Source organism: Acinetobacter sp. NBRC 100985 (genome assembly GCF_000241225.1).
Taxonomy (GTDB): domain Bacteria; phylum Pseudomonadota; class Gammaproteobacteria; order Pseudomonadales; family Moraxellaceae; genus Acinetobacter; species Acinetobacter venetianus.
Map to the genome: position 1 here is coordinate 1 of NZ_BAEB01000042.1, position 46,147 is coordinate 46,147.

Annotated in this window: 40 protein-coding genes and 2 pseudogenes; 23 read left to right on the plus strand and 19 right to left on the minus strand. The window is 38.7% G+C overall.

The window, feature by feature from the left end:
* Positions 1 to 228: 228 nt before the first annotated feature.
* The 7 genes and pseudogenes from ACT4_RS14780 to ACT4_RS14810 form a co-directional block, all read right to left on the minus strand.
* Entirely contained in the window at positions 229 to 1,671 is a 1,443-nt protein-coding gene (locus ACT4_RS14780; RefSeq protein ID WP_034605267.1) for a hypothetical protein, read from the minus strand.
* A gap of 230 nt (positions 1,672 to 1,901) precedes the next feature.
* Complete coding sequence (locus tag ACT4_RS14785) at positions 1,902 to 2,249, minus strand: hypothetical protein (RefSeq protein WP_007483478.1); 348 nt, start codon at positions 2,247 to 2,249, stop codon at positions 1,902 to 1,904.
* Positions 2,250 to 2,350: 101 nt separating this feature from the next.
* Positions 2,351 to 2,700 (minus strand): annotated as a pseudogene (locus ACT4_RS17665) (HNH endonuclease).
* Between the two features lie 109 nt (positions 2,701 to 2,809).
* Entirely contained in the window at positions 2,810 to 3,253 is a 444-nt protein-coding gene (locus ACT4_RS14795; RefSeq protein ID WP_034605269.1) for a hypothetical protein, read from the minus strand.
* Positions 3,254 to 3,463: 210 nt separating this feature from the next.
* Positions 3,464 to 3,886, minus strand: a complete 423-nt coding sequence (locus tag ACT4_RS14800) for a hypothetical protein (RefSeq protein ID WP_007483485.1) — start codon at positions 3,884 to 3,886, stop codon at positions 3,464 to 3,466.
* A 99-nt stretch (positions 3,887 to 3,985) separates the two neighbouring features.
* Positions 3,986 to 4,369 carry a hypothetical protein gene (locus tag ACT4_RS14805; protein ID WP_252316394.1) on the minus strand — a complete coding sequence of 128 codons (384 nt, stop codon included), beginning with the start codon at positions 4,367 to 4,369 and terminating at the stop codon, positions 3,986 to 3,988.
* Positions 4,370 to 4,720: 351 nt separating this feature from the next.
* Positions 4,721 to 5,152, minus strand: a complete 432-nt coding sequence (locus ACT4_RS14810) for a hypothetical protein (RefSeq protein WP_007483488.1) — start codon at positions 5,150 to 5,152, stop codon at positions 4,721 to 4,723.
* A gap of 581 nt (positions 5,153 to 5,733) precedes the next feature.
* Between ACT4_RS14810 and ACT4_RS14815 the strand changes: the two genes are divergently transcribed.
* Together ACT4_RS14815 and ACT4_RS14820 are read left to right on the plus strand one after the other, a co-directional pair.
* Entirely contained in the window at positions 5,734 to 6,279 is a 546-nt protein-coding gene (locus tag ACT4_RS14815; RefSeq protein ID WP_374750113.1) for a 1-acyl-sn-glycerol-3-phosphate acyltransferase, read from the plus strand.
* Between the two features lie 138 nt (positions 6,280 to 6,417).
* Positions 6,418 to 7,167, plus strand: coding sequence for a YebC/PmpR family DNA-binding transcriptional regulator (locus tag ACT4_RS14820; protein WP_004653079.1), 750 nt, complete (start codon positions 6,418 to 6,420; stop codon positions 7,165 to 7,167).
* A gap of 43 nt (positions 7,168 to 7,210) precedes the next feature.
* Here ACT4_RS14820 and ACT4_RS14825 read toward each other — a convergent pair whose 3' ends face one another.
* Entirely contained in the window at positions 7,211 to 7,681 is a 471-nt protein-coding gene (locus ACT4_RS14825; protein WP_004661600.1) for an Lrp/AsnC family transcriptional regulator, read from the minus strand.
* Between the two features lie 456 nt (positions 7,682 to 8,137).
* Positions 8,138 to 8,908, minus strand: a complete 771-nt coding sequence (locus tag ACT4_RS14830; protein WP_007483498.1) for a glutathione S-transferase family protein — start codon at positions 8,906 to 8,908, stop codon at positions 8,138 to 8,140.
* Positions 8,909 to 9,265: 357 nt separating this feature from the next.
* Here ACT4_RS14830 and ACT4_RS14835 point away from each other — a divergent pair, with 357 nt between their 5' ends.
* The 7 genes from ACT4_RS14835 to ychF all read left to right on the plus strand — a co-directional run bounded on the left by ACT4_RS14835 (position 9,266) and on the right by ychF (position 16,892).
* Complete coding sequence (locus tag ACT4_RS14835; protein ID WP_007483500.1) at positions 9,266 to 10,477, plus strand: SfnB family sulfur acquisition oxidoreductase; 1,212 nt, start codon at positions 9,266 to 9,268, stop codon at positions 10,475 to 10,477.
* Between the two features lie 13 nt (positions 10,478 to 10,490).
* Positions 10,491 to 11,714 carry an SfnB family sulfur acquisition oxidoreductase gene (locus ACT4_RS14840; protein ID WP_007483502.1) on the plus strand — a complete coding sequence of 408 codons (1,224 nt, stop codon included), beginning with the start codon at positions 10,491 to 10,493 and terminating at the stop codon, positions 11,712 to 11,714.
* A complete protein-coding gene (locus ACT4_RS14845; RefSeq protein WP_007483504.1) occupies positions 11,714 to 13,126 on the plus strand; it encodes an LLM class flavin-dependent oxidoreductase in 1,413 nt (470 codons plus the stop codon). The genes ACT4_RS14840 and ACT4_RS14845 overlap by 1 nt, the downstream gene beginning before the upstream one ends.
* Before the next feature lie 27 nt (positions 13,127 to 13,153).
* Positions 13,154 to 13,984, plus strand: coding sequence for a MetQ/NlpA family ABC transporter substrate-binding protein (locus ACT4_RS14850; RefSeq protein ID WP_007483506.1), 831 nt, complete (start codon positions 13,154 to 13,156; stop codon positions 13,982 to 13,984).
* 11 nt (positions 13,985 to 13,995) lie between these two features.
* Complete coding sequence (locus ACT4_RS14855; protein WP_007483508.1) at positions 13,996 to 15,066, plus strand: methionine ABC transporter ATP-binding protein; 1,071 nt, start codon at positions 13,996 to 13,998, stop codon at positions 15,064 to 15,066.
* Positions 15,047 to 15,706, plus strand: a complete 660-nt coding sequence (locus tag ACT4_RS14860) for a methionine ABC transporter permease (protein WP_007483509.1) — start codon at positions 15,047 to 15,049, stop codon at positions 15,704 to 15,706. Before ACT4_RS14855 ends, ACT4_RS14860 begins: the two co-directional genes overlap by 20 nt.
* 94 nt (positions 15,707 to 15,800) lie before the next feature.
* Positions 15,801 to 16,892: a redox-regulated ATPase YchF gene (gene ychF, locus ACT4_RS14865; protein WP_004878859.1), complete on the plus strand. Its 1,092-nt coding sequence runs from the start codon at positions 15,801 to 15,803 to the stop codon at positions 16,890 to 16,892.
* Between the two features lie 89 nt (positions 16,893 to 16,981).
* Here the strand turns inward: ychF and ACT4_RS14870 are convergent, their stop codons facing one another.
* Both ACT4_RS14870 and ACT4_RS14875 read right to left on the minus strand, forming a co-directional pair.
* On the minus strand, positions 16,982 to 17,551 hold the full coding sequence (locus ACT4_RS14870) for a hypothetical protein (RefSeq protein ID WP_034605276.1): 570 nt from the start codon (positions 17,549 to 17,551) through the stop codon (positions 16,982 to 16,984).
* Positions 17,552 to 17,686: 135 nt separating this feature from the next.
* On the minus strand, positions 17,687 to 18,220 hold the full coding sequence (locus ACT4_RS14875) for a DUF962 domain-containing protein (protein WP_007483514.1): 534 nt from the start codon (positions 18,218 to 18,220) through the stop codon (positions 17,687 to 17,689).
* A 106-nt stretch (positions 18,221 to 18,326) separates the two neighbouring features.
* Here ACT4_RS14875 and ACT4_RS14880 point away from each other — a divergent pair, with 106 nt between their 5' ends.
* On the plus strand, positions 18,327 to 19,031 hold the full coding sequence (locus ACT4_RS14880) for a Crp/Fnr family transcriptional regulator (protein WP_007483516.1): 705 nt from the start codon (positions 18,327 to 18,329) through the stop codon (positions 19,029 to 19,031).
* Positions 19,032 to 19,067: 36 nt separating this feature from the next.
* On the opposite strand, the gene ACT4_RS14885 is transcribed toward ACT4_RS14880, so the two are convergent.
* Both ACT4_RS14885 and ACT4_RS14890 read right to left on the minus strand, forming a co-directional pair.
* On the minus strand, positions 19,068 to 20,198 hold the full coding sequence (locus ACT4_RS14885; protein WP_004878856.1) for a CNNM domain-containing protein: 1,131 nt from the start codon (positions 20,196 to 20,198) through the stop codon (positions 19,068 to 19,070).
* A gap of 166 nt (positions 20,199 to 20,364) precedes the next feature.
* Positions 20,365 to 20,829, minus strand: coding sequence for a hypothetical protein (locus tag ACT4_RS14890; protein WP_034605272.1), 465 nt, complete (start codon positions 20,827 to 20,829; stop codon positions 20,365 to 20,367).
* A 177-nt stretch (positions 20,830 to 21,006) separates the two neighbouring features.
* Here ACT4_RS14890 and ACT4_RS14895 point away from each other — a divergent pair, with 177 nt between their 5' ends.
* The 4 genes from ACT4_RS14895 to dapC all read left to right on the plus strand — a co-directional run bounded on the left by ACT4_RS14895 (position 21,007) and on the right by dapC (position 26,705).
* On the plus strand, positions 21,007 to 21,396 hold the full coding sequence (locus ACT4_RS14895) for a tautomerase family protein (protein WP_004878852.1): 390 nt from the start codon (positions 21,007 to 21,009) through the stop codon (positions 21,394 to 21,396).
* A 120-nt stretch (positions 21,397 to 21,516) separates the two neighbouring features.
* Entirely contained in the window at positions 21,517 to 22,734 is a 1,218-nt protein-coding gene (gene purT, locus ACT4_RS14900) for a formate-dependent phosphoribosylglycinamide formyltransferase (RefSeq protein WP_171054833.1), read from the plus strand.
* A gap of 70 nt (positions 22,735 to 22,804) precedes the next feature.
* Entirely contained in the window at positions 22,805 to 25,471 is a 2,667-nt protein-coding gene (gene glnD, locus ACT4_RS14905) for a [protein-PII] uridylyltransferase (RefSeq protein ID WP_007483522.1), read from the plus strand.
* A gap of 64 nt (positions 25,472 to 25,535) precedes the next feature.
* Positions 25,536 to 26,705, plus strand: coding sequence for a succinyldiaminopimelate transaminase (gene dapC / locus ACT4_RS14910; RefSeq protein ID WP_007483523.1), 1,170 nt, complete (start codon positions 25,536 to 25,538; stop codon positions 26,703 to 26,705).
* A gap of 47 nt (positions 26,706 to 26,752) precedes the next feature.
* Here dapC and ACT4_RS14915 read toward each other — a convergent pair whose 3' ends face one another.
* Positions 26,753 to 27,370 (minus strand): LysE family translocator, encoded by a 618-nt coding sequence (locus ACT4_RS14915; protein WP_007483525.1) that lies wholly within the window; start codon positions 27,368 to 27,370, stop codon positions 26,753 to 26,755.
* Positions 27,371 to 27,524: 154 nt separating this feature from the next.
* Between ACT4_RS14915 and ACT4_RS14920 the strand changes: the two genes are divergently transcribed.
* From ACT4_RS14920 to ACT4_RS14930, 3 genes are all read left to right on the plus strand, one after another.
* On the plus strand, positions 27,525 to 27,977 hold the full coding sequence (locus ACT4_RS14920) for an Lrp/AsnC family transcriptional regulator (RefSeq protein ID WP_004878842.1): 453 nt from the start codon (positions 27,525 to 27,527) through the stop codon (positions 27,975 to 27,977).
* 112 nt (positions 27,978 to 28,089) lie between these two features.
* On the plus strand, positions 28,090 to 29,271 hold the full coding sequence (locus ACT4_RS14925) for an efflux RND transporter periplasmic adaptor subunit (protein ID WP_007483527.1): 1,182 nt from the start codon (positions 28,090 to 28,092) through the stop codon (positions 29,269 to 29,271).
* Positions 29,272 to 29,281: 10 nt separating this feature from the next.
* The gene (locus tag ACT4_RS14930; protein WP_007483529.1) at positions 29,282 to 32,425 is read left to right on the plus strand and encodes an efflux RND transporter permease subunit; all 3,144 of its coding nucleotides are present in this window, start codon (positions 29,282 to 29,284) and stop codon (positions 32,423 to 32,425) included.
* Between the two features lie 42 nt (positions 32,426 to 32,467).
* On the opposite strand, the gene ACT4_RS14935 is transcribed toward ACT4_RS14930, so the two are convergent.
* The 4 genes from ACT4_RS14935 to msrB form a co-directional block, all read right to left on the minus strand.
* Positions 32,468 to 33,091, minus strand: coding sequence for a LysE family translocator (locus tag ACT4_RS14935; RefSeq protein ID WP_007483531.1), 624 nt, complete (start codon positions 33,089 to 33,091; stop codon positions 32,468 to 32,470).
* 73 nt (positions 33,092 to 33,164) lie between these two features.
* The gene (locus ACT4_RS14940; RefSeq protein WP_201786696.1) at positions 33,165 to 34,004 is read right to left on the minus strand and encodes an AraC family transcriptional regulator; all 840 of its coding nucleotides are present in this window, start codon (positions 34,002 to 34,004) and stop codon (positions 33,165 to 33,167) included.
* 34 nt (positions 34,005 to 34,038) lie between these two features.
* A complete protein-coding gene (locus tag ACT4_RS14945) occupies positions 34,039 to 34,524 on the minus strand; it encodes a glutathione peroxidase (protein WP_007483534.1) in 486 nt (161 codons plus the stop codon).
* Entirely contained in the window at positions 34,521 to 34,940 is a 420-nt protein-coding gene (msrB, locus tag ACT4_RS14950; protein WP_004878830.1) for a peptide-methionine (R)-S-oxide reductase MsrB, read from the minus strand. Before msrB ends, ACT4_RS14945 begins: the two co-directional genes overlap by 4 nt.
* 229 nt (positions 34,941 to 35,169) lie before the next feature.
* On the opposite strand from msrB, the gene ACT4_RS14955 reads away from it, so the two are divergent.
* Positions 35,170 to 36,600, plus strand: coding sequence for a pyridoxal phosphate-dependent aminotransferase (locus ACT4_RS14955; RefSeq protein ID WP_004878829.1), 1,431 nt, complete (start codon positions 35,170 to 35,172; stop codon positions 36,598 to 36,600).
* A gap of 58 nt (positions 36,601 to 36,658) precedes the next feature.
* Here ACT4_RS14955 and ACT4_RS14960 read toward each other — a convergent pair whose 3' ends face one another.
* A complete protein-coding gene (locus tag ACT4_RS14960) occupies positions 36,659 to 37,543 on the minus strand; it encodes a tetratricopeptide repeat protein (RefSeq protein WP_007483537.1) in 885 nt (294 codons plus the stop codon).
* Positions 37,544 to 37,758: 215 nt separating this feature from the next.
* Between ACT4_RS14960 and dnaE the strand changes: the two genes are divergently transcribed.
* From dnaE to ACT4_RS14985, 5 genes and pseudogenes are all read left to right on the plus strand, one after another.
* Positions 37,759 to 41,322 carry a DNA polymerase III subunit alpha gene (dnaE, locus tag ACT4_RS14965; RefSeq protein ID WP_007483539.1) on the plus strand — a complete coding sequence of 1,188 codons (3,564 nt, stop codon included), beginning with the start codon at positions 37,759 to 37,761 and terminating at the stop codon, positions 41,320 to 41,322.
* 13 nt (positions 41,323 to 41,335) lie between these two features.
* Positions 41,336 to 42,175, plus strand: a complete 840-nt coding sequence (locus tag ACT4_RS14970) for an RNA methyltransferase (protein WP_007483540.1) — start codon at positions 41,336 to 41,338, stop codon at positions 42,173 to 42,175.
* Positions 42,168 to 42,986 carry a serine O-acetyltransferase gene (cysE, locus tag ACT4_RS14975; protein WP_004878820.1) on the plus strand — a complete coding sequence of 273 codons (819 nt, stop codon included), beginning with the start codon at positions 42,168 to 42,170 and terminating at the stop codon, positions 42,984 to 42,986. Before ACT4_RS14970 ends, cysE begins: the two co-directional genes overlap by 8 nt.
* A gap of 113 nt (positions 42,987 to 43,099) precedes the next feature.
* The gene (locus ACT4_RS14980) at positions 43,100 to 43,999 is read left to right on the plus strand and encodes an ABUW_2363 family tetratricopeptide repeat lipoprotein (RefSeq protein ID WP_007483543.1); all 900 of its coding nucleotides are present in this window, start codon (positions 43,100 to 43,102) and stop codon (positions 43,997 to 43,999) included.
* Positions 44,000 to 44,119: 120 nt separating this feature from the next.
* A pseudogene (locus ACT4_RS14985) lies at positions 44,120 to 46,147 on the plus strand (esterase/lipase family protein); the annotation flags it as partial.

Consider the following 46,147-nt stretch of genomic DNA (forward strand, 5'->3'; position numbering starts at 1 on the left):
CCCAAAAGGTAATAAGCAAAATGTATATACAATGTATATGCCAAAATAATTAATGTCAACCTTAGCCACTCGATAAAACGTTTAAGCTACAATAAGCCATCAAGAGCCGCATACCATAAACTTGAATTACAGTTGTGACCCCAACACCGCTACTTACTGGCTCTGCCATTTTTATTTCTCTAGATGTACCCCCCATGAATACGGGGAAAATGGTTACTTTTAAAAAGGTTATTTTGAAATCTTGTATACTCGATAAGCTGCTCCATCTCTAGATTTATCTGCTACTTCAACTTTCCAACCCATTACTTTTAATGAGTTTGTTAACTGAAAGATGTCGTCCCACATACCGAAAACAACAAAGTATTTCGCATTAAATTTGGTAGCTATAGCATCGATTGCTCTTGGATCATTTCCGCAATTCACTAATCGAGTAACTTTGTTTACTTGGGCTGAATATGATGTTTTGAGTCCAACTATATCAACAAGCTTACTATTAGTTACAGTCGAGATGTAACCCGCATCATGAATCAAAATTACATCATTCTTACTGATATTCTCCTTTACCCACTCCCCAACTGTAAAATTTTCATTTTGAGTAAATTGAATAGAAGTATTTAAATTGTGAATGTTTTTAGGGACACTATACAAACCTAGAACTAGCATAAGTAAACTTAGATATTTACTATATTTAGCAACTAAATTTAATGATAAAAAATCAATTAACCCTATAATCGCGAACGCATAAAAAACGTATTGATATCTGTAATTATTGTGATGAATACCACCTGAAAACTCTAACAAATACAATATGTAAAAAATAGAAATAAATGTAAGAAAAACGAATCTTAACCTAGTAAACAAAATTGCTATAAAACCTAGTGAAAGAACTCCCAGGCTTGACAAGAACCTGCCAATACCAGAATTTAACACTCTAATTTTTTCATCTAGTTGCTTACACGACTCAGCAAAAAAGTATGATTTAGCTCCTGCTGTATTAGGTAATATATTTCCAGTCAAAATGATTGCGTAAATTGCGACCATTGCTGAAGCTATCACTAAGATAAAAAATGCTCTTGAAAACTCGCTTTTTTGATTGTTTTTAAAATAAAAAAATGCAGCTCTAACACATATTATCGTGCTTAGAAATGACAATTCAGGTCGTACAAATGGCAATACTGGTAACAATGCAAATGCTAACTTTTGCTGTGGTACTCCATTTCTAAACAAAATTAAACTTATAGTGACTAAAAAGATGAGTAAGCCTGTTTCAAGCCCATTAAAAAACTGCTCAATTACGTATCCAGAAACAGCTGCTAATAAGGTTAGACAGAAACTTGTGACTATATTTTTAGTCGACTTAAATGAATATAAAAAGATTGCTACAAGAAATAATATGTAGCTTAGAGAAGCTATTAAAAATTGACTCCAATTTGTATCAAAAACAAAAGCAATGAGTGTAATTAATCCTACATGCACAATGCTTGTCAGCCCTGAGTTTTTTGCAGAATCTAAAAACACTGACTCGCTTTTAAAGTTAACAAAATTATTAACCGAATGTTGTACTATGTATGCATCATCTAGGGTGTAAACGGGTGTCCATCCCATAAAATAAAGTACATAAATACAAATAATTCCCCCAAGCACCATTGGAATTACTATTTTATTTTTCATAAAATTCAAACTTAATATTTTCAATATGTTAGTAGTTTATAACGGATCTATCACTAAATTGAAGATTAAAGTGCTTTTATCTCAGGAAAGGAGGATTAGAAGTCATGATATTCTTTCGTTTGTGATGTGAAGTTGGTTGTATATCTTGCAACACCGATAGTCACTCTTACCTCATCAACAATGACTCTCCAATAATCAGTAGAAATACCGTTACCCCCCAATAAAATGTTTTAGCCGATATCGCACTTATATGAGTTACATTTCCAACCGCTACCCCATTTACATATAAAGTGATTACTCCTACATTTCTTACAATCAGCAATACAGAATGCTTCAACGTTGTGCATATCAGTAATACGAAATACTTTATTCTTTAACAACTCAGGAATGATCGAGCGCCACATCATGGCAGCATGGTCCATTACGGAGATGTACTCAGGAACTTCAATATCTGTAACTTCAATGAACTCAGGAACATTCGTTTTAAGTGGTCGCTTCCCTTTGTTCCCTAATGTCTTTTTTGTCTCTTGAGGTTTTGGCTTTCTACCTCGCCCTGGTACTGTCGCAACTCCACTCATTTGTCAATACCCCGATTTTTTAATTTCGCGCACGTAAAAATGTAACTTAGGGAGCGGTCATTTCAGAGTAAATTTCTGAACTTTTTGTATCCTACCTCCCATCACGGCGAGCTTTTGCTGTCTTCTCGCGCTGTCTTTTCTTGGTGAGACGGCGAGCATAGCGATTGCAGGTTGTCCATATCATCTGTGCCACCCTGTTCCTTTGAGACAATATGATCGAGATCAGTGGCCATAACAACTTCACCGATTGCGAAGTGTTTTACGCAAAGATAATTATCTCTTTTAAGCACTTGTTCTCTAAGCTTGCGCCATGCATGTCCATAGCCCCGCTCTGTGGTTGAGGTCGTTTGTTCCAATTACTGCGCTTATCTGCATGATCATCATAGAAGCCTTTTTGGCTTCTTGATTTGACTAGGTTTGGACATCCAAACTCTCTGCAAGGTCTGCTCATTCTGTTTCACCTCAATCTTCAGGCATAAAAAAACCCACCGAAGTGGGCGTATTTTTGACAATCAATTTCAATAAACTATTTTATTGTTGTTCTGTTAGCTGATGATAACCTACTTCTGAAAATACTTGTCCAATAAGTATAGTAGATCTCTATCATCTATTTCCTTTTTTCTACTTTGCTCTATTTGCTGCTGATACTCTTCTTGTGAAATTACTCCTTTATCAGGTGTAGTCTCAATGAGCTTCAAATAAGGCTTATTATTTAAAGTTTTATTTTGTGCATTATATTGAGTTTTATCATAAGCGCTCATACCGGATGTCTGAAATACATCTTCAATTCTTTGTGTCATATAATTATAGTTTTGATTTGCCCATTTTGTTTTTAGTTGATTTGATATCTCAAAAAAATCCACACTCTCATTGCTGTCAGTCTTATTATGAAAGTTATCTTCTTTAACAATTAAAATAGATGGTTTTTTTTCGAAAAAATCATCGGCCCTGCATACAGAACTGAAAACCACTAAACTAATAAAAAACAATAGTATCCTAAACATCAAATGTATAGCTCATTACAAACCGTTGGAATGAATAAATTTTATATAAATTTAAAAAAAACCTCCACTCTCTATCATATTCTTTTATTGCTTTTCGGCCTATAAATAGTTTTGTTTAGCTTTGCTTTCGGCAACTAAGACTCCATAATTTTCACTCATAAAAAACCGCCTTAACGGCGGCTTTAACACAACATATTTAAGTGTTATCTATTACTCTGGAATAAAGACCATCTTTTGTTGGGCAACAATCCACTCTGGTTTTCCATCTTTTAGCCAAATTTTTGTTCTTGCCTTATTTGTAAGTAAATGGACAATTTTTCTGTCTAAGTTTTCTAGACCAGTACTCTTATACACTTTGATATGTCTAACATATCCACGTTCATCAATGAAAACTAAAAATTCAATTTCTCTGTATCTATTTTCAAGCTCACTGTTGTACACAGTTATATTTGGCAAATAAACCCAAATGTTCTCATTATTACTTATATCTTTAAAATTAAATTCAACACCATCAATAACTAACTTATCCGTTGAGTAAGGATCTAATTTTTCCACTTTAATATAGTCAACTTGAGTTGCTGCACACCCACTTAAAGATAGGAATAAAGCACAAAAAAACAATTTATTAAGCATGGTTTTTACCAAAATTTTTTCTGATTATATATATTTTTAAATCAAATACTATACTTAAAACCTCAAAAAAATCAGATATTAAAAAATATTTTTGTGAAGTTAGTTCTTTCCAATCTTTATACGAAAATTAGTTGATCCAATGTCTTGTATTTGCATGGTGTAAACAGGCTTTCCGTCTTTCTGATCTTCGTTAATTAATAATTTAACAACTCCATAATTCTTATCACCAGTTATTTCAACTTTGTAAAAGTATGCCGGTTGTTTGGATTCATAAGAACTTGAACCGCCAACAGCTCTAATACTATAGTCGGTAACTTTGCCAAATTCTCTTCTTATCGTATCATCTGTATATATTACAGATTCAACACGCTGAACATTATTCTTATTATTAATCATAGAATGTACTCCCCAAAATATAAGTAAAACTACACTTATGAGAGCAATATTTCTTTTCTTCTTCAAATCTTTAAATTCTATAAACATGAAAGGGAAAAACCTTTTGAAAACATTCAAACAATTTATAAAAATCGTTACCTAATTGTACCCACTACAAAAAAAAGCCCGCATTAGCGAGCTTTTAAATATCTAGTGAACCATTATAATTTCGCTCACTATAGCAGAAATATGTCATATCCTTTGTACAAGGTCAATAGTGAAACGAATTCAACTTTGATATGAATCCTCTTTCTCCTTACTAAACTCAAGAGAATCTTGAATCATGCTATTTGTAATCTGAAAGAGCCTAGTCACTTCTCTAAATACTAATTCATGAAATATTCTATGGTTCGCCCCTGCTTGTTTTGGATTGCATCAAGCATCCCGGCAACATGTTCATTAGCTAATATTTGCACCATTCGCAATTTGCACGGCAGACAAGATAGATCCAAAACAGGCGAACATAAGAATACCTATAACTAAGACCTGAAATAAAAAATATTCTATCGCTAGCTTTTTGTCGCGTTTCCATATTTCTGAAATTTTTATTGCTTCATTTCTTGAAAATTCTAAAAATTGAACACCTTTAACCTTTAGATATAAATAACACTTGTAGGAGTTATTAAATTCTATGTACGCATTGACTATCCAGAAAGCAAATGCGACCCATATAAATACTGTAAATATATAAAATGGAACGTGATTAAATGCCAATTTCAGTACATTCGATTTATATAAAAGAAGAAAAGCAATACCACCAAAAATAGTTTGAGTGAGTATAGTTGTCATGAATTTGTTGTAGGCTTCTCGACCTTCCTCAAAAATAAACATAATTTCTCCTAAAAATCATTAATTTTCATAAATTTAAAGTTATTATGTTTGCAAACATGGAGTAAAGATAATGCTTATTTTTCAACAAAACAATATACTTAATCTTTGATTTTTAATAATATTGATACGATTTTACAACTGATTTTTTACATAGCTTCTGCTTAAATACCAAATATAAAGCGCCAACTTTTCCGAGTCGGCACTTTTTTGTTTACAATTCTCTCAGTTTTTTTATAAAAAATCTTAAGCCGGCGCATTAAAACAATTCAGATTTGTCTCCATCAACTCGCCGTCCGTTGCTCTAACCAACTAAGCTATAGACCCTAAATCACAATGCTAATGATTAAAGATGCCTGATATTAGTCAAATTAAATTACAAACAGATGATTTTATAAAATTATGTTTAGAATCATATTCTTAGATAAATCCACCTGATATTCACAAGCTGAGTAAAGAAAATATTTCCTTGTTTTGATCATTTTAGAGACATCCAAATTTTCCTGTGATCTTAAATTTTCAGCCATATATTTTATATAGAACTCGGATTAAACTGCTGAAATTCATTTGTAATGATAAAGAATATGAAAAAGTTTTTAGGAAAATCTATTTTTAAAGCAACAGGTTGGGAGTACAAAGTCGATCCAACTATCTTGGAAAAAAAGCAAGTTATTATTGGATTTGAACACACATCGAACTTAGATACGATCTTATCTTTAGCTTTATTCGCAATTTTAGAGCTTAAAATTCATACACTCATTAAAAAAGAGCTTTTTAAAGGTCCACTTAAACCAATTCTAGAAAAGCTTGGAGGCATCCCTGTTGATCGTAAAGCAAATAAAGATATTGTTACGCAAATGGTTGACTTATTTAATCAAAATGAAAATTTCAACCTTGTAATTGCCCCGGAAGCAACGCGTGCCAAAGATGGTGAAACTCGAAAGCCAATCCGTACAGGTTTTTGGCATATAGCTAAGGCAGCGAATGTGCCTATCATTCTAATGTATGCAAATGCTCGTACCAAGAAAGGTGGTATTTTAGGGAAAATCTACCCTACGGATCTTCAACAAGACTTAGAAAAAATTAAATCACTTTATGCCGAATATGGAATTGATGTAAAAATTAGCTAAGCTCATTCTTTCGATCAATCTTTGTAAAGTGACGGTGATTTTAAGTTTTGAATATGAAACATGGCTGTTTTCAACAAAACCATCGCTATGCTAATATTCGTGCACTTTTTTAAGTTTTAATTTTTTGGAGTTACTTCCATGGCGGGTCATTCTAAATGGGCCAATATTAAGCATCGTAAAGCTAAACAAGATGCAAGTCGCGGTAAAGTTTTTACTAAGTATATCCGTGAAATCGTAACCGCTGCACGTTTAGGCGGTCCGGACGCAGCCAGCAACCCTCGTTTGCGTGCTGTTGTTGAAAAAGCACTTTCAGTCAATATGACACGTGACACGATCAATCGTGCAATTCAACGTGGTGCTGGCGGTGAAGACAATGATGATTTAAAAGAAGTAACCTATGAAGGTTATGGTGTGGGCGGTGTTGCAGTTATTGTTGAAACAATGACAGATAACCTAAACCGTACTGTACCTGACGTACGTCACTGCTTCTCTAAAACCAATGGTAACTTGGGAACCAACGGTTCGGTAGCCTACCTGTTTACTAAACGTGGTGAAATTTCTTTTGAAGATGTTTCTTTAGAAGACAAAGTCATGGAAGTTGCTTTAGAAGCAGGTGCTGATGACATCGAGATTGATGAAGATAGTATTCTCGTCATCACTAGCCCAGAAAGCTTTGGTGATGTACAAGATGCGCTCACAGCAGCAGGTTTAAAATCGGACAATGCTGAAGTTGTGATGAGCCCATCGACTAAAGCTGAAATCAATGATATTGATCAAGCCAAACAAATCATGAAAATGATTGATATGCTTGAAGATCTAGATGATGTTCAAAACGTTTATACCAACGTTGAATTCTCTGAAGATGTGTTAACGCAACTTGATGCTTAATTCATTCAGAATAGTAGAAAATGCATCTTTTTAGATGCATTTTTTATAGCTTATTTAAAAGTTTATAGCAGTTAAAAACATTGTATTCTTTAATCACAAAGCTAGAGTGAAGCGCAACGACACTATCGATCTTACCAATACGACGTAATAAGATTTCACTATAATCATCCATATTTCGCGCCACCAATTCCAGAATAAAATCAGCACTCTGCCCCGTCACGAGAAATGCATTGGTCACTTCTGGAATATCTTCAATTTCTTGTAAGAACTTATCAAAAGTTTCACTATCGTGTTTACTCAACGAAACCTGCAAAAGAATATGTAGGCTAAAACCAAGTTTATTAAAATTAATTTCTCGCTTGAGCTGCCCCATGACTTGGGATTCAATTAAATTTTTAATACGGCGATGGACTGAGCTGACAGACAGATTTATTCGCTCAGACAACTCATTTAGATTAACATCTTCATGAGTCAAAATTTCTAAAATTTGCTTATCAAAACGATCTAATTCCATCTCACAGTCCTCATTATCAAATTCAGTTTTTATCGGAACTGTTTATATGTTCGTGAATTTTTAAGGGTCAAGGGAAAACATTCGTTTAACTTTTGACGATGTTGCATGGATAACGCAAACATGATTCCGATAAATTTGTGATTTATCTTTGTCCCAAAGCCGAAACAAGACCTTTTGAGCAAATGTTCAACTCATCTCCCAATAGTTGAACAACTTGTTTCGATCCCCATCACACCCTGAAACATAAGATAGCAAAGCACTTTTACAATTATTTCCCTCTTTTCAGTTTTTTTAAAGTAATTTTGGAAATAAATTCTAATATTTCCCATATAAAACGAATTATCTTTTAAATTAGAAAATAATTAGTCATTTATTTCTTACATTTTTATGCAAAATCTTATTTTTTCTCATAAAAAAGCCCTAATTAAAAATTTAGGGCTTTTTGATCACGTTGAATTACATGCCACGCCAATCAACTCTCGCATTGCGCTCTGTTGCATAAATACGTTGGACATATTGCCCTAATGGCAAATCAAGCAAATAGTCATGATATTCTTTTAGCTCACCTGAAAACTGTTCAATATCATCATTTTCCAATTCCCAAGGCGTTCCTTTAATTAATAATAAAGGTGCAAGGATCGAACAAACTGCAATATCAGCCAAACCTAAACGATCACCGACCAAATAACGCCCTTGATTTTCGATCAATTTGAGGTTTAGATCAGTAATCAACTCTGTCATACGTAGTTTGGACTGCGCAATTTTTTCAGGATTCAACTTATAATTAGTCGAGACCAAACTTTTTAAAATCGGTTTAGAAATTTTTTCAAACTGGCGTAAATAGCCTTGCTCACCCATCATAATTTCTAAAGGATGATCGCCAACTGAAAGTGCTTGAGCTAATGACCAACGGCGCACATGAATACCTAGCTCATTTGCAAGTTGATCAATTTCAAGTGCATGTTCACGTAATTGTTCATCACGTCTTAATAAGGCATGCTCAGGATAAGTTGTATCTAAATACAGCGCGATTTGTGTTGAATCAGCAATCCATTGTTTATCATCTTTTAGCATCGGCAACAGATATTGTCCTGACTTAAGATAGGTAAACGCACGGTGAAAACCAGGAATTAAATTATGTGCAACATAGTCCAACTCCTTATGATCTAACAACCAGCGAGCTTTTTCACAATAGTGAGACAAAGGAAATTGGTATAAAACCCGCATAGACTCTCCAAATTTATTTTTCTACTCATGAAACATAAGGTTTTTCATACTTTAGAAGTAAAAGTCCTTCAAGACAATGTCATTTTTGCTTGATATTTTCTAATTTTGGCTAAAAGCCTTTATCAATATTCTTGGTGAGATTATTCATTTATTTCATAGAAATAGCCTTTTTGTGTTGATCAATGCAATATTAAAAACTCTAAGCAACTGTTTTAAATAAATATTCATTATCTATTTTTCTGTTATTTTTCTCATAAAAAATGCTTAAGAATTATTGTGATATCAAAGCCACAACTGATGGTTTAGTAGAAAAGTAAAACTTTTGTAAAGTATCTCTTATCTATTAGAGGTGCTCACATGTCCAGTAATCAATCAGTGATTCAAGTTCAAACACAACTGATTTCAAATGATCAGCAGGCCATCAATGCTGCCTATCAAGTTGCTGACTTTGCATTAGAAGAACGAAATATTCGAGATCAACAGCATATCTTACCCACTGAACAGATTATTCAGTTTAGTCAAAAAGGTCTAGGTGGAATCCGTGTGCCTAAAGAATATGGTGGAGCATTTGTTTCCAATAAAACCTTAGCTCATGTGTTTCGTATTTTAAGTAAAGCCGATGCCAATGTTGGACAAATTCCACAAAACCAATTCGGTCTTTTAAATTTTATTAATATCACTGGTTCAGATGCACAAAAGAAGTTTATCTACGCTGAAATTCTTGCAGGTAAACGCATTGCCAATGGTGGGCCTGAAAAAAATTCTAAAGATACCAAAACCATTCAAACCAAGTTAACGTTGGAAAATGGTCAATACCTTTTAAATGGGGAAAAATTTTACTCTACAGGCACTAGCTTTGCAGATTGGTTAGCGATTCGTGCCTTACATCCAGATGGCTATACCGTATTGGCGATCGTTGATCGACATGCTACTGGTGTTGAAGTGATTAATGACTGGAATGGCTTTGGTCAACGTACTACAGCCAGTGGAACGGTAAAACTACACAACGTTGTCGTTGATCCTACACTATTTTTTGATGAGCGCATTATTGCTGACACCCCAAATGTGCGCGGTGCATATTCTCAGCTATTACAAGTTGCGATTGATGTCGGCATTGCCGAAGCGGCTTTTGATGACACCTTATCCAGCATTCGTAAAGCACGCCCCATTATTGATGCAGGCATAGAAAAAGCCAGTGAAGAACATTACACATTACAAGAAGTTGGTAAACTCAATATCTTGCTCGATGCTGCGATTTTATTACTGGACGATGCTGCTGAATATCTAGATGAACTTGATCAAATCGCTGCAATTTCTGCTGAGCAAGCCGCGCGCGCCTCTATTTTAGTGGCAGAAGCAAAGATCTATGCCAATGATGCTGCCCTGCATATCTCCGAAAAGCTACTCGAACTTGGCGGAAGCCGTGCCAGCCTGAGCCAACACAATCTTGATCAGCATTGGCGCAATGCTCGCGTACATACCTTACACGATCCTGTGCGTTGGAAATTCCATGCTATTGGTGACTATTACCTCAATGATACCCACCCTGCCCGCCATGCTTGGATTTAAGGAGCAAATCATTATGACCTCATACCAAGAATTACAAGGCTTTGCCAAAACCAATTTTAAAACAGCGCATATCATTCAAAGCGATGCAGAAGCACTGGACATTGCTATTCAACTAAGTGAACAGTTTAAACAAGCAGCGGTTGAACGCGATGCCAATCGGAACTTACCTTTCACAGAAATAGAAGCCTATAGCCAATCAGGTTTATGGGCGATTACCGTACCTAAACAGTACGGTGGTGCAGAGGTTTCAAGTCTAACCGTTGCCAAAGTCATCGCTTTATTTAGTGGTGCGGATGGTTCAATTGGTCAAATTCCACAAAATCATTTTTATGCATTAGAAGTACTGCGTAATACTGGTACGGAAGCGCAAAAGAAACGCCTGTATCAGGAAGTATTACAAGGTGCACGTTTTGGTAATGCGCTGGCGGAATTTAAAACCCGTACCTCAGCACATAAACAAACTACCTTAATCCCAAGCGAAAGCGGTTATCTGATCCAAGGAGAAAAGTTTTATTGCACAGGCAGCTTGTTTGCACATCGTATTCCAACTCTAGTGGTTGATGAAGCAGGCAATGAATTTTTGGCTTTTGTACAAAGAGACAGCCAAGGCCTTGAGCTGATTGATGACTGGTCAGGCTTTGGGCAACGCACCACAGGCAGCGGCACAGTAAAGTTTAATCAAGTTTTTGTCGCCAAAGAGGATGTGATTGCTTTTGATGCTGCCTTTAAACAACTGTCTTTGGTGGGGCCATTTGCTCAAATCATGCATGCTGCAATTGAAGTCGGGATTGCCCGTGCAGCCTTTGAAGAAACCCTAGCGCGTGTGCGTGTTGCCCGCCCTTGGATTGATGCCAATATTGAATCCGCCACTCAAGATCCATTCACGCTGTCTGAACTCGGTCGTGTAGCAACTGATGTCAAAGCCAGCGAGTTATTACTTAAACAAGCAGCGCGATCCGTGGATACTGCTAAACATGATCTGAATGCTGAAAACTTAGCCAAAGCTTCAATTGATGTGGCCAAAGTTCGTGCGCACAGTACAGAAACTGCATTAAAGGCATCATCGAAATTGATTGAATTAGCTGGCAGTCGTGGCAGTCAACGTGCTGATGGTCTGGATCGGCATTGGCGTAATGCGCGGGTTCATACCTTGCATGATGCTGCACGCTGGAAATATTACTTCATCGGTAATTATGTGTTGAATGGCATTCTCCCTCCACGTCGGGGGACGCTGTGATGAGTCAAAATCTCCCGAAGAAAATTTTACTGAATGCTTTTGATATGAACTGTGTTGGCCATATCAATCATGGCTTGTGGACCCATCCACGCGATCAATCACACCGTTTTAATGAGCTGAATTATTGGACTGAATTGGCACAAACCTTAGAGCAAGGTTTGTTTGATGGCTTATTTCTCGCAGATATTACGGGTGTTTATGATGTCTATCAGAATGGGATCGATCTGACTTTAAAAGAGTCGATCCAGTTGCCTAGTCATGACCCTTCTACCCTAGTTTCGGCAATGGCTTTGGTGACACAGAATTTAAGCTTTGGCGTGACCGTCAATCTCAGCTATGAACAGCCCTACCAATTTGCACGCCGTTTTGCCAGTCTTGATCATTTAACCCGAGGTCGTCTGGGCTGGAATATTGTCACAGGTTATCTGGACAGTGCCGAACGCTTAATTGGGCAAAAAGGTTTAAAAGATCACGATGCACGTTATGATCAGGCCGAGGAGTTCTTACAGCTTTGTTATAAATATTGGGAAGGTTCTTGGGAAAATGACGCCTTAAAAAAAGATAAACAACAGCGCGTTTTTACTGACCCGAACAAGGTCCACTCAATCAATCATCAAGGGCAATATTACCAAAGCCAAGGTGTGTTTCAGGTCGCACCTTCGATACAACGTACTCCAACTTTGTTTCAGGCAGGTGCTTCGCCGAAAGGATTACAGTTCGCCACGCGTCATGCAGAATGTATTTTTATTGGCGGTGATCAACCTGAAAAGATTCGTCAGCAAGTTAATAAAATACGACTACAAGCACAGCAACAAGGTCGAGATGAAGATGCGATTAAAATCTTTGTCGGTATTACCGTTGTCGTCGCGGAAACACATGAACTCGCCCAACAAAAACTGGCTGAATATCGCCAATATGCCAGCCCAGAAGCAGGTTTAGCGCATTATGCCAGTTCCGTCGGCATTGATCTTGCCAAGTTCGTAGATGATGAAGCGATTCCTTATCAAAAGAGCAATAGCATTGCTTCCGTCATTGAGAAGTTTAAAGAACAGCGCATCAGCAAAAATGATCTAAAAGCACAGCATGTACTAGGTGGACGTTATCCTCTCATCGTCGGTAGTGGCGCAGAGGTTGCAGAATACCTGATTGAGCTGCTTGATGAGACTGGTATTGATGGTTTTAACCTGACTCGTACGGTTGCACCTGAATCACATCATGATTTTATTCGACTGGTGATCCCAGAGTTACAACAACGTGAGCGTTATAAAACCGAATATGCAACGGGTTCACTGCGTAACAAATTGTTTGCCCAAGGCGATCATTTAGCCGCAAGCCATACTGCTGATCAGTTCCGATGTAGAACGCATAACAACACACATGACCTAAAAATAATTGAAGAAATTAGTGCTTAACATTTAAGAAAAGAATTGGAGAAATATATGGCTCAAACAGCCTCTAAGAAATGGCTCGGTATTGGCCTTGTCGTCGTTGTTGCGATTATTGCCTTATTGATTTGGAATAAACAAAGACACAGTAGTAGCAGTGAACTGGTGATTGGGATTAGCCCTTCTTTTGCACATCCACTACAAGTCGCTGCGGATGAAGCCAAACAACAAGGTCTCAATGTGAAATTGGTGGAATTTTCCGATTGGAACACCCCTAACATTACGCTTAGTCATGGCGACATTGATGCGAACTTTTTCCAGCATCGACCCTTCTTGGATAATGCGATTAAGGAAACTGGCTTCAAGCTAAAATCCTTTGCTGCGGGTGCTGCTTCGCATGTTGGATTGTATTCGAAAAAATATAAGAGCTTTGATGAACTACCAAATGGTGCAACTGTCGCCATTCCTAATGATCCAGTGAATCAAGGCCGTGCATTACTGCTTTTACAACAAGCTAAGCTGATTGAACTGAAAGATAGCAACAATCATCTTTCTGCACTAAAAGACATTACTGCAAATCCGAAAAATCTGAAATTTACCGAAGTTGAAGGCCCTCAAACTGCACGTGCCATTGATGATGTTGATTTAGCTTTTGGCTATCCACATTACTTACGTTTAGCCAAAACGGCTGATCCTGAAAGTGCCCTATTGTTTGATGACAATACTAATAAACGTTATGCGATTTTATTTGTGGTGAGGGATGACTATCAGGACAAAGACAACAAACTACAGAAGTTTGTCGAGATTTATCAAAACTCGCCGAAGGTCAAAGCTGCCTTAGATAGCGATTTCGGCCCAACGCTCTGGTTCCCAGGTTGGAAATAAGGAGAACAATCATGGTGAGTTTTGGTTCACAGGTCGATTTTTCAGTTCCCCACCTGAAAATACGCGGTTTAAATAAATATTATGAGGTACAAGGCCAACGCTTACATGCCTTAAAAGACATTAACCTCGATATATCTAAAGCGCAGATTGTCGGCATTATCGGTAAAAGTGGTGCAGGTAAATCATCACTGATCCGTACCTTAAATGGGCTGGAAGCGATTGATACAGGCAGTATTTTGATTCACCAGCAGAATATTGCTGAATTGGGTCATGCTGAACTGATCAAAACACGACAAAAAATTGGCATGATTTTTCAGCACTTTAATTTAATGTCAGCCAAAACCGTGTGGGAAAATGTGGCTTTACCGCTACGTATTGCGGGTTATGACAAGGCCGAAATTGAGCAACGGGTCAGTGAGGTACTGACGCTGGTTGGATTAGCAGCAAAGCGAAATGATTACCCTGCTCAATTGTCTGGGGGGCAAAAACAACGCGTTGGTATTGCCCGTGCCTTGGTTTCTCAGCCTGAAATCCTGCTCTGTGACGAAGCCACCTCAGCACTGGACCCTGAAAGTACCGCCAATATTCTGTCCTTATTAAAACAAATCAACCGAGACCTTGGTTTAACCATTGTCTTGATCACTCATGAAATGCAGGTCATCCAAGAAATTTGCGATCAAGTCATCGTAATTGATCAGGGTGAAATTGTTGAAGCTGGGCAAGTCTGGTCGGTATTTTCCAATCCGCAACAACAAATCACGCAGGAATTACTCAATTTTGAACAAGTGAATTTACCCTTTGAACTGAGCCAATCTGCTGATCAGCACACTACACAGCAGATTTTAAAACTCAAATATGTAAGTGAATCGAAATCGGTTCCTGATCTGTATGAATTGCTGGGCAGTTTTAATAGTCCAGTTCAAGTGTATTACAGTCAAATTGATAGCATTCAGCAGCGTACTATCGGCTCATTGATCATCGGGATTCGCAATCTCGAATTTGACTTAAATGATGCACAATTTGAAAAACATCCTGCCATTACAAAACTTGAGGTGATCGGTTATGTACAATCAACTCATTGATCTATTACTGACAGGCACAATCGATACCTTAGTGATGGTAGGGGTTTCTGCCTTTATTGCCTTTTTGATTGGCCTACCAATTGCCTTAATTTTGGTGAGTACTGCAGATTTTGGGATTTATCCTTCCAAGAAAGTCAATCAATCATTAGGCTGGGTGATTAATATTACCCGTTCTGTCCCTTTCCTGATTTTAATGGTGGCATTGATTCCATTTACCCGCTGGATTGTCGGCACTAGCTATGGCGTATTAGCCGCAATTGTGCCTCTAACCATCGCCGCGATCCCGTTCTTTGCCCGTATTGCAGAGGTCAGTCTACGTGAAGTCGATCAAGGGCTGATTGAAGCAGCACAAGCAATCGGCTGTAACCGCAAGCAGATTCTTTGGCATGTATTGCTTCCTGAAGCCTTGCCAGGGATTGTTGCAGGCTTTACCGTGACCATTGTCACCATGATCAGTTCTTCTGCTATTGCAGGTGCGATTGGTGCGGGTGGACTCGGTGATATTGCCTATCGCTATGGCTATCAGCGTTTTGATATGCAAGTGATGTTAGCCGTGATTTTAGTTCTTATTGTTTTAGTGATATTGGTGCAAAGTACAGGTGATCATATTGCCAAACAGCTTGATAAACGCAAAGTTTAATGTCGAATTGATAATCCGCTCTAGCCATGACTTTGTCATGGCTTTCATGTAAAATCAGCAGCAATTTTTATATAACACATTTGTGAGTGGTTTCATGGGTTTTAATTGCGGTATTGTTGGTCTGCCAAACGTAGGTAAATCTACATTATTTAATGCATTAACAAAGGCAGCGATTGCAGCTGAAAACTTTCCGTTCTGTACCATTGAACCAAATACAGGGATTGTACCTGTTCCAGATTCACGCTTAGATAAACTTGCTGCAATTGTAAAACCACAGCGTATCTTACCGACAACAATGGAGTTCGTTGATATCGCAGGTTTGGTTGCTGGTGCCTCAAAAGGTGAAGGTTTGGGTAACCAATTCCTTGCAAACATCCGTGAAACTGATGCAATTGCGCATGTGGTGCGTTGTTTTGAAGATGAAAACGTGATTCACGTAAATGGTAAAATTGACCCATTAGATGACATTGCAACCATCAATACTGAACTTGCACTTGCTGACCTTGATACTGTTGCAAAAGCATTATTACGCTTAACTAAAGCAGCAAAAGGTGGTGATAAAGAAGCACTTGCAACTAAAGCAGTTTTAGAAAAAATCCAGCCTTTACTTGATGAAGGTAAACCAGCACGTGCCGCTGATCTTTCTGATGACGAACGTAAAGCTGTACGTGGTTTCGGTTTAATGACACTCAAACCAACAATGTATATTGCTAACGTTGCAGAAGACGGTTTTGAAAATAACCCACATCTTGAAGCAGTACAAAAACTTGCTGCTGAAGAAAATGCCATTGTTGTACCACTTTGCAACCAAATCGAAGCTGAAATTTCATTATTAGAAGATGAAGATCGTGCTGAATTCTTGGAAGCGATGGGTATGGAAGAACCAGGTTTGAACGTGGTGATTCGTGCAGGTTATAAACTGCTAGGCTTACAAACTTACTTTACAGCTGGTGTTCAAGAAGTACGTGCTTGGACTGTTAAAGTGGGGGCAACTGCACCACAAGCGGCTGGTGTCATTCATACTGACTTCGAAAAAGGCTTCATCCGTGCTGAATGCGTGGCTTATGACGACTTTATCCAATATAACGGTGAAAATGGCGCTAAAGAAGCTGGTAAATGGCGTTTAGAAGGTAAGACTTACATCGTTCAAGATGGCGATGTTTTACACTTCCGTTTTAACGTATAAATCGATTTTCTAATCTAAAAAACCGCCAATAATGATCTTATTGGCGGTTTTTTATTTGCTCTAATATCACTGCAATTTTAGCAGTTCCATTAACTCAATAATTTTTGCAATTGCTGAGTCACATGTTGACGTGCTTTTTTCTGCTTAAAAACTGCCGGAACATGTAATAAAAAGAATGAATAACGATACTTTTTATGGTCACGTAAGGCCTCACTTAAATAATGGTAGAGTTCTATTGCTGCTTCACGGTGAAATGCCCATAGTGCCTGTTGCCGATACATAACCATATAATAGGCATCATTAGGCCAACTCAATTCATGTTCTTGCCGATAACCACAAGATTCACAAGTCACTCCACCCCGACTTTGCAACGAATTGCATGTGCTCCAAGATGTTGAATCATAGCCTTCTGGCAAGCCTTGAATCTGGTCAATACTGCTCGAAAGATTCGGATAATAAAATGCAGCATGCCAGTACCCACCACAAGAGTCCTGAAAACGCGCATAATCAAAATCTGCATGATACTGAAAATACTCGACATCTTTTTTCAACTGAATCTTCGCCAATCGGGCAAACTCAAAATCCGCGTTGGCCTGACATGCGGGACATCTAATGTTTAGTTTGGAGGGTAATGACCAATATTCGTAGATTCCTGTCATGTGCTTTTTAATTCTGATCGCCACATTTGAATAGAGATAGCTTAACAACTGAATTTCTTTTTTAGAATCTTTAAATCTAATAAATAAAAAAGCCAAGCTTGATTAACTTGGCTTTGTAAATGTCAGTCCAGCTCATCAAGCGACTGTTTGAGGTTTCATATCCATTTCAGCACGTTTCATTTGTGCTTCTTTTAAAATACGTTGATGTAATGATTTACGGAAACCCAGTAAGAATACAAACTCCGCCAAGACGAATAATGGCCCGATCGCTAGACCAATCAGATCATCAACAAAGGCTGGCTTTTTCTTCTCAAAATAATGCCCGATGAATTGGAATACCCACCCCACTACAAAAATAGCAATGCTTGTACCCAACCAACTCCACATCGACAATTCAGCAATTTTGATAGCCAATGGATAAACCAAGACAAATAGAATAAGCATCAAAATGCCAAATAACTTATCTAATGAAAGATAGTAAACGTTACTTAAAACTATGAGTACCATAGCTAAAGTGACCGAAAAGCCAGATATATCAACTGCAGCCCGAGCGCTTAAGCATAGAATAGAAAAAACAATTAATGGAATACCCACAAAATGGGTCACAATATTATTTCTGTCTAAATGATAAGCTGCATACTGACTCAATAGACGTTCCAAATTTGTCATTTTATTTTCCTCAGATCAATTCAGTTATGCTATTAATCTATTAGAAAAATCAAAGTGAAGTTGTCATGTAGCTGACAAATGGATTCATATTTACAAAGGAATGATTGTGTTAGAACATGCATATATCCAGCATTTACAGCAAAATTCTTGGTTTAGTCGCTTAGACAAGCCGTTTCAAGAGTTCATTATTGAGCACAGTAAAAAGCAATCTGTAGAAAAAAATACTGCTGTATTTAATGCCCAAGACAAGTTTGATGGTGTCTATGGTGTTTTAGAAGGCTCTATCAGCTTGGGATATATTGATGTCAATGGTAATGAAGCAATTGCTGCAATCGCAGAACCAATCATGTGGTTTGGCGAAATCTCCTTAATCGACAAACAACCTCGCTCGCATGATGCAATTGCCTTAAAAAGAAGTGTTGTTCTTCAAATTCCTGCCGCCCCCCTGAAGCAACTATTAGATCAACATCCGTATTATTGGTATTACTTTGCTTTGCTGACTAGCCAAAAACTCCGCTATGTGTTTTTAGAGCAAATTGCGATTCAGACCCAAAGCATAACCCAGCGCTTAGCACAACGATTACTCTTTATTTTAGAGGGTTATGGCAATCGATCCAGTATTCAAGATTTGAACATCCATATTTCTCAAGACCAGCTTGCCAATATGCTGACTGTATCAAGACAAACGGTAAATCAAGAACTCAATGTATTTGAAAAACAAGGTGTAATTCAGCTTGGATTTAAAAAAATAGAAGTGTTGAATTTAGAGGGCTTGAGGATGTTGGCATCCTCAGGATTTTTTACGGAATAAGCATGCCAACCAATTAGGCTGGCACACTTTTATTGATTATTGTGTTGGCGGTTCTAAATAAATGCCAATTTTTTCAGCCCTTTTCACCCATAGTTGTCGAGCAAGTTTCTGCATATCTTCTACTTTGTCGCCCTCATCGAGAATCTCAATACCTAGCAATGTTTCAACGACATCTTCTAAAGTTACGACGCCTTTAGTATCTCCAAACTCACCCACGACCAATGCAATATGTTGTCTTTGTTCTAACAAAACTTCCATTAATTTTGATAATGGTGTTTTTGCCATAACCGTAACAATTTCTCTTTTGAAGTCGCTAATTATTCGACTACCCTGACCTTGGTTCTTTGCAACCAATAAATCTTCACGCAAAACAAAGCCGACAACGCTATCCAAGTCTTGATCATAAATCGGCAGTCTTGAAAAATTTGAGCTTTTTGGGGCAGATAAAACTTCATCAACTGTTAAATCTTTTTGTAATGCCGACACTACTACACGAGGCGTCATGACAGTGCTCGCATCCAAAGATTTAAAGAGGAAAAGATTTCGAATGATTTTAGACTCTCGATCATTCAACATGCCTTCTTCTTTACCAATCCCAGCCATCGCAACAAACTCATCACGACTAAACTGATTTGCTTTGGTACCGCCAGAAATTAACTTAGTTAACTTTTCCGAGATCACGATTAAAGGATACATGGCTTTAATTAAGAAATTAACATAAACGCCAGTTGGTCCAGCAAGTTGACGCCAATACACCGCACCTAATGTTTTTGGAACAATTTCCGAAACAAACAGGATGAGTAAGGTCATTACTGCGGAGAAAACACCAAACCAAACCTCACCAAAAACAGACGTTGCTTTTGCGCCTGCACCAATCGCACCGACTGTATGTGCAATGGTATTGACGGTTAAAATAGCAGCCAATGATTGGTCAATATTGTCTTCTTTCAAGCGTCTTAATTGCTCAGCCTTTTTAGGCTTGGTCTCTTTAAGCCTCGCAATGTAGCTTGGTGTGATACTTAATAATGTTGCTTCTGCAATCGAACACAAAAAAGAAAAAAGTAATGCTAAAACGACATACAGCAGTAAAAGCAAAAGATCGCCATGAAAAATGGAAGCGAATGAAAATTGATGAACGGTTTCAGAAATTAAACTGGGAGTATCCATATGCGAACTTGGTTTTTAACCACAGATTCCTTATATAACTTAGGAAATTCATCCTACGGTTTACCCATAACCAAGTCAATTCTTTGGATATATTTTGTATCTATTCTAAAAGATATTGCTATTTTCCCTTTAAAAATAGCAATATTTAACGTATTCAGTTTTAGTTTTACTTCGGAGAAGTATTCCCTAACGCTGGATTATCAATTGCATCTTTACACTGTGCCTTATCACGCTCGTAGTCAGTTTGTTTTTGGGTCGAAGCGGTTGGATTGTCTTTTACTTCTCTCGCCCAAGTATCCAAACTTGTTAAAGCCTTACGACATAAGGCATATTTCCCTTCCGTCACCGAATCAGTCATTTTGACGTTAATACGCCAATCTGTACTAAGCTGACGCAATGGTTTTCTTACTTTATCTTCGATTTCTGTTGTTTGTTTCTGATAAACAATTGGATCAATTTGATTGATTAAATCCCATGCTGCATTTGCATATGTTGTCGCATCATTACTCAATTTTGGTGCTGGTTTAATTTCAACCTTTTTTTCAGCTTCATTATTTGAGTTCCCGCATGCAGTCATTAGAACTGTACTGCATAGCATCAAAGCCACAAGATGAGTTTTTCTGTTCAACATATCTAACCAAATCGTCGATGAAACATTTGCCCATAATCCTAGTCAATTCAGTTGCAATACTCAATCATTGTTACCTTTTTATCATCGGTCTGATCAACCTGAGATTTATCAATTTTATGCTAAGGTTAGACTCATAATTGTCTTCAAAATAATTAAATCACTTGGAATCATATATTCATGTCACAAATCAAAATTTATGCATTGAGCAAAACGATTGATCAATACCGAAACTTACTTTCTGAAGCTATTCATGATGCCTTGGTCGAAAGCTTAAATTATCCAATTGAAAAGAGGTTTCAGCGCTTTATCCGTCTTGAAACAGATGACTTTATTTATCCTACAGATCGTAGTGATCACTACACCATTATTGAGATATCAATGTTCGAAGGTCGGACAATCGAAGCCAAGAAAAAACTGATCCAAACTCTATTTTCTAATATTTATCAACACTGTGGTATTTCAGCACAAGACATTGAAATTACAATATTTGAAACACCTAGAAGTAATTGGGGAATTCGAGGTCAAAATGCTAATGAACTTCTGCTGAATTACCAAGTCAATGTCTAATTCTGAAAAAACAGATTTAGATCATCTTTTTTGTCTAACAAAAACAACTTTTTTTGTATCACACAAGCTTAACTAAGCAACAAGTTCTGCTATGCTTAAACACAAATTACTCAGGATAGGATTATTCGCATGAGCGTCACTCTTGGAACTCCACTTCAATCTTCTGCATTTAAGGTTTTACTGTTAGGTTCTGGAGAGCTTGGGAAAGAAGTTGTTATTTCTTTACAACGCTTGGGTGTCGAAGTTCATGCAGCTGATCGCTATGATCACGCACCTGCAATGCAAGTAGCACATTATTCTTACACTTTGAATATGGCTAATCCTGTTGAATTAAAAAAACTCATCGAAGAAATCAAACCCAATTTAATTGTCCCTGAAATCGAAGCGATTGCGACTGAGGTTTTAGTCGAAATAGAACAGAGTCAAACGGCTACAATCATTCCATCTGCAAAAGCTGTCAACCTCACCATGAACCGTGAAGGTATCCGTCGCTTAGCCGCAGAAGAGTTAGGACTACCAACATCTGCTTACCGTTTTGCAAGTACTTTAGAAAGCTTCCGCGCGGCTTGTGATGATATTGGTTATCCAAATTTCGTTAAACCTGTTATGTCTTCATCAGGTAAAGGTCAATCTCGCGTAAAAAGCTTTGATGAAGTCGATGCTGCTTGGGATTATGCGATGCAAGGTGGCCGCGTAAATCAAGGGACTGTGATTATCGAGTCTCAGATTGACTTCGATTTTGAAATTACGCTTTTAACTGTTCGCGCTAAAAACCCTGAAACTGCCGAAATCGAAACCCATTACTGTGATCCGATTGGTCACCGTCAAGATGCGGGCGATTATGTTGAAAGTTGGCAACCTCAACCAATGACAGCTGCGGCTTTAGATGAAGCAAAACGTATTGCAAATAAAGTAACAACAGCTTTAGGCGGTTGCGGTATTTTTGGTGTAGAGTTATTTGTGAAAGGCGATAAAGTTTGGTTTAGCGAAGTCTCGCCTCGCCCACATGACACAGGCTTAGTGACTTTAGCTTCTCAATTCCAAAGCGAATTTGAACTACATGCGCGTGCAATTTTAGGTTTACCTGTAAATACAGAGCGCCATAGTGTTGCTGCAAGTGCAGTGATCTATGCAGGTGTAGATGCGAAAAATCTTAGCTTTACTGGCTTAAACCTTGCTTTGGCAAACCCGAATACAGATTTACGCTTATTTGGAAAACCAGAAGGCTTCAAACGCCGTCGTATGGGTGTTGCAACAGCGCGTGCTGAGAATACAGATTTAGCGCGTGAGTTGGCACAACATGCCGCTGACCAAGTGAGTGTTCAAACAAACGCTTAAACCACCTGAATCCTGAGCCACAATCAAGTGGTTTCAGGATAAAGAAAGACTTTGATAGAAGAACATTTTCATGATCAATACATCTCCGTTGTTGAACTACGTCACCAGTCATCATGATATTCAAGCCATTAATCAATGGCGAACAGAAGTAGAGAAACAATTACAAGAGAGTTATGAAAATGGACAACCTATCCGTGAAGTCATCAAAGCTCGATCAAACTCTATTGATGAAGCTCTGATTTTTTTATGGAATCACGCAGGTTTAGATCAAACTGAATTAGGCTTATTTGCTGTCGGCGGTTATGGCCGCCGTGAAATGCTGCCTTATTCAGATACCGACATTATGATTTTATCTGAAGATGAAATTAGTGAGGAGCAAGGCAAACTCATTTCTGCTTTTATTTCATCTCTTTGGGATGTTGGAAATTTTAAGCCGGGTACCAGTGTTCGTACCATTCAAAACTGTGTAGATCAAGCTGCAAATGATCTAACTGTTGCAACCACATTGATTGAAGCTCGTCTGATTACAGGTAATGAACAACTTGCTAAATGGCCACGTCGTATCGTTGCGCAAACATGGACGGATAAAACCTTCTATGATGCAAAAATGCAAGAGCAAGCAAAAAGATATGCGCAGCACAACAATACTGAAAGCAATTTAGAACCTGATATTAAAAATGCACCCGGCGGGATCCGAGATATTAATCAGATCGGTTGGATTGCTAAGCGCCATTTCCGTGTCAATCGTATCTATGACCTTGTACATCTCGGTTTTATTACTGAGTTTGAACTGGGAGTTCTCGAAGAAGCTGAAAGCTTTTTATGGGAAATTCGCACCCATTTGCATCGTTTAGCTAAGCGTGATGAAAATCGATTATTGTTTGAATATCAACGTGATATTGCTGCAAAATTTGGCTATGTGCGTGAAGAAGGTCAGCCTGTCAATTTCGCTGTTGAACAGTTCATGAAGCGTTATTATCGGACTGCTCAGCAAATTTCTACTTTAAACGAAATGCTACTCGCCTACTTCAATGAATCAGTGATTACGCCACGTTTGACCGATTATGAACGTGAAATTGAAGACATTAATGATCGTTTCAAAATTGTAGATGGCAAACTTGCTGTTCAACACCATAAGGTTTTCTCTGAAGAACCAAGTGCAATTTTAGAAATCTTTTATCTACTTGCAAATCGCCCAGAAATTACAGGTATTCGTGCCCGTACCTTACGCTTGTTGGTTTTAGCTGCAAAACGTATTGATCAACGTTTCCGTGACAATCCTGAACACCAAGCCTTGTTTATGTCGATTATTCGTTCTCCACATCGTTTGTACGACACCATGGTCGCGATGAAACGTTATGGTGTACTAGGCAATTATATTCCTGCTTTCGGGCAAATTATGGGATTGATGCAATATGATCTTTTCCATATTTATACCGTCGATGCACATACCCTGCTTTTACTGCGTAACCTCAGTCGTTTTAAAGAACCTGAGTTTGCTAAAGATTTCCCTGTCGTCAGTTCAGTGTTCCAACGTATTGCTCGACATGACATTGTTTATTTAGCAGCAATTTTCCATGATATTGCCAAAGGTCGTGGTGGTGATCACAGTGAACTCGGTGCAATTGATGCAATTGAATTCTGCCGCACGCACGGCTTTACTGAGCGTGAATGTAAACTCGTTGCATGGTTGATCAACAATCACTTGCTGATGTCACTTACTGCACAGAAAAAAGATATTTCCGACCCTGATGAAGTCAAAGAGTTCGCTGAAAAAGTCGGTGACATGGAGCATTTGGACTACTTGTACACATTGACTGTTGCAGATATTAATGCCACAAATCCTAAGCTTTGGAATACATGGCGTGCTTCATTGATGCGTCAACTCTACACCTATGCACGTGATGTCATTCGTTCTGGCTTAGGCCGTCCTGTTGATTATCAAATGCTCATTGAAGATACTAAATTCGCTGCCAGTGAATTGCTCGTAAATGATTTTTCATTAGCAGAAGTCGAAAAAGTTTGGCAAGAACTTGGTGATGAATATTTCGTAAAAGAATCTGCCAATGAAATTGCATGGCACACGCAAGCTATTTTACAACACGGTGATAATCCAGAGCCATTGGTCTTATTACGTGCACATCGAAATGCAGCACAAGATGCAGTGCAAATCTTTATCTACACGCGCGATCAAGCAAATCTCTTTGCAACAACCGTTGCTGTATTGGATCGCATGAATCTCGATGTTCAAGACGCAAAAATTATCACGGCAAGTACAGATTTCAGTTTAGATACTTACTTGGTACTCGATCGTTTCGGCACATTATTGACAGACCCTGAACGTGAACGCAAAGTTAAATCTGCACTGGTCGATGCATTGAGTCATTCAGATCAGTATCCAGGGATTATGCAACGTCGAATTCCTCGTCATTTACGTCATTTTGACATTCAAAATACAGTTGATATCGTACTTAACCCAGCCTTACAACAACATATGGTAGAAATTTCTACGCTCGATCAACCGGGTTTGTTAGCGCGTATTGGTGCGTTATTTATGTTGCAAGGTCTCGATATTCACTCAGCCAAAATTGCAACGTTGGGCGAGCGTGCGGAAGATATTTTCTTTGTCACCAAGAAAAATGGTGTACTGCTGAATGACGAAGAAGTTAAATTTTTTGCGGAAACCTTGAAAGCTGCTTTAGATGAAGCATCTAATCAAATTTGTAATCCATCTTAGAATCCTACTGAATCCTTCTTTTCAAAAGAAGGATTCTCCACACTTATCTTGGGTAATTGTTTAAATGAACTCCAGCTTGTCTCTATTGCATCCTTATCCATTTGAAAAGTTAAACCAACTTTTCAAAGATGTGCAACCTGCAAATCTGCCTTTGATTCCACTATCAATTGGTGAGCCAAAACATCCTGCGCCTGAGTTCGTTAAACAAGCGATTATTGCAAATTTTGCACATTTATCGACTTATCCAAATAGCAAAGGTTTACCTGAACTGCGTCAAAGTATTGCAAAATGGCTCACTCAGCGCTTCAAATTAAATCAAATTAGTGCAGAAGATCATATTTTGCCTGTTTCTGGTACACGCGAAGGTATTTTTTCTTTTGTTCAAGCATTAATTAAGCGCGAAGATGTACCTTATATCGTTATGCCAAATCCTTTCTATCAGATTTATGAAGGTGCGGCATTGCTCTCTGGCGCAAAACCTTACTTCATTAACTGTACAGAAGAAAATGGGTATCTAGGTGATTTTGATGCTGTTCCTGCTGAAGTTTGGGAAAAAACAGCATTATTATTTGTATGTACACCGGGCAATCCAACGGGTGCTGTTTTATCAAAAGAACAATTTAAAAAGCTGATTGCACTTTCAGATCAATACAACTTTGTAATTGCATCTGATGAATGCTATTCAGAGCTTTGGTTTGATCAAGCACCTATTGGTCTACTAGAAGTGTGCGCAGAAATAGGACGAGACGATTATAAAAACTGTATCGTATTCCACTCACTTTCTAAACGCTCAAATTTGCCGGGTATGCGTTCTGGTTTTGTTGCAGGTGATGCGGCTTTGTTAAAACCATATTTGCAATATCGTACTTATCATGGCGCGGCAATGCCTGTGCAGCATCAATTAGCATCTATTGCTGCTTGGGATGATGAAACACATGTTGAAGAAAATCGTAAGCAATACCGTACAAAGTTTGAGTTATTCCAATCTGAACTTGGACATTTACTTCGATTGCAAAAACCTGATGCGGGCTTCTACTATTGGCTGAAAGTGGATAATGACGAAACTTTTGCAAAATTACTCCTAGAAAAAGCCAATATTAAAGTTTTACCTGGGCGTTATTTATCTCGTGATACAGAACAAGGTAATCCGGGTGAAGGTCATGTCCGTATGGCATTGGTCGCAGATCTAGCGCAATGTGAAGAAGTTGTTAAACGCTTGAAAAATATTTTATAGCCTACTATTAAGAATCCACGTAACAACGTGGATTCTTTTATCACGGACTAACTCTGACCTACAATTAAAATCAATCCAATCATCACCATAAGCCCTCCTGAAATTCGACTAACAATTTTGACCGCATAAGGTCGGGTACTTAATAGTTTCTTTGCAGCAAACCCAACTAAAACGTAGACAATCGCACAACTAATTAAATGAATGACACCAAGTGACATGATTTGCGCAGTTGGAGATAAAGCCATTTGCGGATGAATAAATGGTGGTAATAAAGCAAAGAAAAGTAATAAAACTTTTGGATTTAAGCCACTAATTCCAACACCTTTAATCAACCATAATTTAGCAGAATCTAATGCAACATTTTGATCTGAATGATTTGAAATAACAGCAGGTTTAATCAATAAATTTATCCCCATCCACAACAAATAGCATGCACCTGCAATGGTCAGCCCTGTTAACAAAACAGGATAATGGCTGAGCAAAGCCCCCACTCCAGCAGCAACACAGAGAATGGCAATAAAATGCCCCAGCACCAAACCTATAACAGCAGTGACGATAAATTTACCCTTTATACCTGCCAAAATCGCATACGCCCAATCCGCCCCAGGTGTTAAGACAAATAAAATGGAAACACACCAGAAAGCAAGAACAACATTCATTTCCATAATTGCACCTAGAGCAGCAAAGCAAATTACTTTTGAAATCAGAATTTATTTTTCACCAAATGGTGAAGACTGGTTTGAGAGAATATGCTTTAATGATGGAAATGTTCTTTCAAATGTTTCTACATTTTAAAAGCTATAGGGTAAATTCTTCTATATGGATCGCACTGATAAGAAAATTCTTGCTGAACTTCAAGCCAATGGGCGATTATCTGTTACAGAACTCGCTGAAAGGGTTGGCTTAAGCCTATCCCCTTGTCACCGTCGAGTGAAGGCATTAGAAGAACTGGGAATTATTAAAGGCTATCATGCTGATCTGGATGCTTCGCAAATTGGCTTTAATTTTTCCGCGATTATTTTCGTGACGTTAAAAGATGGTGATAAGAAAGCCTTATCAAATTTTGAAGAGAAAGTCAGTGATATTGCTAATGTGATTCAAGCTCAACGCTTATTTGGCAATCCAGACTATTTATTACATGTCGTAGCTAAAGACTTAGCCAGCTTCCAAAAACTTTATGATGATAGCTTATCTGCACTGCCTAATGTTCAACGATTAACCTCAACTATTGTGATGAAAAATGTAGTGACCAATCGTTTGCTACCGCTCTAACTAAAACGGATGATGTGCATCTATTAATTTTTGCATCCATCCATCCGTGATTGACCATCTGTTGAAATCTTCGTCTATACTTAGCCATCAATATTAAGTTAACTATGGAAAGATGGCTTCTCAAACTCCTCAGAAAACTAAGAAAAAAGTTTGGTTTATATTAGCAATCATCATCGTAATTTTAATGATCGGTGTCGTGATTTGGCAAGTTAAGGCTGATAAAAATACAGCCAAAAACAAAGATCAAAACGATGGCAATTTATCGCCAAAGGCTGCATTAACAGTAACGGTAATTCAACCAGAAGTTCAGAACTGGAAGCAAACCTTTACAGCCAATGGAAATATCGCAGCTTGGCAAGAAGTTGTTATTAGTAGTGAGCTTTCGGGACAACGACTAACAAAAGTTAATGTCAATGTAGGCGATAAAGTTCGTCGTGGGCAAGTTCTAGCCGAAATCAATAGCGATACGATTCGAGCCGATTTAGCGGCTGCAAAAGCAAGCTATGCAGAAGCACAGGCAGTTTTAGCCGATGCAATTACCAATAATAAACGCATCCAGCAACTTAAAAATACAGGTGCGATTTCTGCACAAGAATCCACTCAATATCAAACCTCGCAAGCGACTGCTCAAGCTCGCCTTGATGCTGCAAAAGCACAAATAGAAAGTAATCAGCTTCGTTTAGCTCAAACTCAGATTGTCGCACCAGACAATGGTGTAATCTCCGCACGTACCGCTACTGTTGGATCACTTGCTCAAACAGGTCAAGAGCTATTCCGCCTGATCAGAGATCAGCGCTTGGAGTGGCGTGCTGAAGTCACTTCTGAAGATTTATACAAGTTAAAAGAAGGCATGAATGCTCGTGTCTTCTCTCCTGATCCAGCTCAACCAGCAGTTTCAGGTAAGGTGCGTATGATTGCTCCTGTGATTGATCCGCAGACTCGTTATGGCTTGGTTTATGTTGACCTACCAACAACACAAGCTGTTCGGATGGGCATGTTTGTAAAAGGCGAATTTGATTTAGGTCAAAAATCGGCGCTCACGATTCCGCAGACTGCGTTGCTGTTACGCGATGGCTTTTCTTATGTATTTATCGTCGATCAGCAAAACCGTGTCAGCCAACAGAAAGTTTCTGTTGGACGTCGCGTTGGTGATCGGGTCGAAATCTTAGATTTGGCAAATAGTAATGTCAAACTCGTTTCATCAGGTACAGGCTTCTTAACAGATGGTGATTTGGTGACGGTTGCTAAAGATATTCCTGAAACACCATTGACCAAACAGCTTGTAACCGAATAGGAGAATTAAAATGAATTTCTCCGCTTGGTCAATCCGAAATCCAATTCCTGGCATTCTGCTCTTCATTATGTTGGGATTGGCAGGTCTACTCTGTTTCCACTGGATGAAAATCCAACAGTTTCCTGATATTGAATTGCCGATGGTGACTGTCACGGCAGCACTTCCCGGTGCAGCACCACCACAACTTGAGACAGAAGTTGCCCGAAAAATAGAAAACTCAATAGCAACCTTACAAGGATTAAGAAATCAATACACTAAAATTCAAGATGGTGTAGTAACTGTCACAGCCGAATTTCAATTAGAGAAACCCTTACAAGAAGCCGTTGATGATGTGCGCAACGCTGTTTCACAAGTTCGCTCTGATCTTCCTGCTGATTTAAGAGATCCAATTGTTAGTAAAATTAATCTATCCGGCTCTCCTATTCTCACATATACCATCCAATCTCCGAAGATGGATGAAGAAGCCCTGTCATGGTTTGTAGACTATGATATCTCGCGTGCGATGCTTCAAGTTAAAGGTGTTGGAGCTGTTTCTCGCGTTGGCGGTGTTACCCGCCAAGTTGAAGTAGAACTTGATCCAGAAAAACTGTTAGCACTGAATGCAACGGCAACAGATATTACACGCCAACTTAGACTAACACAGCAAGATGCTTCTGGTGGTCAAACCAAGATTGGGGGGAGCGAACAATCCATTCGTACCATTGCAACGGTAAAAACTGCTGCTGAAATTAGTGCAATGGATATTGCACTAAGTGATGGGCGCCATATTCGATTAGATCAAGTTGCAAAAATTCATGATGGCATTGCTGAAAGACGCTCCGCAGCACTGTTAAATGGCAAACCTGTTATTGGTTTTGAAATTACTCGCAGTAAAGGTGCAAGTGAAGTCGATGTTGAAAAAGGCGTAATCGAAGCACTGGATCAACTCAAAGCCGCGCACCCTGATATAAAAATTACGGAAGCATTTAACTTCGTAAAACCTGTAGCTGATAACTACAAAGGCTCAATGTCACTGTTATATGAAGGTGCAATTTTAGCGATTTTAGTGGTTTGGTTATTCTTACGTGATTGGCGAGCAACAATTATTGCTGCAACCGCTCTACCACTTTCAATCCTACCTGCCATGATTGGTATGTATTACTTTGGATTTACACTAAATACCGTAACCCTACTTGCAATGTCCTTGGTTGTCGGCATCTTGGTTGATGATGCAATTGTTGAAATTGAAAATATCATTCGACATTTGAGGATGGGTAAAACACCTTATGAAGCAGCAATGGAAGCTGCTGATGAAATTGGTCTCGCTGTCATTGCAACGACATTCACCTTGATTGCAGTGTTCTTACCAACTGCATTTATGAGCGGTATAGCAGGTAAATTTTTTGTCCAGTTTGGCTGGACAGCTGCGCTTGCGATCTTTGCATCATTACTTGTTGCTCGTCTACTGACCCCAATGATGTCTGCATATATTCTCAAGCCTTGGGTGGGCAAAATAGACACAACTGAAGAAAATCAAGTTGCTTTAAATGACCAAGGAACAACTCGATTAGCCCATGATCGTTCTAAAGATGGACGTGTTATGCGTGGCTATATGAGTTTAGTGACGTGGTGTCTAAATCATCGTTGGGTTACCCTATTCGGTGCGATTGCCTTTTTTATTGGCTCAGTGATGCTGATTCCATTACTCCCAACAGGCTTTGTGCCACCGCCAGATACAGGTCAAACACAAGTCCGTCTTGAGCTAACACCAGGCTCACAATTTGCCGACACGTTAAAAACGGCGGAATATGCGCGTGATTTAATTAAAGATCATCCTGAAATAAAAAGCATTTACACTACGATTGGTGGTGGTGCGGCGGGAACTGATCCGTTTGCGGGTGGTGCATCAACAGAACCTCGTAAAGCAACGCTAACGATCCAAACCACAGAACGATCAGATCGAAGCGCAAGTTTACAAGATATTGAAAATGAAATACGTCAACGACTTGCCCCTGTGCCCGGAGCGCGTATTCAAGTTGGTTTAGCTGGAAATAATAGCCAATACCAACTTTCACTTTCAGGTGATGATCCTGAAACTTTAATTTCAACCGCACGTAAGTTAGAACGTGAATTACGCACGATTCCTAATATCGGTAGCATTACCTCAAGTGCTGCATTGATTCGACCTGAGTTGGTGATTCGACCTGATTTTGCGAAAGCCGCTGATTTAGGTGTTACGACTTATGACATTGCTGAAACTTTACGTATCGCGACGGCGGGAGATTTTGACCAAAACTTAGCAAAACTCAACCTCTCGCAACGCCAAGTTCCTATCGTAATCAAACTACCGTTACAAGCACGTCAAGATCAGGAACTCATGAAGCGGCTCATGGTTAAAGGAAGTCATGGCCCAATTATGCTCGGTACGATTGCGGAGGTGAATATTGAAAGTGGCCCTTCTCAAATTGATCGCTTCAATCGCTTGCGTAACATTAACTTCAACATTGAACTCAACAATCAACCTTTAGGTGATGTTGCTGCCAAAGTTGATCAATTGCCAACGATGAAAAATCTACCACCACCAGTAAAACGCACCAACATCGGTGATGCAGAAGTCATGCAAGAATTATTCTCAAGCTTTGGCTTGGCAATGTTAACTGGCGTACTCTGTATCTATGTCGTTTTAGTTCTTCTATTTAAAGACTTTTTACAGCCAATTACGATTTTGGTTGCATTGCCTTTATCACTCGGCGGTGCATTTGTTCTACTCCTTTTAGCAAAAAGTAGTTTCTCAATGCCAAGTCTAATTGGCCTGATTATGCTAATGGGTATCGCAAGTAAGAACTCGATTCTGCTCGTGGACTACGCGATTATTGCAAGAAAGGAAAAAGAATATTCGAGGATAAATGCCCTATTGGATGCCTGCCATAAGCGTGCACGTCCGATCATCATGACGACGCTAGCAATGGGGGCTGGCATGTTACCTATTGCACTTGGGATTGGTACAGACCCAAGTTTCCGTGCACCAATGGCAATCTCAGTTATAGGTGGATTAATTACCAGTACATTCTTATCTTTGCTGGTAATTCCTGTGGTATATACATTCATTGATGATATCAATCGAAAATTGCATGGTTTTAGAAAAACCAAGCAGCAACCGATTGAGTCATCGTAATTATTTACTTCAAAAAGACGGTTTAATCACCGTCTTTTTTATTTAGGAAAATACCAGCACCAACATGAAAAAGAGAAAGCTCGTACCAGCGAGATAGTACAAATGATGAATATGCTGATTTAACCATGATAAATAAATATTCGAACTCATGAGTTGCACAATACTTAGATTCCAAATCAGTACCAAAAGGACCATCCATGAACAAATCAAAAAGTTTTGAACAAAATTATATTGAGGATAAATCAAGATCACCAAAACGCTATAAAACATCAGATTTTTAGGATTTAATAAACTCGAAAGTAGTCCTAACAGAAAAGACTTGAATAGATTTTCATTCTGCTGAACAGAAGAAGTATTTTCCGATTGACCTCGAACAATCTGACTAAGGCGAGCCGATCGAAAGCATTGAACAGCAAGATATATAAAATAAAATGCCCCTAACCATTTCATCCCTATCAATAATTCAGTTTTTATTGCACCAATAATAAATAAACTGCAATAAATAACCACTAAAATAATGGCATTACCTAACGCAATACCAAAACAAGTCGCTCGTGCTGCAACTTTCTGACTTTGCAAAAGAGTTTTTAAAATTAAAAAGAAGTCTGCCCCAGGCATCAGTAATGCAATGAAATGCGTTACTGCAATGGTCAGAAAAAGCTCCATAGATCTACTCCTAAAAAATCAGGAGCTAGAGTAAAAAAGTGCTGAATTATGTTCTTGTATAAAATTGCGAGGATTACGCTTTTTTAGAATATTGCTTAGGAGTTACACCAGTCAGCATTTTAAAAACACGATGAAAATGACTCTGATCAACAAACTCAAGCTCATATGCAACTTGAGCAATATCAGCACCAACTTTCAATCGTTCACGCGCTTGATTGATCTTGTGATTCAGTTGATAGGCATGCGGTGTGAAACCAAAATAATGTTTAAATAAGCGAATCAACGCATAGCGGCTGATTTTCATTTTTTCAGCTAAATGCGTTAAAGATAAATTCTCAACATCTGACTGAAGATGGAGAATTAAATCTGGTAAATATTGCTGAAAATAACCAGAAGAACTTATGCTTTCCCACTCAAAATTCGGTATAAGAATATCGGTTAAAACCTGAATGAGAGATTGTTCTTTTTCGAATAGTGAAATTTTCTTATCAAACAAGATTTGATTTAATTCAGTAAAAGCTTCATAAACTTTAACATGATGAATAATCTTTGGTCTTAGTTTTGGAAAAGGTGTCATCTGCTGAGTACATGTTTTGCCAATTTCCATCTCTAACTCGTTTAACAGCCTCATTAACCATGCTGCATCAAGATGCATCATTTGGTAGCTCCATGCTTGATTGGAGAATGGATTACATGAGTGTTCAACATGTGCAGGAATAACAACGATACTTTTAGCTTTGATTATTTCATTTTTGCCAAAAGCACTTGAAAAACAACTTTGCCCCTCATCAACAGCACCAATTGAAAATGTGGGATGGCTGTGTGATTGATAACATATGCGACTTTGACATGCCCTACGTGTTTCAACATAAGGCATGGCTGAATGAGTCCAAAATTCAACAGTTGAGTCCAAACAGAAACCTCAATTAATTCTGGGATAGCAACATTTACTTTGATAATGCCTTTTCAATATCAGCTTCTAATGCTTCTGGTTTAGTTGTTGGTGCATAACGCTCTAAAACCTCACCATTGCGTCCAACTAAAAACTTAGTGAAATTCCACTTAATATTACGGCTACCTAAAATTCCCTTTGCCTCTCGTGTTAAATAACGAAAAATAACATGCGCCTCAGGCCCTTTTACATCCACTTTTGCGAACATTGGGAAATTCACCCCATAATTACGCTGGCAAAATGAACCGATCTCTTTATTTGTTCCCGGGTCTTGCCCCCCGAATTGATTGCAAGGAAAACCTAATACCTCTAAACCTTGAGATTTATATTTTTCATAGAGTTTCTCAAGCCCTGCAAATTGTGGTGTAAACCCACATTTACTTGCAGTATTTACAATCAGCATGACCTTGCCTTTATAATCAGCAAGTGCCTTTGTTTCTCCCTCTAACAATTCAGCTTCAAACTGATAAATGTTACTCATGGATAAGTTTCCTCGTCATTCTTTTCTTGTGTTTTAAGTTGTAATGATGCCGAATTCACGCAATAACGCAGTCCCGTCGGCTGTGGGCCATCCTCAAACACATGACCCAAATGTGCCTCGCAATCATGGCAGACAATTTCTGTTCTGACCATACCATGCGATAAATCTTCATGTTCATCTATTGCTGTGCCATCGATTGGTCTAAAAAAGCTTGGCCAACCACATCCACTGTCGTATTTCGTTTCTGATGTAAATAACTCAGCACCACAACAACGACATACATATATACCTTGTTGCTTACTGTTCCAATATTGTCCTGTAAATGCTGGTTCTGTGCCTTTTTGACGAGTAATTCGATATTCTTCTGCTGATAATTCTCTTTGCCACTCGCGATCCGTCTTATTTACTTTACCCATAACCTGCACCTTTTATTCTGTTGTTAAAGTTCAGGTTTTATATTTACGCCATTCAAAACAAAAACTCTAGTCTCAGATCGTACAATTTCTTATATTTTGAATGCTTAATATTAGATAGCAAATAGTAAGCAAATTTAAAAAACAAAAGTAAGCAAAATTTATTTACTTCATCTTTCAAGTAAGCAAAGATAGTGTTATTCTTGTTCAGCTCGGTTGTATAGGACAAAAAATGTCACAGAAAAAAAGTGTGGTTTTTAAAAATCTTTTACCAACCATCAGGCAATATCAACAATCAGGCTTTACCCATGAAAAGATTGTTGAATTACTGAGAGATCAACACAACCTGAATTTGGTTACAGTCGAAACCTTTAAGAGTTACTTATACCGATATGCAAAGGTGAGCCCTTCTATGTCTAAGAATACTGCTACATCCCATTCAGCTCAAACCACTAGAGAAATCAAAAAATCATCTAAACTTGAGCATGTTTGTTACGACATTCGTGGACCAGTATTGCGCGCCGCCAATGAAATGGAAGAGCAAGGGCATAAAATTATCAAGCTCAATATCGGCAACCCTGCTCCATTTGGTTTTGAAGCACCACAAGAAATTATTAATGACGTTGCTTTAAACCTGCCGAATGCAATTGGTTATACAGATTCAAAAGGTATCTTCCCTGCGCGTAAAGCGATTTGCCAGTATTATCAGCAAAAAGGCATTTTCGATATGCATGTCAATGATGTATACGTTGGCAATGGTGTATCTGAACTCATCGTGATGGCAATGCAAGGGTTGTTGGACGACGGTGATGAAATGCTCGTTCCAATGCCTGACTATCCATTATGGACAGCAGCAGTCAATCTTTCTGGTGGTACAGCAATTCATTATAAATGTGATGAAGAAAACTACTGGTATCCTGATATTGCGGATATGGAAAGTAAAATCACGCCAAATACTCGCGGTATTGTGGTTATCAACCCAAATAACCCAACTGGTGCTGTTTACCCACGGCATGTATTAGAACAAATCGTTGCTTTAGCAAAAAAACATGATTTGATTTTATTTGCAGATGAAATTTACGACAAAATCATTTATGACGGTATCGAGCATGTTGCTTTAGCAGCATTGGCTGGTGATCAGCTTTGCATCTCATTTAATGGTTTATCTAAAGCTTATCGTATAGCAGGTTATCGTGCGGGTTGGATGGCGATAACTGGTGACAAGAAACGTGCTGCTGACTATATTGAAGGTTTAGATATGTTGGCTTCAATGCGCCTTTGTGCCAACCATCAAGCACAATATGCAATTCAAACAGCTCTAGGTGGCTATCAGTCTATTAATGATTTGATTCGTCCAGGCGGTCGCCTCTATGAACAACGTAATATTGCTTGGGAAATGTTAAATGAAATTCCAGGTGTAAGCTGTGTAAAACCTGAAGGCGCAATGTACTGCTTCCCTCGACTTGATCCTGAGATTTATCCTGTAGAAGATGATGAGAAGTTAATGCTCGATTTATTAACTGCCGAAAAAGTCTTATTGGTTCAAGGTACTGGTTTTAACTGGCCAACACCAGATCACTTCCGCGTAGTATTCTTACCTGCGGAGAACGAATTACGTGAAGCAATTAACCGTCTAAGTCGTTTCTTATCAAAGATGCGTTAAACATAAAAAGAGGAAGCTTAAATGCTTCCTCTTTTTTTATAACTCTAAATCACTTTGGTTATTGCAACTCATCCCACTGATCTTCATATTGTTGAGAAATCTCTGTGTTCTTGGTCAAACCAAAGCCGCCTTTTCCAAACAATCTAGCGAGATCTAATAAGCAATCATTTTCACCTTGCTCAACCGCAAGCTCGTAATACGCAGCTGCTTTCTTATAGTTTTTTGCTACGCCTTTGCCCTCTTCATAAATATAAGCAATATTAGATGAGCCTAAACCATTCTCAGCTTCTGATGCTAAAGTAAATAATCTAAGTGCTTCTTTATAATCTTGTTTAATTCCACCTTTACCTTCTAAATAGTAAATACCTAAGTTATTGATAGCAGCAGGTTCGCCTTGTTTTACCGCCAAACGGTAATATGCAAGGGCTTTCTTCAAATCTTGTGGAACACCTTCAATACCATCATTATATAAATGACCAAGTTCTGCTTGAGCAATATCTAGTCCAGCATCCGCTGACTTTGTCATCCACTCCAAACCTTTTTTAGTATTTACAGTAACGCCGTCATCGCCATACAGGTAAAGGAAACCGAGATAGTATTGCGCATAGAGCTGACCTTTCTGAGCCGCTTGCGTATACCATTTCACAGCAGTCAGATTATCTTCCTTAACGCCTTCACCATAGTCATACATGTAGCCAACTGAGAAAAGCGCATCTGCATTGCCCTTTGCAGCCGCTTTTTTAAACCACTCTAAAGCTTTTTCAAAATCTTGATCAACGTCATAGCCATAGTAATAAGCATCCCCTAAATTATTTTGAGCGACCGCATCCCCTGATTTTGCTTGCTGTACTAACTCCTGACTAAATACAACGTCCTCAGCATGAGCAACCCCCCATAAACTGCTCATTAATAATATGGAAAGAGCGATATTCTTTAATTTCATTATGTGACTCACTTTGCTACATTTTTATACGAATACATTCTATCTACAAATCAATCTTAGTACATCATTATTTATAAACACTGAAAATTCATACGTTAAATTTTAACTTTTTTAAAATCATTTACGGCGAACTACGGTTTGCCAAAATATTAGGCATGTCATTTTGGGTTTGCGTGCTAAACTATGCGTTGGTTTGAAAACAGGATATTCCTTCTATGCAGTTTGTTCATCTCGGTATTCATACAGAATTTTCGATCACTGAATCGATTGTTCGCATACCAGATTTGGTCAAAGTTGCAGTCGCAGAAGAAATGCCTGCTTTGGCAATTACTGACCTATCGAACCTACATGCAGCAGTCAAATTTTATGGTGCTTGCCTCGGCAAAGGTATTAAACCGATTATGGGAAGTGTCATTCGCTTAAATGATGCTGAGCATAAAGCAACCCTATTAGCAATGAGCAATACTGGTTGGCGAAATCTCACAGAAATCGTTTCTCGTGGATTTATTGAAGGTCAGCAACTGAGTATTCCATGCATTCAAAAAGAATGGGTACTTGAGCAATCAGAAGATTTAATCATTCTTTTAGGCCAACACAGTGATGTTGGCCGAATGCTATGCTCATCAAATCCGCAAAAGGCAGAACCATTATTAGAAGCGTGGATTGAAAAATTTGGTAATCGTGTCTACCTCGCACTCACCCGTACCAATCGTAGTGGTGAAGAGGATTTTATTCAGCAAGCAGTAAAACTTGCAGCAAAATATCAAATTGGCGTCGTTGCGCATAATGACGTTCACTTTGTTGAACAAGATGACTTTGAAGCACATGAAGCACGTGTATGTATTGCTGATGGTTATGTATTAGGCGATGATAAACGACCTAAAAACTATAGTACTGAACAATATTTCAAAACAGCTGAGCAAATGTCTGAACTATTTTCAGATATTCCTAGTGCAATCGAAAACACCTATCAAATTGCAAAACGATGCAACGTTGAGTTACAGTTAGGTACTTATTTCTTACCAGACTTTCCTATTCCCGATGGTTATACCATCGATACTTATTTCGAACATTTATCCCGTGAAGGTCTGGAAGAACGCTTAAATCATCTTTATCCAATCGCTGAACGTGATGAAGACTGGGCTGACATTCGTAAGCCTTACGATGAACGAATTAAGTATGAAGTCGACATTATCTTGAAAATGGGCTTTCCTGGCTACTTCTTAATTGTCATGGACTTCATTCAGTGGGCAAAAAATAATGGTGTGCCTGTTGGACCGGGTCGTGGTTCTGGTGCAGGCTCTTTAGTTGCTTATAGCTTAAAAATTACCGACCTTGATCCACTTCGTTACGATCTACTCTTCGAACGTTTCTTGAATCCAGAACGTGTTTCGATGCCCGACTTCGATGTCGATTTCTGTATCGCAGGTCGTGACCGTGTTATTGAATATGTGGCACAAAACTATGGTCGTCAGGCTGTTTCACAGATTGCAACCTTTGGTACGATGGCCGCAAAAGGTGCGATTCGAGACGTTGCACGTGTCTTGGGTAAATCTTATGGTTTAGCAGATCGCATCTCGAAAATGGTTCCGACTAAACCGCTAGGAGTTGACTTAAAACAAGCCATTGAACTTGAACCTCAACTCAAAGATATTGTCACCAACCCTGCCAACCCAGACAATGATGATGCCAGTGAAATTTGGGAAATGGCACTCAAACTCGAAGGCATCACCCGTAATACAGGTAAGCATGCGGGTGGTGTGGTCATTGCGCCGGGTAAAATTACCGATTACTCTGCCGTGCTGTGTGATGCAGATGGTACTAACCGTGTTGCACAATACGATAAAGATGACGTTGAAGCTGCGGGTCTAGTTAAGTTCGACTTCTTGGGTTTGCGTAACTTAACTGTAATTGAAGATGCGGTTCAAAATATCAATAAGCGCATCAAATCCGAAGTACCACTCAATATTTCCAATGTACCTTTAGATGATAAAGATGCATACTTAGTCTTTGCTGAAGCCAATACAACCGCGGTATTCCAGTTTGAATCCGTCGGTATGAAAAAAATGCTGAAAGAAGCAAGGCCAAGCAAATTCGAAGAAATTATTGCATTCGTATCCTTATACCGTCCGGGTCCGATGGATCTAATCCCCGACTTCATCCATCGTATGCATGGTGGAGAGTTTGAATACCTACACCCTTTACTAGAAGGTGTTCTTGAACCTACTTACGGGATCATGGTTTACCAAGAGCAGGTAATGCAGGCAGCTCAGTTCTGCGCGGGTTACACGCTTGGTGGTGCGGATTTACTTCGTCGTGCAATGGGTAAGAAAAAACCTGAAGAAATGGTGAAACAACGCCAAATCTTTATTAAAGGTGCTGCTGAAAAAGAGATTGACGAAGCCACTGCCAACCATATTTTCGACTACATGGAAAAGTTTGCAGGTTATGGCTTTAACAAATCCCATGCCGCCGCGTATGCACTGGTTGCCTACCATACAGCTTGGTTAAAAGCGCATTATCCAGCTGAATTTATGGCTGCGGTGATGTCATCGGAAATGCAAAACACTGATAGTGTCGTGTTCTTGATTGATGACTGCCGTAATAACAAATTAGAAGTGCTTCCACCCTCTGTGAATATGTCGCTCTATCATTTCCATGCAAGTGATGAACAAACGATTGTTTATGGTTTAGGCGCGATCAAAGGCGTTGGTGAGCAAGCTATGCAATCTGTGATTGATTCACGGATTAATGACGGACCTTATAAAGATCTATTTGATTTCTGCCATCGTATTGACCTTAAAAAAATCAATAAACGTACCCTTGAAGCACTTATTCGAGCAGGTGCATTGGATTGTCTTGGTATCGAACGCTCAAGTTTAATGGCGCAACTTCCTGAAGCTGTTCAAGCAGCTGAACAAGCACGGAGCAATCGTGAAACAGGTATCATGGACCTGTTTGGTGAAGTTGAAGAAGTCCAACGTAAACCTGCTAAACCCGTAAAACCATGGTCAGACGAAGTTCGCTTAAAAGGTGAAAAAGATACACTCGGTTTGTATTTAACAGGTCATCCAATTGATGTTTATCGTTCTGAATTAAAATCATTTATTCCTGCAAAACTCAATGAAGTCACACCGACACGCCGAGGTGTAACGACAGTATTTGCTGGTTTAGTACTAGATGTCGCAAACTTCCCAAATCGCATCATGATCACGCTTGATGATGGTACAGCGCGTATTGAAGTCAGTTGTAATCATGAACGCTTCCAACGTTACAAAGATATTGTTCGCTTAGAGCAGGTTGTGGTCATTGAAGGTGAAATCTACGAGCGTGAAGGCTTTGATCGCCCGATGGCTAGATTAAGCAAAGCCTTTAACTTAAATGAAATTCGCCAAAAGCGTGCGCAAAGCATTCAAATTCGTTTGCCAAATGATTTAATGACCAAGACATTAGCCAAAGATTTACAAAATATGCTGCTACCTTATTGCAATGTCGATATGTGCCAACATATCGGCATACATATACAAGTAGAGCAAAGTTTTGCAACGGCTGAATTACATCTAGGCCCTCAATGGAAAGTTGCACCACTAGATGAATTACTGGGTAAATTACGTGATTATTTTGGTAAAGAAGCAATTCACATCGAATACCAAGTCAAATCAAAAGCGGCTAAAGCGGTTGAAACACCCAAAGTCAGTGTTGTTGCCCCACCGCCTGCAAATATGTCAATGGATGAAGCTTTAGATCTTTATCAAGCCGAAGTCTCTCAATACTCTTAATTTTGGATAATATATGAATCAGTTTGACCAAAATAATGTGTCCAAACATTTGGAGCATGTGCGTATTGTGATGGTCAATACGACACTTCCTGCAAATATTGGTAGTGCATTACGTGCGATGAAAACGATGGGTTTATCAAACCTTGTTCTCGTTGCACCGAAAACTTATCCGCATCCAGACATTGATGCACTTGCTGCTGGTGCCCAAGATCTGATCGAAAAAATTGAGATCGTTGAGACTTTAGAGCAAGCCATCCAAGACTGCCACATTGTTTTTGGTACAAGTGCCCGCAGTCGTACCATTCCTTGGCCTTTATTGGACGTGCGCCCTGCTGCAACAGAAGCATTACAAGCTGCAAGTAAAGATCAAAATATTGCAATTGTGTTTGGTCGCGAAGATCGTGGACTGACCAATGAAGAACTCGCATTGGCAAACTATCATTTAACTATTCCAGTGAATCCTGAATATGGTGTATTAAACGTTGCACAAGCAATTCAAGTGGTTTGCTACGAATTGCGTATGGCAGCTTTAGAACAAAATCAATCTAATACTGAGATTCCAAATGACCACATGCAGCTTAAACAACAGCAAAGCATGGAATGGGATGAACCTCTAGTCACCCAACAACAGATGGAAGAATTTTACCCACATCTTGAGAAGATGTTGACTGATATCGAGTTTCTAGATCCAAATAACCCGCGCTTACTCCCTTTACGTTTGCGTCGTTTATTTGGCAGAATACAATTAGATCGTATGGAATATCATTTACTACGTGGTATTTTCAGTCGTGCACAAGCATTAGCCAACGGCTCATGGAAAAAAACTAACAAGGAGGATCATTCTCATGATTAAACAGCTTAAAGAAGATATCGAAGCTGTATTTGCGCGTGATCCTGCTGCTCGAAATACACTTGAAGTTTTAACAACCTATCCAGGAATTCATGCGCTGATTATGCATCGTATGGCACATGAGCTCTGGAAAAAAGAATATAAAGGTACGGCACGTTTACTTTCCTCTTTTAGCCGATTTGCAACAGGTATCGAAATCCATCCCGGTGCAAAAATTGGAAAACGTTTCTTCATTGACCACGGCATGGGTGTCGTCATTGGTGAAACTGCTGAAATTGGTGATGACGTAACGCTTTATCATGGTGTGACGCTGGGTGGTACAACATGGAATAAAGGCAAACGACATCCAACACTTGAAGATGGCGTGGTTGTAGGCGCTGGTGCGAAAATACTAGGACCATTTACAGTGCATAAAGGTGCAAAAGTTGGTTCAAATGCTGTCGTTACCAAAGAAGTCCCTGAAGGTGTAACTGCTGTTGGTAGTCCTGCACGTTATATTTTCAAAGAGCAAGCAACAACTGAACAAACAGAACAAGAGGCACGCCGCCGTGATTATGCAGCGACTATTGGCTTTGAACCTTATGCCACTACACAAGACCAATCTGATCCAATTTTGGAAGGTATTCGTGTTTTACTCGATCGTATGCAACAAAATGAGAAGCGCATGACAACACTCTGCCAACGTCTTTCTTTGCTTGACCCAACCTTTAAAGGGCAAAGCTCAAAAACTCAACCATTTAGTAAAGAAGAACTCAAAATCATTGATGAACTACGTCGTGAATGTGAGGCACAGAGTAAAACTTCAGCAACATAATACAATTTATAAAAAATGTAACATGCTTCTCATTGCAAGTTGGTTTTGCTTTTCCTAGACTGGTGAAACCAACGATCTACCTCTCATTTAACTAAAATTAATGGATGTAAAGCATGAATTTTAAGCCTTTGGCACTACTTGTACTTTCAACTTCTGTTTTGACGGCATGTGGTATCGCTCCCACTAAAAAGGACAAGGCAACCGAACCGTTCATTTTTAAAGAACCAGAACCTACTGCACCATTTTATGCTTTAAATCCAACCAACTATGATGCGCCTCCAAGTTTTGAAGTTGCACTCAAAGATGCCTCTGCACAACCTGTAACAAAAATGGTAGTTTCTCTACAAAACGATCCATCAAAATCTGCAACTTTAGATATCAATAAACTCATAGTACCAACGATTGACAGCAAAGAACGCAACATGAAATATGCCGTTCTCGCGGGTGATAATGAAGTTGATGTCACTGAAATCGATGATTTCTTACAACTTGTTGAAGGTAAAGCTCGTCATTATCCACCTCGCTTCCCTGATCGCCAAGAGCGCAAAGGCTACGAAGTAAAATTGAAAGAAATCACTCAAAAGCTTGATGCTTTAGCGGAAAAGCCAAATGCTTCTCTGGATGTTCTCACACGTGCATTTAAAGCGAGCGTTATGGCGCGTAATTTAGACTTAGGTACTTCATACACATCGAAGTCTTTGAATTACGCACAACGTATTTTAGCGATCAAACCAAATGATCCTGAAACAAATTTCTGGTTTGGTTTCGGTCTATCTGAAGGCGGTGGTCAACGTGAAGCCATTCCTTACTTAGACAAAGCAATTAAAGGTGGTGTTCAAGAAGCTTACCTTTCTGCTGCAAATAACTATTTATGGTTAGAGCAAAAGAAAAATGCAATTCAAACGTTAAAGAACTACAAGATCAATTACCCTGATGAAGCAGAAGTAACCGACCGTTTAATCAAAGAAGTTGAATCTGGTAAACGCTGGAACGTTTGGCAAGTTCTGAACTAATTTGCATCCTTTTTTGTAAAAATAGACCGTTTTTTCACGGTCTATTTTTTTATGTACATTGAAAAAGCGATTAAATTTCGTATGATAACCATAATCTTTGTGCATATTTATAGAATTCTAATGCCTGCATTCAAGCCAAATTATCGTCTCTTCGCCCTCACGATACTGAGCACAATCGTAATGAGTGGTTGCCAAGTTGTTAGTCTCAAACAACAGGCATTAAATGTCACAATCGCCAACGAACGTAACAGTATCTTAACTCAGAAAAAACTGAGTGAAGCCAGCCTGAATGTTCTTTCGATGTCTGGTAAAGAATCAAAAGTCTGTATGCAGAATCCAGATCAATGTATTGCTGATCTACATAAGATTCCAGAAATTATTGATGAGCAATTGCTCTCTACAGCGAGTGAGTTGTATCTTGCTAAATCTAAGCTTCTTTCTGAATCTTCGGAATGTAAAATTAGCAAATTAAGTAAGCATAAGTCTGATGATGAACAAAAGATTATTCAGCAAAACTATGAAAAATGTATTGATCAAGAACTAGAAGCTTTAGATAAAAGTCTGCGCTATAGCTATGCTTATCTATTTAAAACCTCGCGCCAACCGCAAGAACGAATTTTTGATAACCGACAAGTTCAGATTAGAGATTTCTATAACCAAGCCCTTACACAGCTGGTAAATGTCTATAATGTGAGAACACCCTCTCAAGATATTGCACCAACCTTAAAAATTGGTAAAAGTACCTACACCATTGATATACAAGCTTATCAACGACTGCAAAATATGAAATTAGAGAAGTTTATCTCTAGTTATAATATGAACTTTTCTGGTTTACGTGCGATCAATCGTCGAGATGGTTTTGGTTCAGATTTCGTTGCGGTATTTCCAGCGAGTGACCCATCAAAATTAGAAAATAAATACATTCTTGACCCTCTCACCTATCATTATCCGAAAGGGATCAATCCAAATATTCACAAAGCCCGCTATTTAGCAGCAACCATTATTGCGCAACCGAAAAAGAGAACTGCAACAGTTGACGATGTTTTAAATAGTCCCAATTTCGAAATTAAAGTTTATGATCCCTACAGTGTAGATAAAGTTGATATTGCTGGAAAAACATACTCTCTCGCTGCAAATTTCTCAGCACCCTATGGACTTTGGCTTGCAGAAAATAACTTAGGTGCTGCGGCCTATTTAACCTTGATTGATCGTGATCAACGTTTAACTATGCCTCATTTATATATGCTCGAACCGTATAATCCGAATAAAAAAGTGATTGTATTGGTACATGGTTTGGCCAGTAGCCCTGAAGCATGGATTGCTGTGACCAATGACATCATGGGTGATCCAGTTTTACGTGAGCACTACCAAGTTTGGCAGATTTTTTATTCTACCAATATGCCAATTTTAGAGAGTCGCTTTCAAATTTATGCATTACTCAAACAAGCTTTTGCATCACTAAATCCAAAAGATCCAGCAGCTAAAGATTCTGTGCTTATTGGACATAGTATGGGCGGAATCATCAGCCGATTGCTGGTTAGTGATGCAGACATATCAAAACAAGCACTCGCAATGATGAGCAATCGTCAGCAAACACGTTTAAGAAAACATCCTGTGATTGGTGAACGCTTGAAAATGGAACCAATTACAAACTTTGATCGTGCGATTTTCCTCGCTGCACCGCATCGTGGTACAGACTATGCCGATCGATGGTTTACCTTAGCAGCACGTAAAATTATTAAACTTCCTGCAACTTTCTTAACTACGTTAGCAGATACATTAACCAGTGATGATGTTGATCTAAAAGATTTCGTGAAAACACTCACTAATGATGTCATTCAAAATGGACCAAGTGATCTCAGTAAAAAATCTAAATTTATGGAGCTTACCGCTGATATTCCACCGGAAAAAGGCTTGGTGTTCCACTCTATCATGGGCAACATTACCAAAAGTGATGATCCAAATGTGATCACAGATGGAATTGTGACTTATAAAAGCGCTCATTTAGATGGTGCTGTTTCAGAAAAATACTTCCAGGTGGACATTCAATTCAAGAAACACCAGCTGCAGTTTTAGAATTGCGTCGTATTTTACGCCAACACTTGGTTGATCATGGTTTGTATAAACCAAAAATTAAGTATAAAAAAG

Excerpts from the sequence above, each read along its gene's own strand:
- ACT4_RS14815 (WP_374750113.1), top strand. The coding sequence starts at position 5,734 with ATGAAAAAGTTTTTAGGAAAATCTATTTTTAAAGCAACAGGTTGGGAG.
- ACT4_RS14870 (WP_034605276.1), bottom strand. The coding sequence starts at position 17,551 with ATGACAGGAATCTACGAATATTGGTCATTACCCTCCAAACTAAACATT.
- ACT4_RS14925 (WP_007483527.1), top strand. The coding sequence starts at position 28,090 with ATGGCTTCTCAAACTCCTCAGAAAACTAAGAAAAAAGTTTGGTTTATA.
- ACT4_RS14885 (WP_004878856.1), bottom strand. The coding sequence starts at position 20,198 with ATGGATACTCCCAGTTTAATTTCTGAAACCGTTCATCAATTTTCATTC.
- ACT4_RS14915 (WP_007483525.1), bottom strand. The coding sequence starts at position 27,370 with ATGGAAATGAATGTTGTTCTTGCTTTCTGGTGTGTTTCCATTTTATTT.
- ACT4_RS14920 (WP_004878842.1), top strand. The coding sequence starts at position 27,525 with ATGGATCGCACTGATAAGAAAATTCTTGCTGAACTTCAAGCCAATGGG.
- dnaE (WP_007483539.1), top strand. The coding sequence starts at position 37,759 with ATGCAGTTTGTTCATCTCGGTATTCATACAGAATTTTCGATCACTGAA.
- ACT4_RS14820 (WP_004653079.1), top strand. The coding sequence starts at position 6,418 with ATGGCGGGTCATTCTAAATGGGCCAATATTAAGCATCGTAAAGCTAAA.
- glnD (WP_007483522.1), top strand. The coding sequence starts at position 22,805 with ATGATCAATACATCTCCGTTGTTGAACTACGTCACCAGTCATCATGAT.
- ACT4_RS14785 (WP_007483478.1), bottom strand. The coding sequence starts at position 2,249 with ATGAGTGGAGTTGCGACAGTACCAGGGCGAGGTAGAAAGCCAAAACCT.
- ACT4_RS14970 (WP_007483540.1), top strand. The coding sequence starts at position 41,336 with ATGAATCAGTTTGACCAAAATAATGTGTCCAAACATTTGGAGCATGTG.
- ACT4_RS14895 (WP_004878852.1), top strand. The coding sequence starts at position 21,007 with ATGTCACAAATCAAAATTTATGCATTGAGCAAAACGATTGATCAATAC.
- ychF (WP_004878859.1), top strand. The coding sequence starts at position 15,801 with ATGGGTTTTAATTGCGGTATTGTTGGTCTGCCAAACGTAGGTAAATCT.
- ACT4_RS14930 (WP_007483529.1), top strand. The coding sequence starts at position 29,282 with ATGAATTTCTCCGCTTGGTCAATCCGAAATCCAATTCCTGGCATTCTG.
- ACT4_RS14935 (WP_007483531.1), bottom strand. The coding sequence starts at position 33,091 with ATGGAGCTTTTTCTGACCATTGCAGTAACGCATTTCATTGCATTACTG.
- msrB (WP_004878830.1), bottom strand. The coding sequence starts at position 34,940 with ATGGGTAAAGTAAATAAGACGGATCGCGAGTGGCAAAGAGAATTATCA.
- ACT4_RS14960 (WP_007483537.1), bottom strand. The coding sequence starts at position 37,543 with ATGAAATTAAAGAATATCGCTCTTTCCATATTATTAATGAGCAGTTTA.
- ACT4_RS14980 (WP_007483543.1), top strand. The coding sequence starts at position 43,100 with ATGAATTTTAAGCCTTTGGCACTACTTGTACTTTCAACTTCTGTTTTG.
- ACT4_RS14890 (WP_034605272.1), bottom strand. The coding sequence starts at position 20,829 with ATGTTGAACAGAAAAACTCATCTTGTGGCTTTGATGCTATGCAGTACA.
- ACT4_RS14955 (WP_004878829.1), top strand. The coding sequence starts at position 35,170 with ATGTCACAGAAAAAAAGTGTGGTTTTTAAAAATCTTTTACCAACCATC.
- cysE (WP_004878820.1), top strand. The coding sequence starts at position 42,168 with ATGATTAAACAGCTTAAAGAAGATATCGAAGCTGTATTTGCGCGTGAT.
- ACT4_RS14780 (WP_034605267.1), bottom strand. The coding sequence starts at position 1,671 with ATGAAAAATAAAATAGTAATTCCAATGGTGCTTGGGGGAATTATTTGT.
- ACT4_RS14805 (WP_252316394.1), bottom strand. The coding sequence starts at position 4,369 with ATGTTTATAGAATTTAAAGATTTGAAGAAGAAAAGAAATATTGCTCTC.
- ACT4_RS14845 (WP_007483504.1), top strand. The coding sequence starts at position 11,714 with ATGAGTCAAAATCTCCCGAAGAAAATTTTACTGAATGCTTTTGATATG.
- ACT4_RS14850 (WP_007483506.1), top strand. The coding sequence starts at position 13,154 with ATGGCTCAAACAGCCTCTAAGAAATGGCTCGGTATTGGCCTTGTCGTC.
- ACT4_RS14860 (WP_007483509.1), top strand. The coding sequence starts at position 15,047 with ATGTACAATCAACTCATTGATCTATTACTGACAGGCACAATCGATACC.
- ACT4_RS14825 (WP_004661600.1), bottom strand. The coding sequence starts at position 7,681 with ATGGAATTAGATCGTTTTGATAAGCAAATTTTAGAAATTTTGACTCAT.
- ACT4_RS14855 (WP_007483508.1), top strand. The coding sequence starts at position 13,996 with ATGGTGAGTTTTGGTTCACAGGTCGATTTTTCAGTTCCCCACCTGAAA.
- ACT4_RS14835 (WP_007483500.1), top strand. The coding sequence starts at position 9,266 with ATGTCCAGTAATCAATCAGTGATTCAAGTTCAAACACAACTGATTTCA.
- dapC (WP_007483523.1), top strand. The coding sequence starts at position 25,536 with ATGAACTCCAGCTTGTCTCTATTGCATCCTTATCCATTTGAAAAGTTA.
- ACT4_RS14800 (WP_007483485.1), bottom strand. The coding sequence starts at position 3,886 with ATGCTTAATAAATTGTTTTTTTGTGCTTTATTCCTATCTTTAAGTGGG.
- ACT4_RS14840 (WP_007483502.1), top strand. The coding sequence starts at position 10,491 with ATGACCTCATACCAAGAATTACAAGGCTTTGCCAAAACCAATTTTAAA.
- ACT4_RS14810 (WP_007483488.1), bottom strand. The coding sequence starts at position 5,152 with ATGTTTATTTTTGAGGAAGGTCGAGAAGCCTACAACAAATTCATGACA.
- ACT4_RS14795 (WP_034605269.1), bottom strand. The coding sequence starts at position 3,253 with ATGTTTAGGATACTATTGTTTTTTATTAGTTTAGTGGTTTTCAGTTCT.
- ACT4_RS14830 (WP_007483498.1), bottom strand. The coding sequence starts at position 8,908 with ATGCGGGTTTTATACCAATTTCCTTTGTCTCACTATTGTGAAAAAGCT.
- ACT4_RS14945 (WP_007483534.1), bottom strand. The coding sequence starts at position 34,524 with ATGAGTAACATTTATCAGTTTGAAGCTGAATTGTTAGAGGGAGAAACA.
- ACT4_RS14875 (WP_007483514.1), bottom strand. The coding sequence starts at position 18,220 with ATGACAAATTTGGAACGTCTATTGAGTCAGTATGCAGCTTATCATTTA.